This is a genomic window from Brevibacillus sp. HB1.2 (assembly GCF_013332495.1).
Lineage (GTDB): Bacteria > Bacillota > Bacilli > Brevibacillales > Brevibacillaceae > Brevibacillus > Brevibacillus porteri.
The window spans coordinates 230,686-288,356 of sequence record NZ_JABMIU010000001.1 but is presented as its reverse complement, the minus strand read 5'-3'; the positions used below and the strand labels follow the sequence as shown (position 1 = coordinate 288,356).

30 protein-coding genes and 1 other annotated feature (2 of these 31 only partly in view) are annotated in these 57,671 nt (G+C 45.6%); of the genes, 26 read left to right on the top strand and 4 right to left on the bottom strand.

Features of this window, described 5'->3' with window-relative positions:
* From HPY28_RS01190 to HPY28_RS01165, 6 genes are all read left to right on the top strand, one after another.
* Positions 1–1,463, top strand: the 3' portion of a protein-coding gene (locus HPY28_RS01190; protein WP_017248445.1) for a long-chain-fatty-acid--CoA ligase. 124 nt of this gene lie to the left of the window's left edge; only the last 1,463 of its 1,587 coding nucleotides appear in the window; the start codon falls outside the window, past its left edge; it ends in the stop codon at positions 1,461–1,463.
* A gap of 132 nt (positions 1,464–1,595) precedes the next feature.
* Positions 1,596–2,774 carry a lipid-transfer protein gene (locus HPY28_RS01185; protein ID WP_017248446.1) on the top strand — a complete coding sequence of 393 codons (1,179 nt, stop codon included), beginning with the start codon at positions 1,596–1,598 and terminating at the stop codon, positions 2,772–2,774.
* 25 nt (positions 2,775–2,799) lie between these two features.
* The gene (locus HPY28_RS01180) at positions 2,800–3,615 is read left to right on the top strand and encodes an SDR family NAD(P)-dependent oxidoreductase (protein WP_173621787.1); all 816 of its coding nucleotides are present in this window, start codon (positions 2,800–2,802) and stop codon (positions 3,613–3,615) included.
* Positions 3,616–3,652: 37 nt separating this feature from the next.
* On the top strand, positions 3,653–4,105 hold the full coding sequence (locus HPY28_RS01175) for a MaoC family dehydratase N-terminal domain-containing protein (RefSeq protein ID WP_173621788.1): 453 nt from the start codon (positions 3,653–3,655) through the stop codon (positions 4,103–4,105).
* A gap of 27 nt (positions 4,106–4,132) precedes the next feature.
* Complete coding sequence (locus HPY28_RS01170; protein ID WP_174229929.1) at positions 4,133–4,540, top strand: MaoC/PaaZ C-terminal domain-containing protein; 408 nt, start codon at positions 4,133–4,135, stop codon at positions 4,538–4,540.
* A gap of 128 nt (positions 4,541–4,668) precedes the next feature.
* Positions 4,669–5,865 carry an acyl-CoA dehydrogenase family protein gene (locus HPY28_RS01165; protein WP_174229928.1) on the top strand — a complete coding sequence of 399 codons (1,197 nt, stop codon included), beginning with the start codon at positions 4,669–4,671 and terminating at the stop codon, positions 5,863–5,865.
* A gap of 78 nt (positions 5,866–5,943) precedes the next feature.
* On the opposite strand, the gene HPY28_RS01160 is transcribed toward HPY28_RS01165, so the two are convergent.
* A complete protein-coding gene (locus HPY28_RS01160; protein WP_174229927.1) occupies positions 5,944–6,636 on the bottom strand; it encodes a response regulator transcription factor in 693 nt (230 codons plus the stop codon).
* A 151-nt stretch (positions 6,637–6,787) separates the two neighbouring features.
* Between HPY28_RS01160 and HPY28_RS01155 the strand changes: the two genes are divergently transcribed.
* The 14 genes from HPY28_RS01155 to tyrS all read left to right on the top strand — a co-directional run bounded on the left by HPY28_RS01155 (position 6,788) and on the right by tyrS (position 25,823).
* Positions 6,788–7,732 carry an alpha/beta hydrolase gene (locus tag HPY28_RS01155; RefSeq protein ID WP_371813409.1) on the top strand — a complete coding sequence of 315 codons (945 nt, stop codon included), beginning with the start codon at positions 6,788–6,790 and terminating at the stop codon, positions 7,730–7,732.
* An 18-nt stretch (positions 7,733–7,750) separates the two neighbouring features.
* Entirely contained in the window at positions 7,751–9,154 is a 1,404-nt protein-coding gene (locus HPY28_RS01150) for a DUF1254 domain-containing protein (RefSeq protein WP_174229926.1), read from the top strand.
* A gap of 24 nt (positions 9,155–9,178) precedes the next feature.
* Positions 9,179–10,618: a DUF1254 domain-containing protein gene (locus HPY28_RS01145; protein ID WP_174229925.1), complete on the top strand. Its 1,440-nt coding sequence runs from the start codon at positions 9,179–9,181 to the stop codon at positions 10,616–10,618.
* A gap of 135 nt (positions 10,619–10,753) precedes the next feature.
* Complete coding sequence (locus HPY28_RS01140) at positions 10,754–12,412, top strand: flavin-containing monooxygenase (protein ID WP_174229924.1); 1,659 nt, start codon at positions 10,754–10,756, stop codon at positions 12,410–12,412.
* Positions 12,413–12,457: 45 nt separating this feature from the next.
* Positions 12,458–13,957 carry an aldehyde dehydrogenase family protein gene (locus HPY28_RS01135; protein ID WP_174229923.1) on the top strand — a complete coding sequence of 500 codons (1,500 nt, stop codon included), beginning with the start codon at positions 12,458–12,460 and terminating at the stop codon, positions 13,955–13,957.
* A gap of 32 nt (positions 13,958–13,989) precedes the next feature.
* Complete coding sequence (locus HPY28_RS01130; RefSeq protein ID WP_173621795.1) at positions 13,990–15,018, top strand: alcohol dehydrogenase catalytic domain-containing protein; 1,029 nt, start codon at positions 13,990–13,992, stop codon at positions 15,016–15,018.
* A 320-nt stretch (positions 15,019–15,338) separates the two neighbouring features.
* Positions 15,339–16,814: a protein adenylyltransferase SelO gene (locus HPY28_RS01125; RefSeq protein ID WP_174229922.1), complete on the top strand. Its 1,476-nt coding sequence runs from the start codon at positions 15,339–15,341 to the stop codon at positions 16,812–16,814.
* Between the two features lie 106 nt (positions 16,815–16,920).
* Positions 16,921–17,739 carry a hypothetical protein gene (locus tag HPY28_RS01120; protein WP_173621797.1) on the top strand — a complete coding sequence of 273 codons (819 nt, stop codon included), beginning with the start codon at positions 16,921–16,923 and terminating at the stop codon, positions 17,737–17,739.
* Positions 17,740–17,849: 110 nt separating this feature from the next.
* Complete coding sequence (locus HPY28_RS01115) at positions 17,850–18,812, top strand: AAA family ATPase (protein WP_174229921.1); 963 nt, start codon at positions 17,850–17,852, stop codon at positions 18,810–18,812.
* 14 nt (positions 18,813–18,826) lie between these two features.
* Complete coding sequence (locus HPY28_RS01110; RefSeq protein WP_173621798.1) at positions 18,827–19,465, top strand: RNA ligase family protein; 639 nt, start codon at positions 18,827–18,829, stop codon at positions 19,463–19,465.
* Between the two features lie 148 nt (positions 19,466–19,613).
* Positions 19,614–20,675 (top strand): suppressor of fused domain protein, encoded by a 1,062-nt coding sequence (locus HPY28_RS01105; RefSeq protein WP_371813435.1) that lies wholly within the window; start codon positions 19,614–19,616, stop codon positions 20,673–20,675.
* Positions 20,676–20,713: 38 nt separating this feature from the next.
* Positions 20,714–22,378 carry a DUF6138 family protein gene (locus HPY28_RS01100; RefSeq protein ID WP_174229920.1) on the top strand — a complete coding sequence of 555 codons (1,665 nt, stop codon included), beginning with the start codon at positions 20,714–20,716 and terminating at the stop codon, positions 22,376–22,378.
* Positions 22,379–22,691: 313 nt separating this feature from the next.
* Positions 22,692–24,191: an ATP-binding cassette domain-containing protein gene (locus HPY28_RS01095; protein WP_174229919.1), complete on the top strand. Its 1,500-nt coding sequence runs from the start codon at positions 22,692–22,694 to the stop codon at positions 24,189–24,191.
* 75 nt (positions 24,192–24,266) lie between these two features.
* Positions 24,267–24,496, top strand: a binding site (T-box leader).
* A gap of 58 nt (positions 24,497–24,554) precedes the next feature.
* Positions 24,555–25,823 (top strand): tyrosine--tRNA ligase, encoded by a 1,269-nt coding sequence (tyrS, locus tag HPY28_RS01090; RefSeq protein ID WP_217444686.1) that lies wholly within the window; start codon positions 24,555–24,557, stop codon positions 25,821–25,823.
* 49 nt (positions 25,824–25,872) lie between these two features.
* Here tyrS and HPY28_RS01085 read toward each other — a convergent pair whose 3' ends face one another.
* The 3 genes from HPY28_RS01085 to HPY28_RS01075 form a co-directional block, all read right to left on the bottom strand.
* Positions 25,873–27,093 carry an MFS transporter gene (locus HPY28_RS01085; RefSeq protein ID WP_174229918.1) on the bottom strand — a complete coding sequence of 407 codons (1,221 nt, stop codon included), beginning with the start codon at positions 27,091–27,093 and terminating at the stop codon, positions 25,873–25,875.
* A 31-nt stretch (positions 27,094–27,124) separates the two neighbouring features.
* Positions 27,125–27,940, bottom strand: a complete 816-nt coding sequence (locus HPY28_RS01080) for a MerR family transcriptional regulator (protein WP_174229917.1) — start codon at positions 27,938–27,940, stop codon at positions 27,125–27,127.
* 141 nt (positions 27,941–28,081) lie between these two features.
* Positions 28,082–29,521 (bottom strand): hypothetical protein, encoded by a 1,440-nt coding sequence (locus HPY28_RS01075; RefSeq protein WP_254613039.1) that lies wholly within the window; start codon positions 29,519–29,521, stop codon positions 28,082–28,084.
* 184 nt (positions 29,522–29,705) lie between these two features.
* On the opposite strand from HPY28_RS01075, the gene HPY28_RS01070 reads away from it, so the two are divergent.
* The 6 genes from HPY28_RS01070 to tycC form a co-directional block, all read left to right on the top strand.
* Positions 29,706–30,122, top strand: coding sequence for a MarR family winged helix-turn-helix transcriptional regulator (locus HPY28_RS01070; protein WP_174224580.1), 417 nt, complete (start codon positions 29,706–29,708; stop codon positions 30,120–30,122).
* A 3-nt stretch (positions 30,123–30,125) separates the two neighbouring features.
* Positions 30,126–31,316, top strand: coding sequence for an MFS transporter (locus HPY28_RS01065; RefSeq protein WP_174229916.1), 1,191 nt, complete (start codon positions 30,126–30,128; stop codon positions 31,314–31,316).
* A gap of 259 nt (positions 31,317–31,575) precedes the next feature.
* Positions 31,576–32,724 (top strand): AI-2E family transporter, encoded by a 1,149-nt coding sequence (locus tag HPY28_RS01060; RefSeq protein WP_017248470.1) that lies wholly within the window; start codon positions 31,576–31,578, stop codon positions 32,722–32,724.
* A 708-nt stretch (positions 32,725–33,432) separates the two neighbouring features.
* Positions 33,433–36,711 (top strand): tyrocidine non-ribosomal peptide synthetase TycA, encoded by a 3,279-nt coding sequence (gene tycA / locus HPY28_RS01055; RefSeq protein ID WP_174229915.1) that lies wholly within the window; start codon positions 33,433–33,435, stop codon positions 36,709–36,711.
* Positions 36,712–36,805: 94 nt separating this feature from the next.
* Positions 36,806–47,575, top strand: a complete 10,770-nt coding sequence (gene tycB, locus HPY28_RS01050; RefSeq protein ID WP_174229914.1) for a tyrocidine non-ribosomal peptide synthetase TycB — start codon at positions 36,806–36,808, stop codon at positions 47,573–47,575.
* 104 nt (positions 47,576–47,679) lie between these two features.
* Positions 47,680–57,671 carry the 5' portion of a tyrocidine non-ribosomal peptide synthetase TycC gene (tycC, locus tag HPY28_RS01045; protein ID WP_174229913.1) on the top strand. Its footprint extends 9,472 nt past the window's final position, so the window shows 9,992 of its 19,464 coding nt (coding positions 1–9,992); the start codon lies at positions 47,680–47,682; its stop codon lies off the right edge, out of view.

Here is a 57,671-nt window from a genome sequence, read left to right as displayed (position 1 = left end):
TCGAAGCGGATCTGGCGTTTACTTATACCGAACTGAAGCACGCAGTGGATCGTTTTGCCGGTGCCTTGCATCGACGTGGATGCAAGAAGGGAGATCGCTTGGGAATCATGCTGTACAATTGCAAAGAATATATCATCGCCTATTTCGCAGTTCAACGAATAGGGGGGATTGTCGTCCAACTGAATCCCATGTTTCAGCAGCGGGAATTGCTTATTATGCTGGATGACTCGGAGCCGAGCTGGTTGATTTGTGATAGCAGTCAGATCGAGAAACTAGAAAGTACCGGCTATCACCATAAGCTGACGATCGTAACCACAGATCACAATCCAGCTGGATATGCCTACTTCTATCAGTGGATCGAAGAACAAAACGATACACTCCCTCCTTTGCAAATCAATAGCAAGGAAGATATTGCCGTCCTACAGTACACAGGGGGAACGACAGGAACACCTAAAGGGGTAATGATTACGCATTACAACACGGTAGCGACCACGTACCATACCTCGATCACAGACGAAGGGGCACTTCAGCGTCCCGGCGAACGGTTTCTTGGTGTTTTCCCGTTGTTCCATGGTGCAGGCCTGATGGTCATGATCGCCTCTATCTTCCATGCAGGTGTCTACATTCCCATCATGCATTTTCGCATCCATGACACTCTTCCCATCATCCGCAAGTATCGTCCCTCTCATCTCTCAGCATCACCGACTGTCTTTGTCGCATTAGTGAATCATCCTGATTTTCGGGAGGATGATTTGCGTTCATTGAAAATATGCAGATCAGGTGCTGCTCCGATCCCGTTAGAAGTATTGCGAGCATTTGAACATAAGTCGGGCGTCCGTATTTCTGAAGCGTATGGACTTACAGAATCCAACGCTGTTATCGTTCGGGTATTTGGTAAAGGTATTCGAAAAACAGGGAGCGTAGGGATACCAGTCCCAAATGCCGATGTAAAAATCGTGGATATGGAAACAGGTTTGAAAGAAATGCCACCGGGAGCAACGGGTGAAATTGTTTTGAAAAGTCCGCAAATCATGAAAGGATATTGGAAAAAACCAGAAGAGACAGCGCAAACGATCCGTGATGGATGGCTCTTTACGGGTGACACGGGCATGCTGGATGAGGATGGCTTCTTGTATGTTGTCGGAAGAAAGAAGGAAATGATCATCGCAGGAGGATACAATATTTATCCCAACGAGATTGATGAGGTCCTGTACATGCATCCAGCCGTTGCAGAAGCGTGTACATTCGGTGTCCCGGATGCCTACCGTGGAGAAACCGTCAAAGCAGCTATTGTTGTGAAGAAAGACCATTCGCTGACAGAAGAAGATATTGTGGAATGGTGCAAAGAACGGTTGGCGAAATACAAAGTGCCCAGATTGATCGAATTCAGGGAGCAATTGCCGAAATCGGCAGTGGGCAAAATATTGCGCCGTACATTGGTTGAGGAAAATCGTACCCATTAATATTTTCTTAATGTACCTTTTGCGTTCTAAACTTTATTAAATACGAGCATAAATTTATTATTCATTTAAAGATTCTAATTATTCGCAAATATGAAAAGTGACTTCATCAATCTACCAAAGGAGGCGAGACTATTGGGTAAAAAAGTAAAAGTAATTGGTGTCAATATGATACCGTTTACAAAACCTGGAGCACACGAGCCGTATGAAGTCATGGCAGCAAAAGCGGTAAAAGGTGCACTGGAAGATGCGGGAATTGACTATTCCGAGATCCAGCAAGCATATGCAAGTTACGTTTACGGTGACAGCACGTGTGGTCAAAGAGCGTTATATCAGGTGGGGATGACCGGGATTCCGATTTTTAATATCAACAACAACTGCTCCTCTGGTTCCAATGCGCTGTTCCTGGCACGACAAGCAGTAGAGTCTGGCGCTGTAGAGTGCGCACTGGCAGTTGGCTTTGAAGAAATGAAGCCGGGCGCATTGAAATCTCATTGGGATGATCGAACACCAGCAACTGGCTGGTTGCAGGATCGCTTGAAGGAATTGTGGCCAGAAGTGCCGCAGTCTCCGAATGCCATCCGCTTGTTTGGTTCAGCAGGTAAGGAGTATCTGGAGAAGTATGGAGCAAATCCAGACATTTTTGCAAAAGTCTCCGTGAAAACAAGGAATCATGCCGTTCAAAATCCGTACTCGCTATTCACACAAACACTGACAGTAGAAGAGGTCATGAGTGCTCCGGAATTGATGCCTAGACTGACACGTCTTATGGCCTGTCCACCAACCTGCGGCGCAGCAGCCGCTATTGTTTGCAGTGAGGAATTTGCCAAAAAGCACGGTATTTCCAACGCAGTCGAGATCGTGGCGCAAGCGCTGACAACGGATATGAATGTCAGTCACGACAATATCCTCAATCTGGTGGGAGCCGATATGACCCGTCGTGCCGCCAAACAGGTCTATGAGGCGGCAGGCATCGGCCCAGAAGAAGTAGATGTCTTGGAACTCCATGACTGCTTCACCCCAAATGAGGTCATTACCTATGAGAGCCTGGGGATATGTGAGGAAGGTGGAGCAGAGAAATTGATCAATGATGGCGATAACACATACGGTGGCAAAGTGGTTGTCAATCCTTCTGGTGGCTTGATGTCAAAAGGACATCCAATCGGAGCAACGGGTCTTGCCCAGTGCACGGAGCTGGTCTGGCAGCTTCGCGGGCAGGCACAGAAACGGCAAGTGGAAAATGCAAGAGTTGCCTTGCATCACAACTTGGGTCTTGGTGGTGCTTGCGTCGTAACTATGTATCGAGTTGGATAAAAACGAAATGGAAGGAAGAGTGGAAATGGCAAAAATGTTGGAAAACCAAGTAGCGATCGTTACAGGGGCTGGACGTGGAATCGGCCGTGAAACGGCATTGGTATTAGCTGAAAATGGCGCGCGAGTCGTTGTGGCTGATCGAGATGAAGAACCGGCAACAGAAGTAGTTTCTACGATCAAGGATCTCGGAAGCGATGCGATCGCATTTTGCGGAAACGTAACAGATCCAGTCTATCCGAAGCAATTGGTAGATGCGACGATTTCTGCCTTTGGCCGACTGGATATTTTGGTGAACAATGCTGGCTATTGTATTGACGGCCTTCTTCATAAAATGACGGACGAAGCATTCCAGGCAATGCTAGACATCCATCTGATCGCTCCCTTCCGATTGATTCGTGAAGCATCCCCATACATGCGCGATGTCGCCAAAAAAGAGATCGAACAAGGCATCGTTTATCACCGCAAGATTATCAATGTCTCCTCCGGTTCCGGGGTGAGAGGAAACATGGGGCAAGCCAATTATTCTTCTGCAAAAGCAGGTGTCATTGGATTAACCAAGGTGGTAGCGAAAGAGTGGGGGCAATTCAACATAAACAGCAATGCAGTTGCCTTTGGCTTCATCGATACTAGGCTTACTCGTCCCAAAGAGGAAGGTCTTATTGTCAACGGAGAAGCAGCGGGCATCCCAGAAAAAGTAAGGGAGAAGTTAATCAGTAACATTCCGCAAAAACGAGTTGGCAGCGGAAGGGAAGCAGCTGAAAGCATTTTATTCCTCGCCTCCCCCTTGTCCAACTATATCAATGGACAAGTGCTTGGGGTAAACGGCGGTTCTTTGACGTAATCATTTCGTCCAATTTATGCAGATGAGGTGAATGAGCGTGTCAAATGTGAAAGATTTGATCGGGCTGGAGTTTAAACCTTACACCATGCCCGTAGAAAAAGGAAAAATAAAAGAATTGGCACTCGCTATCGGTGATGACAACCCGATCTATTACGATCTAGAGGCTGCTAAAAAAGAAGGCTACGATGGCATTCCTATCCCGCCAACCTTTTTGCAAGTTATTGACTTGTGGGGCGGCATGGGTTCCGTTGAAAAAATGGAGAAGTTGGGATTAAAACTGGCGAGAGTTTTGCATGGACAGCAATCCTACGAATACTTGGGTGACATTGTCACGGGAGACGTGCTGTCAGTCACGAGCAAGGTTGTCGATGCCGAAACGAAGACAGGAAGCAGCGGATCGATGGACTTGGTCACATCTGAAAATCAGTATCGAAATCAGCGAGGAGAACTGGTAGCTATTACGAGAAACACGATCGTGCATCGTCATTAATGGGGCATGAGAAGAAAGGAGAACGCCATGATATTTTATGAGGATGTAAGTGAAGGATACGAGTTCCCTGTTCTGGAAAAAGAACCGATCACCCGCGTGCAGCTCGTTCGGTTTGCAGGTGCTTCCGGCGATTTTCACCCGCTGCATCTGGTGGAAGAGTTCGCAGAGAAAGCAGGCATGAAGATCATCGCTCACGGAATGCTGGTCATGGGGATGCTGTCCCAAGGAGTTACTTCCTGGGTTACTCGAAAAAATATCCAGAAAATTCAAGTGCGTTTTAGCAAAATGACACTTCCAGGCGAATCGATTGAGATTGTCGGAAAAGTTCTGGAAAAAAAGTTGGATAACACTGTAGTGGGAGAAGTACTGGCAAAGAACAGCGAAGGAGAAGTCAAAGTTTCAGGCATCTTTGAGGCGAAATTGCCATCAAGGTAATAGATTTGGTCTGCGTTTCCTAACTGACCGGCTTGAGTACCGTGAAATTGGTTGCCACTATAGCCCTCACGGTTCTCATAGACGGTCTTTCCTATATGTATGAACAATTCAAAAAAGAGGAGGGGTGCATGGTGTCATATTCAACGACTTCATCTAAAACAAATACATTTGATTTATTTAGGAGAGAGAGACGTTTTCTCACCCATGAACATGATATGTTCCGAACTTCTTTGCAAAAATTTCTCGAAAAAGAAGCTGTCCCTTACATCGAGAAATGGGAAGAAGAAAAATACACGCCACGAGAATTTTATGAGAAGCTGGGTGCGCAAGGGTTTCTTTGTCCGCAGGTGCAGCCTGAATATGACGGTCTTGGCCTCGACTTCGGCTTTAATCTCGTCTTGGCGGAAGAGTTACACCGTGTTGGCGTAGGTACGTTGGCAAGCACGAGCTCTTCGATTATCGTCCCTTACCTCGAAAGATTTGGAAACGAAGAGCAAAAGAAAAGGTATTTGCCCAAATGTGTGAGTGGAGAGGTAACGACGTCAGTGGCGATGACAGAGCCTGGGATCGGATCGGACTTGGCGAGTATGAGTACAACGGCTATTCGTGAGGGCGATCACTATATCGTAAACGGGCAGAAAACCTTTATCTCCAACGGTATCAATGCATCACTGTTTTTCGTTGCAGTCAAAACCGATCCAAAAGCAACTCCAGCTCGGAAAGGTGTCAGCATCCTCTTGGTGGATGCGGATACACCCGGATTTTCCCGCGGACGCAAGTTGAAAAAGCTGGGCCAGCATTCTACAGATACGGTTGAGCTGATTTTTGAGGATGCGCGTGTTCCTGTCCCTAATCTATTAGGAGAAGAAGGCCAAGGCTTCTACTACTTGATGGAAAAATTGCAGCAGGAACGGCTTTTGATTGCTTTGGGTGCAATGGTCATAGCAGAAGAGATGCTCAAGTCAACCATGAGCTATGTAAAAGAAAGACATGCTTTCGGGAAACCGATCAGTTCCTTTCAGAATACACAATTTGAAATAGCAGAAATGGCAACCGAATTAAAAATAGCGCAGACCTTCCTTGATGATTTAACAGAAAAACATATGCAAGGCGAAAATATCGTTACCCAAATTTGCATGGCAAAATGGTTCATTACAGAAATGGCAAGGAAGATGTCAGCCCGTTGCTTACAGCTTCATGGCGGATACGGATTTATGGAAGAATATCCGATAGCCCGTCGTTATCGGGATGTTGCCGTGATGCCAATCTATGGAGGCACAACAGAAATTATGAAAAATATTATCGCCAAAAACCTTGGCTTATAGGGGGAAAGGAATTTTCACAAAGAACAGACTGCCGACAGATAGCCCTGTCGGCTTTTATGTGACCTTGTACTCATCCTATCAAATAATCCCTTGGCGGTAGAGCTCTCCAACTGCATGGGAACGATTGTTAGCGCCCAGCTTTTGAATCGCGGATTTTACGTATTGTTTTACGGTTAATTCACTGATATTCATGGAATCTGCCATTTCCTTCGTACTCTCACCCCACGCGATTTTTTTCATCACTTCCAGTTCTCGTTTGCTTAGCTGCAAAGAGTTTTCTACCCGCTGATAGTCTTCAATGAACTTCCCAACGAGCTTGCCATACAGAGTGACAGACGCAAGGATTTCGTCATCAATGATTGCTCCCGTATGGAATTCTTTGGAGGATATAAAGCCAATGACGACCGAACCGTAGCAAATGGGGGAAACTAAAACGGCATGCGCATTGGAGGAATGAGGGTAATTGCTGCTGGTTTGTTTAAAAAATTCAATGCCAGAACAGTACTTGGCCTTTCTTTCACGGATGACATCCTGCAAAAAGCTATAGCCCCGAATATCATCACGTTTTTCCCGTATATGACGTAATCCTTTTGCTGAGAGAGAGATAATTCCTTCTCCAAAATAGCCAATAGGCGAATAGCGATATAAAGAAGCATCCTGAGTTGGAAATAGCTCCAGGTATAATTCAAGAATTTTATATAATTTTTCTTCATGATTCGTTATGGCATCCAGCTTTCGAACTTGTTCTTCAATGGTATAGATTGCAGTCACTTTGTCATCTCCTTTTGGGGGAATCGATGCGCTACAAAATGGGAATATTCCAATTATACAGAAAAAAGTAGGCTTAAGATAAGGATGATAGCTCTTCTCTGAATCTATTTCCTTCAAGTATACATCATATCAAGGGAAGGATGGATGCTTCGTGGCAAATATAGATCCAAGAGCAAAAGTTTATTTGGAAAGGATTAACCAATTACCGCCCCTTCATAAATTGGAGCCGCAAGCAGTAAGAGACATATTTGCACAGATTCCTGCTGTCGAGGTAGAGCTTGCACCGCTCGCAAAAGTTGAGGACAAGCTGATTCCTGCTGGAGCGGATGCCGAAATAAACATCAGGATGTACACACCGGAGGGTCAAGGTCCGTTTCCGCTTTTTGTTTATTATCATGGTGGCGGTTGGGTAATCGGTGATCTTGAAACCGTAGATGCTAGCTGCCGGATGCTGGCTCATCTATCAGGAAGAATCGTCGTATCGGTCGATTATCGATTGGCGCCGGAGCATAAGTTTCCTGTTCCCGTCGCTGATTCCTATGCAGCGTTAAAGTGGGTGAGTGAAAATGCTTCCTCTATTAATGGAAGCGCTTCCGATTTGGTAGTTGGTGGTGATAGTGCAGGAGGAAATCTTTCTACCGTTCTCTCGCTTCTTGCAAAAGACCAAAACGGCCCGGCAATAAAGGCACAGGTCCTTGTTTACCCAGTGACGGACATGCGCTTTGACTCTCCATCTTACATGGAATTTCAAGAAGGGTTTGGTCTGAATCGGGACCTGATGTTGTGGTTTTCCAACCATTATATCAATCATGAGTATGATAAAGGCAATCCGTATGTAGCTCCACTATCAGCGAGAGATTTGAGCAATCTTCCTCCTGCTATCGTGATCACTGCCGAATGTGATGTATTGCGCGATGAGGGAATCGCATATGCCGAACGCTTGAAGAATGCAGGAGTAAAGGTTGAAGCGGTATGCGAGAAGGGGTTAGTACACGGATATTTTACGAATATGGCCGTATTTCCGGAGCAGATAAAAGCGACGATTTCTCGCATAACGGAATTTCTGCATACAATCGATCAGATTGTAACCAAGTAGGGTAGGGGGCTTGGAACGATGTTGAAAGGAAAACGATTGATTTTATCACTGGCTACTGTTCTGACAACGCTATGCTTTTCTGTTAGTACCCCTGCTTTAACAGCTCATGCACAGGCTAACGTTATGGTGTCGCAGGGAACGGTATCAACGAAACAGTCACGTGAGAATCTTGCGTACAGCCTGGGTATCCAAGCCTACATTTACGGTTATCCTCTTGTGACATTGGAAAAAAAGAAGAGGAGTGCTTTACAAGATAAAAGGCCCTTGAATCAGTTTTTTCATCTTCAAGCGCTGCCTGCTGCTGATTATAGAGGCGTGGTCTCCCCGAATCACGATACGTTGTACTCGGCTGCCTATCTTGACCTTACCCAAGGTCCACTGGTTCTGCACGTACCTGATTTCGGAAAAAGATATTATACCATCCAATTGATGGACGCTTGGACCAATTCTTTTGACTATATTGGGACAAAAACCACTGGCACAAAAGAAGGAAAATTTTTAATCGTCGGACCAAACTGGAAAGGCGATCTGCCAGCAAATAGGAAAGTCATCAAGTCCCCGACCAATACAGTGCTTGCTGGTGGGCGTATTTTAATAGATGGAGAAACAGATATTCCGAATGTAACCGCCCTTCAAAAACAGATGACGATTACACCCCTTGTCCAATCAACGAAGATCAGCTCTTCCTCGAATGCATCTGCTGCGATATTGGACGAAAAGGACCCGCTGTCGTTCTTTCGCCTTCTGACCAGCTCCATGAAATCCAATCAGCCAGCTTCAGCGGATGAAGCTCACGTCAAGCAGTTCGAACACATTGGAATTACCCCAACCGATGATTTTGATGAAACTACGTTGGATGAAGCGACTCTGGCAGGATTAAGGCGCGCTGTAAAAGATGGGGAAGAAATCATTGCAATGGCTAGTGCTGTCAAAGGACAAGGACAAAATACATGGAGTCTAAACCTCGATTACGGAACATATGGGGTGGATTACCTAAAGCGAGCAGTTGTCGCTCGTACGGCCTTCGGTGCCAACATCCCGAGTGAGAGCGTATACCAAAGGACGGATGTAGATCGCGATGGAACCCCACTTTCGGGAGAGAATCGCTATGTCATTCGCTTTTCAAAAGATAACCTTCCTCCTGTTGATGCTTTTTGGTCATTAACCCTGTATGGAGCAGATTATTACTTCGTACCAAACCGTCTCAACCGTTATGCCATTGGCGACCGCACGAGGGAACTGAAATACAATGCAGACGGGTCTCTCGATATCTACCTCCAGAAAGATCCGCCAGCTGGAAAACAATCGAACTGGCTACCGACTCCAGCAGGAGATTTTAACTTGATGCTCAGACTGTATTTACCCAAGCCGATTGTTCTGGAAGGCAATTACGAAATCCCCACGGTGCAAAAAGTAAACTGACAAACAGCAAAGGAGGAAGTGCTTGTGAAAAAGGCAGGACTGTTCATTACAGCATTGAGTGTACTGACGTCCATGGCAACGGGTAGTGCATATGCAAACGAAAACAAGCAATATCATGCAGGAAGTGTTCAGCCACAGACTTCGGCTACACGAAATTCGGCGCCACTCGTGCAAGCTCCGTACCGTACCAATTTGGCGTACAGTGTAGGGGTGGATGCTTACATTTACGGTTATACCCTAGTGGAAATGGCAAGAACGATGCAGCAGTTCACTGAGAAAACCCCTTTAAACACATTCCATCACGACAAAGTGCTGGCAGATGCAAGCTTCAAAGATTTTGTCAAACCGAACAATGACACGTTGTACTCAACAGCATGGCTGGATTTATCAAAAGGTCCGCAAGTGTTGAGCTATCCCAAAATCGATCGATATTTCACCTTACAAATGATGGATGCCTACAGCAACTCCTTCAAGTATATTGGCGGGTCCAATTTGGATGATTACAAAGGTGGAAAAGTAATTATTGTGGGACCGAAGTGGGAAGGAAAGCTGCCAAGCAACGTAGAGATCGTTCGGGCGCCTACGGACATGCTTTGGATCCTCGGGAGAACATTTGTCAATGGCGAAAAAGACTTGCCCAACGTTTATAACATTCAAGAAGGGTATACGTTAGCATCCTTGGATGATAACCAGAAACTAGGCGCGATTGGTCTGCCCAAAATAGAATCGGCTGACTTCGATGATCCGTCAAAATTTTACCCATTACTCGCCGAATTGATGAAGCTTTACCCGCCACCAAAAAGGGACGAAGCTTTTCTAAGCAAGCTGGAGTTCATCGGCTTGGATTATCAGGCAGGGACATTTCACGCAGAGGATGATCCTGTTGTATGGGAAGGTTTGACGAAAGCAGGAAAAGATGCAAAAGAGATCATAAAAAATTCCATCAGTATTCTGCAAAGACCCAACAATGGAAATTGGCGAGTAAACAATGAGCGAGTGGGTATTTATGATACCTATTATTTAAATAGAGCCATGGTTGCCATGCATGGAATTGGTGCCAATACACCGGAAGAAGCTGTTTATGCATCAACTCGTGTGGATGATGGCGGGACTCCGTTGGTCGGACAGAAAAAATACGTGATTCATTTTGAAAAAGAGCAGATCCCTCCGACAAAATCGTTCTGGTCGATTAGCCTATACAATTTTGAAAATCACTTTATCGATAATGAGTTGGACCGCTATTCCATTGGCGATCGCACGGAAGGGCTGAAATACAATGAGGATGGTTCGCTGGATATCTACATTCAGAGCACACCACCGAAGGGCAAAGAGACTAACTGGCTGCCATCGCCTACCTCAACGACAGCTCCAAATTTTAGTTTGGTAGTAAGAATCTACACCCCGGATGAGTCTTTACAGGAGAATACCTTTGTCATACCGGCTATCAAAGTAGTGAATGAGTAAAGCTTTGAACCTCTCCTTTTGAGGGAATGTCCACGTGCGGAATTAGGAATATTCGGATAACTAACAAAACCATAAACTTTAAGTAGTTGCTTCAACTATTCTACTAAATGATTTCATGGGGAGGTTGGAACAGGAATGACATCAACTCAGCACAAAGCCCAGGTGAATTCGAATAACGACTTCGACGCAGTGATCATCGGCGCAGGATTCTCAGGACTATACATGCTCTATCGCTTGCGTGAAGCAGGATTTTCTGTACAAGTCTACGAGGCCGCTCCAGATGTGGGAGGCGTATGGTATGCCAATCGTTATCCCGGAGCGAAATGCGACTCGGAAAGCATCATTTACAATTACATGTTTTCTGAGGAGCTCTATCAGGAATGGACTTGGTCCTCTAGATACCCGGAACAGGCAGAAATTCTGAGTTACCTCAACTATGTAGCGGACAAATTCGATTTGCGGCGTGACATCCAGTTTCATACGCGCATAACGGCGGCCCATTTCGATGAGGTACAAAACATGTGGCGACTCCAAATGGAAGATGGCACACATGTAACGGCGACGTATTTTATTACGGGGGTCGGTAATCTCTCCTCCTCCAATATTCCCAAGTTCAAGGGCTTTGATAGCTTCGAAGGCGAGTGGTACCACACCGGACATTGGCCACATGAAAAAGTAGAATTCAAGGGGAAGCGAGTTGGCGTGATCGGTACAGGTTCAAGCGGCATCCAATCGATTCCGGTCATTGCCGAGGAGGCAGCGCATCTGTTTGTCTTTCAGCGGACACCAGGGTATTGCACGCCAGCGAGAAACCATCCCTATGATTCGGAATTTATACGCCAGACGAAATCCAACTATAGCGAGATAAAACGGCAAACACGTGAATCTGCAACTGGCTATCTTCACAAAGTGCAAAATGATCGATCTGCGTTGGAAGATACACCGGAAGAACGCCAGCGGGAATATCAAAAGGTCTGGGATCGGGGAGGCTTTGGGTTAGGCAGCACTTACAATGACTTGATCATAAACGCAGAAGCCAACGAAACAGCAGCCGATTTTATTCGCTCCAAAATAAGCGAAGTTGTAAAAGACCCCAAGGTGGCCGAGCTTTTGAAACCAACTTATTATTTCGCTGCGAAACGGCCTGTTCTGGACACCAATTATTATGAGACATATAACCGCAATAATGTCACGTTAGTCGATGTGAAGAGTAGTCCGATTACCGAGATAACACCCAAGGGAATCAAAACGACGGAAGAAGAGTATGAACTGGATATCCTCGTTTTTGCAACGGGTTACGATGCGATGACCGGGCCGTTGTTTAAGATTGATATTCGTGGAAAAGACGGGATCTCACTCAAAGAAAAATGGGCGGGAGGTCCGCAAACGAGAACGTACCTTGGCATCGCAAACGCTGGTTTCCCGAACATGTTTATGATTACGGGTCCTGAGAGTCCTTCCTCCTTGTCCAACGTTCCTGTTTCCATTGAGCAGCATGTGGAATGGATTGGCGATTGCATAGAATATTTGCGCGAACATGGGATTGCATCTATTGAGGCGAAAGTGGAGGCAGAGGAGGCTTGGAGCACGCATTGTAGTGAAGTGGCTGATTCGACACTCTACACGAAAACAGATTCCTGGTACACAGGTGCAAATATAGAGGGCAAACCACGTGGATTCCTCATCTATGTAGGCGGTGTTGGAGCTTATCGCAAAATTTGCAACGAGGTCGCAGCCAAGGGCTATGAGGGCTTCTCCTTAACACCATCGTCCACTAGAGAAACCATATCCTAGAAGTAGATGCAAATGAAGAAAAGCAAATGACAGGAGATGAAAAGCATGTCCAAAGTTTTGGGTGTACCGCAAGAAAGCGTAGCACAGTTCCTTTCCGGCACAAAACAAATGCTGATCAACGGTGAATGGGTTCCTTCTCTCTCCGGCAAAACCTATGACTCTATCAATCCAGCAAATGGGGATGTCATTGCGATAATTTATGAAGGAGACGAGGCAGACGTAGATCAAGCAGTTCGTGCAGCAAGAGTAGCATTTAACGGGCCTTGGTCCAAAACTTCTCCTGCAGAACGAACAAAATTCCTCAATAAGCTCGCCGATTTGCTGGAACAACGCGTCGAAGAATTTGCTTATCTCGAGACGCTGGATGGCGGAAATACGATTACGCTAACACGCTACGGCTTCGTCCCAAGTGCAGTCGCTCATTTGCGCTATTATGCCGGATGGGCGACAAAATTAACAGGACAAACGATACCGCTTACATCAGGTGGCAATTTTCATGCCTATACACGAAGAGAGCCTTTAGGGGTATGCGGACAAATCACACCATGGAACTATCCTTTGCTGGGGACTGTCTGGAAGTTAGCTGCTCCGCTGGCCGCAGGGAATACCGTGATTTTGAAGCCTTCCCAGCAAACCACCCTTACAACTTTGCTACTTGGTGAGCTGATCATGGAAGCGGGTTTCCCCGCAGGAGTGGTGAACATTGTAACAGGCTCCGGCCGTAAAATTGGGGAAGCGATCACGAGTCACCCTGATATCGACAAAATCGGTTTCACAGGGTCAACGGAAGTGGGCAAAGGCATCATGAGAAAATCCGCTGACACTCTGAAAAAAATCACACTGGAATTAGGCGGGAAATCACCAAACATTATTTTTGCGGATGCTGACCTTGACAAAGCGATTCAAGGTGCATTTATGGGAATGTTTACCAACCAGGGCCAGATATGTGTGGCAGGGACCCGGCTCTATGTGGAAAAGTCAGTCTTTCAACAGGTCACAGAAAAATTGGTTGAAATGGCACAAAAAATGAAAGTGGGGAACCCACTAGACCCAGCTACACAGATGGGACCGCTGATTTCCAAAGAGCACTTGCAATCGGTGAAAAATTATATTGAAATCGCCAAAAAAGAAGGAGCTACCGTTTTAATAGGTGGGAACGTTCTACAAGAGGGCGAGCTGGCAGGCGGTAATTATTTGGAGCCTACCATTCTTACTGATCTCGAAGAAAATTGCACTGCCGTAAAAGAGGAGATATTCGGCCCTGTCTTGTGCGTCATGCCGTTTGAACAGATAGAGGAAGTCATTGAAAGAGCTAACGAAACCGAATACGGATTGGCTGCCGGTGTATGGACACAAAACTTGACAACTGCGCATAAAGTCATTGATGCGTTAGAAGCAGGAACTGTCTGGGTAAATACGTACCTCAAATCGGATAATGGTCTTCCCTTTGGTGGGCATAAGCATAGCGGAATTGGCGTGGAAATGGGCTATCAAGGTATTGAAGCATACACAAAAACGAAAAGTGTCTTAATTAGCCTCAATTAGATCAATCAAAACTATATCAGGGGGTAAACAGAATGAAGGCACTGGTACTCGTAGATAAACAGAAATGTGAAGTGAAAAATGTTCAAGATCCCACACCTGATAAAGACGGGATTCTTATTAAAGTAATGGCAAATGGAGTATGCCGGAGTGACTTGCATTTTTGGCTGCATGGACAACCGGCAAACCGTATTTTGGGTCATGAATTCTGCGGCGTCGTAGAAGAAGTGGGTAGGGAAGTGACCCATTTTAAAAAGGGAGATCGGGTAGTTGTCCCATTTATCGGAAGTGATGGAACGTGCCCTTTTTGTCTCAGTGGGAAGTCAAACCTGTGTGACTCCAGGTCATTCCCTGGGATGTCCTATGATGGCGGCTATGCAGAATACGTCGCCGTTCCAAAAGGAGATCGGAATGTCATCCACTTACCAGAGGAAATTGACTTCCTCGATGCTTCGGCATTGGGCTGCCGCTTCATGACCGCTTTCCATGGTCTGGTCGATCGGGCACAAGTTATGCCTGGGGAGTGGGTGGCCATTTATGGATGTGGTGGACTTGGACTTTCTGCGATCAACATTGCCTCAGCAATGGGAGCAAATGTAATCGGTGTGGACATTCAAGATACGAATTTAGCGTTAGCCAAGCAGATGGGAGCAGCTTATACCATTAACAGCCGTAAAACGAACCCCGTCGAAGCCATCATGGAACTCACGAAGGGTGGAGCAGACGTGTCTGTAGATGCACTGGGCCATTCCGAAACATGTGTAAACTCGATTCTCAGCCTCAAAAAGGACGGACGTCACTTGCAAGGGGGGCTTATTACACACGATGGTGGAAATGTTACGATCCCTGTGACTGAAATGGTCAAGAAAGAGATTCGCTTCCTTTCTACCTTTGGCATGCCGGTTCATGGTTACTCCTCTTTGCTCTCTTTTGTGTTGCAAGGAAAACTTTCTCCTAGCAAAATGGTGAATCGCGAGGTTTCTCTTTCTGAAGTGAACGACATTTTTGAAGGAATGACCCAAAATACGCTGACCGGAACATTTGTTGTCACAAAATTCGAATAAGACAAGCTAGTCATTGCGAACATTGGGAAGGGTCTGCTGGTTATCACAGCAGACTCTTTTTAGCAAACGAAATGTTATCTCAAGAATTGATTATTCCAATCTGCCAGTTTGATTTTTATTACGATGGTTCTCATGGCTTTAGTGAGCATCCTATTGTTAACACCGAAGGAAAACGTCGAGGGGAAATCCGGCGTTTTTTTTGTTTTTTCACCTGACCAATGTGCTCCAATCTTGCGTGAAAAGGGTATAATAAACTGGCAAAATGTATCAAGTGTACAGTTACTTCCATTCAAATACACCAATGGATAAAAGGAGCTACAATGACGGACAAAAAAGTAACGATTGAACCGGGATGGAACTTCGACAACAGCTATACAACGCTGCCGAAATCATTTTATTCCCGAATGAGCCCACCTCCTGTGCATTTACCGAAGCTCGCCATTCTAAACGAGTCATTGGCAAAGTCGCTCGGGCTGAACGCCGAAGCCCTTCAAAGCGCCGATGCTGTAGCCATGCTCGCGGGAAACGAGGCACCAGAAGGCGCAATGCCTCTCGCGCAAGCATATGCCGGACATCAATTCGGTCACTTTACCATGCTGGGCGACGGACGGGCCCTTCTGCTTGGAGAGCAGATTACACCTTCCGGAGAGCGATTTGATATCCAACTGAAAGGTTCAGGCAGAACACCTTATTCACGCGGCGGCGATGGTAGAGCGGCCCTTGGCCCGATGCTGCGCGAATACATCATTAGCGAGGCCATGCATGGACTCGGAATTCCTACCACTCGGAGCCTTGCAGTAGTGACAACCGGCGAGTCTATCTATCGCGAAGCCGAGCTGCCTGGTGCCATTTTGACGCGTGTTGCAGCCAGTCATATCAGAGTAGGCACGTTTCAATTCGCGGCAAGATGGTGCTCGATTAAAGATCTCCGCGCGTTAGCTGATTACACCTTGCAAAGACATTTCCCAGAGATCGAAACAGAAGAAAACCGTTATCTCCTCCTACTGAAGGGAGTTATCAAGCGTCAAGCGGAGTTGATTGCCAAGTGGCAACTCGTAGGATTTATTCACGGAGTCATGAACACCGACAACATGGCGATCAGCGGCGAAACCATCGATTACGGTCCTTGCGCTTTCATGGACGCGTATGATCCCGCAACGGTATTTAGCTCCATTGACGTTCAAGGTCGCTATGCTTACGGAAATCAGCCGTACATTGCTGTGTGGAATCTCTCTCGTTTTGCGGAAACCTTATTGCCGTTGCTGCATGAAAATGAAGCGCAGGCTGTGAAAATGGCTGAAGATGCCCTTGGCGAATTTAGCAAGCTGTATCACAGCAATTGGCTCAGAGGAATGCGGGCAAAGCTTGGACTGTTTAACGAAGAGGAGCAAGACGAAGCGTTGATCGAAGGTCTGCTCAACATGATGAAGGAGCACGGTGCAGACTATACGAATACATTCCGTGCGCTCACGATCAATCAACCAGAAGGTACCGTGCTGTTTGGCACGAGCGAATTCACGGAATGGCATGAGCAGTGGAAAGCACGACTAACAAGACAGCCAGAAGACATCGAAGCGGTACAACAGGTAATGAAAAACAGCAATCCGGCAGTCATCCCTCGAAACCATCGTGTAGAAGAAGCGTTGGAAACAGCATGGAAAGAGGGCGACAACACTGTGATGGAGCGGCTTTTGGCAGTCCTTTCTGATCCATATGCGTACACGCCTGAACAGGTAGCATACACGACTTTACCAGCGGAATCGGCACGTCCTTACCAAACGTTTTGCGGTACGTGATAGCAAGCAATCAGAGTCCAACGATCTTTCACACGTTGGACTCTTTTTTCATACATCCGATCCGCGTTAAAATATGGAAAGCAAAGAAAAAAGGAGCAATCGTTTTATGGATAAAAAAGCAAAGCAAATCTTGGTGAAAACATTTTGGAGCAGCAACGGATGGAAGAGTCGCCCATTCGATTTTTCGGGAGCAGATTTTGAATACGCCAAAAGCAAAGGCCTCATGTTTGACCCGCTGACGATCAGTCATGAGGAGTGCATAGAGAAAATCATTGCTCAGCATGAAAAAGTGACGAAAGAACAAGTCGCCGCAGCATTTTTACACAGTCTCTCGACGCGAAAGGTGTACCTGCGCAGCGCCTTGTCTAGTTGGGCTTTGACTCAGTCTTTGACAGCCCATACATTCGAAAGTAACGTCGGCAAGTATATAAATCCAGAAAACGGTACCTATTTCGCCATGTACGGAGACTGCCATCTTTGCGACCGCTATCATATTGCAAGTCGAGAGCAGTATACGAATGAAGACATGAATGTCCTGAATTTCGAAAGAATCAAATGGGGAGGCATCCGCCTGAATTATCTACCGTACCTCATGCTTGATCTGGAGCTGTTAAGCAAGGAAGAAAATCTTACGGTACAGGAAGAAGATGTAGCCATCCTCCGTCAGGTGTTAGCCATCATCGCCAGCAGTGAGCCAACCGATGCCGCCCGTCAACTGGAGAAGCGCCTTACTGGAGCCTTTCCGTCTAGCAAGAATGAACGGGATGTCTTCATGGAAATTCTTGCATCCGCTGGAATTTTGGCTCCAAGCAAGGACAGACCAGGGCGTGGCGGGAAGAACGACTTTTTCGCTGTCGTGAATTGGCGCGGTGAAGATAGCTATTCCGAGCAAGCTGTCCAGAACTTCTTTGGTCCGTGGCTGTAAAGAACAGAAAATCTAGGAACAAAGAAGGGTGCCATCTATACGCGAAGTGTGTATAATATTGGAAAAGTAAGTCGAAAAGTTAGTTTCTATTGAAAGGAGGTGAGATATAAGTGAAAAAGAAATTAATCGTCCTGTCAGGCATTGCGGGCAGTGGCAAAAGCAAGTGGGCACAAGAAATTGCCAAAAAGGAACGGGCAACCATCGTGTCTACGGATGAAATTCGCCAAAACTTATTCGGTGATGAGCGAAAGCAAAAAAGGTCAGCGCAAGTATTTTTTGAGGTTTATTCGAAAATCGCAACCGAGCTGGCGACTGGAAAGAATGTCATCTTAGACGCAACCAATATTGACAGAGAGAAAAGAATGAAAGTCCTTGCCAAATTTCCCGATGTCCAAAAGGTATGCTATTACTTCGATGTTCCCTATTCTGTTTGCCTAGAACGCAATCGATCCCGAAAGAGAACCGTAGACGAATACATCTTGGCGAAGATGCGGAAGAACTTCCATTTTCCTATTAAGAATGAAGGTTGGGATCACATTCATCTCTTGCACGAACCAGCTCCTTATGCCATTGGAAAAGAAGAGTTTGTTCAATTGCTTCAAAATGAACCTTCCTATGAAGAGTTGTTTGCCAAGTTGAATGCCATTCCGATCTTCCAAGAGATGTATCAGCTTAATCAGGAAAACCCTTATCATCAGTACCCTTTGTGCAAGCATACCTATCATGTTTTCGATTATGTAAACGCCTTTTACACGGAAGAAGACAAATTTCTCATGCAAGTGGTCGCCTTGTTTCACGATACAGGAAAACCATTTTGCAAAACCTACAAGCCGATGAAAGGCCATTACTCCTACTACGGACATGAGCATGTTTCTGCGCAAATTGCTTGCCATTTTTTAAAAGAATTAGGATTCGAAGATGATTTTATCTTCGAAGTCGTCAACCTGATTCAAATGCACATGAAGATTAACTACGGAACGCAGCAAGATATTTCCGAGATTTATCATTTGTTGGGCGATGAGTACCTATGGAAGCTGTACTTCTTTAAGGAAGGTGATGCTTATGCGAAATAAGGAGGTGAATAACGATGTTGAAAAAATACCCGAGAACCTTTCATTTACCCTGGTCAAGAAGTAGAACCGACGATGATAAAATTTTGCGAACGGTTCATCATTTCGAGGGAAAAGAAGTAGTCGTGACAGAGAAGTTGGATGGCGAAAATACCACTCTTTACCGAAATCATATCCACGCAAGGTCAATGGATAGCAAAGACCACGCATCTAGACATTGGGTAAAGATGCTGCACGGGACGATTTCGTTTCATATCCCGGAAGGCTGGAGAATTTGCGGAGAAAATGTATTTGCGCTGCACTCCATCTATTACGAACACCTAACGAGCTATTTCTACGTTTTCTCTATCTGGAATGAAAACAATGAATGCTTGTCTTGGGACGAAACGGTAGAATGGGCCGAACTACTTGGCTTAGAAACAGCGCCTGTCTTATATAGAGGGATTTGGAAGGAAGAGACCATAAAAAGTTGCTACACCAAACAATCTGTCTACGGCGGGGAACAAGAGGGCTACGTGGTACGAGTAACGGAGAGGTTTCCGTACGAAGATTTTAAACAATCTGCCGCCAAGTTTGTGCGTAAAAATCATGTGCAAACCGACCAGCACTGGTTATCGAAGCCAGTTGTTCCGAATGGGATAACACAAACCAGTTAAAGACTTTTGATATAGAAGGGAATGAGAACAATGTAATTTGCTAAGTGGTATTGACCGTCTAATAGAGTATCCAAATTCCATTTTGGCTATTGTTAAGACAGTCATTCCATAGGAGGCGAGAGAGATGAACGAAGAAATGAACGAAGAAGTGAATGAAGAAATGATGTCAGCGGGCTGGGATGCCATTGATCAGGAGATGAGAAAGATTTATGGAGAGCAGGAGCCTAAGCATTACGGGACGCTCATCTCGTATGCGCTGGGTGGTCAGGATCCATTGGATGGAATAAGCGCCTACAAAGCGGACGAGCCTTACCCGCATTGGCATTTTGTCACGTATGGTTTTACTGAGTTATATGAAAAGGAATCCGAGAATGAAGAGGAAAGCGGCTTTGGCTTTGAATTGACGTTTCGATTGGCACGAAAGGACGACGAGGAAGAGCCGCCTGCTTGGGCGCTGAACCTGCTTCAAAACATGGCGCGTTACGTATTCAACACCGGCAATGTTTTTCAAGCTGGTGATCATTTGGATGCAAACGGTCCGATATGCCTGGGTGCCGATACCCAACTGACTGCGCTCGCTTTTGTCATGGACCCACAGCTTCCCGAAATCGATACGCCGCATGGTCGGGTGCAATTCTTGCAAATGGTCGGAATCACAGGTGATGAACTCGATGCGATGATGGCTTGGAATACACGTGGCGTACTCCAATCTGGCTTGCCGTACATGCCTTCCTACATAACCGATCTCGAGCGAGATTCTCTCCTTCGCAACTCTACAGTTTCGGATGCTGTTCAAAAAGGAATGGAACAAGAAGGCTCCAACACTGCTTTTTTGTATGTCAGCCAGCTAGGATGGGAGTCAGGTAAAAAAGGCTTTTTGAAAAAAACACCTTCGACCTTAAAGCTGGGAGCGAAGCAAGCGGAAGTCATCGGAAAGATTCTCCGCGGACGTATGCGAAAAGGGGAAAGCCTGAGCCTGCTGGGACCTGATGTCCGGGTTGTATTTGAGGCAGGAGAAAAGCCTGAATGTATTCCAGAAGAGGACGTCATTCGATTTGTCCTCGATGATGCGACAACGATTGCGCTTACCAAGCAGTTGCTTCCAAAGGAAAGCAGCTTTGAGATGCCTTCCCTGAAAGGAATTACCATAAACATTGTGAAAACCAATATTACCGATAGCGAGGGCAATGTCGTCAAGGTCATCGGTTAAGACCGTAGCGCTGTTTTGGCGAGGAGGAGAGTCAGTCAATGAATCAGGCAGCAGAAGCATTTCTAAACGAAGTATGGACTTCCATCCAAGAAATTTACAAAAAAGAGAACCAGCGGATCAACGAGATCAAAGACTGGAGTCGACTGCAGGTGGGGATCAAAGACTACCTGAGAGTGGCATGGAGAAAAGGAAAACTCAATTGGGCCAATGGCAAAATCCACGTGGATGTCCATGAACCTTACAGTTGGAGTGACGACTCGTACAAATACGACGCGGGTCCTTACATGGAGGAGCTTACAGAGGAAATTCTCATGCAAGAATTTTTTCCCGCACTGTGTGAACGCATGGAATCCCTTTTTCATTCCACCGACTATGCTTCTCACTTTTTTAATTACCGCTTCGAGCTCGTCTTCGAATTCGAGTGGGAACAATCGATGCAATGCCATACTCACCATTTCGTAAACGAACAAAAACGCGAGAGTCTAAAACAAGCATTGGATCAATTTATTGAGACAAAAATTAAGCAGGAGCTTCCTGTACGTCCGAATGAAAGAGATGATTTTTTCTTTGCTCATTGTCTCGTCAATCCCGATTTGATGGAACAAAAGCAGGAAGTTATCGAACCGCTCATCCAGCGTCTTAGCGAAAAGCTGCGCTCCAATAAAGAACGCAGTGATTCATGGACATACTACTTTACTTTGGCTTTAAAAGGCTGGGCGGATGAGCGTTTTTTAGTCAAATTTTTCGATCGTACCGGGCATTATGGACTGGATTGGGCTTTGAAACCTGAGCAGGAGCGTCAAGAACCAGAAATGGAGGAGCTGGACTTTTTCCTGTACATCGCTCTCGCAATTGGTAACAAGGAACCAGACACCCGCAAGAAGTTTCTGGACCTCGCTGTTCAGCTCGGTTCCAAGCAGGCTACGGACTATGTAAAACGGGGCAGCGGTCGCTTTGAAAACGAGTATAAAGGCACTCTGATTCAAGCAAGCGCCAATGACGTTTTGCAAGCGATCGACATCCGTATCGTATCTGAAGAAGAAGCCGCCTACGGTGAAGCACTAGATTTTATCAACGGTCTTTTGCGTGAAGGTTTTCCCAAAGGGTACAAGCTCAAACTGAAGAGCAGCGAAAAGCACTACCTACCAGTAAAAAAGCTGGCGAAGTCAGGTCTCCACCAGTTTTTTGCGAATGCGTCCCGTTATCCTGTCTTACACCCGAAAATCGCAGAATATGCCGAGCTTGCGATGGAGGAGTTTGCGTGGTATGGGGATGTAGAGCCTAGTGAGAAATCCGTCATGCCTGGCACCTATGCGGTATTGGCTCTCGGCTTGTCTAGCAACGATTATTTTCCACTCTTTCGTCGCTATATGGAGCTGGTCGACACGGAGCATCAGTCTGCTCAGGACGATTTTGCTATTGCGTTTATCGAGGCGCATGGTGTTACCGTAGAGAATATGCCGGTACTCGTCTCTCTGGTGCTTGGCAGTAGCGACTCTGCGAAGCCTTTGAAAAATATCACCATCGATCGTGCAGAACTGGTGGACGCACTCATAGGGGAGCTTGCAGCGATGGAGGATTACCAGCGGGAAACCGTTATTTATCGCCTTTTCGGCGGGAACAAGAAGCTCGCTCAGGCGGTAAAGAAGGAATCTTCCCCGATCAAAGACAAGCTTGCACAACTGCTAGCCTTGGTCGAATAGCTTCATTGACAATATTTAGAAGGCCATGCTATATTGAATTCAACTACATGGAACGGAGGGTGAATCATTTGCGCAATTGTTTATTTATTGGAAAAGCCAATCCTATAATAAATAAACAAGAAGCCAAATTCACCCGCAAATTTATATCTTGAATTCCTGTATGGTCTATTATCCATATAGTGTTTTCTAGAACGAGAGCAAGATGCTTCTGTTTATTGGACAGAAGCATCTTTTTTTGTTGTCAAAAAAGGGGGGGATACAGATGAACAAAGAGTAAAGGACGAGAAATGGAAAAACGAAATGGGGAATCCAAATGGTTGAACTGCACAATATCACGATTACCACCAAAAAAGACGGCAGGCCTCTCATTCGAAATTTGCATCTGACCCTGCAAAACGGCGACAAGATTGCCATCATCGGGGAAGAGGGAAATGGAAAAAGCAGCTTATTAAAATTGATTTACGAGGAACAAATGATTGCCGAGTATTGCACATTTGAAGGGAAAGTGTTGAGAAACGAATGTTCCATGGGTTTTCTTTCACAAGAGCTATCGGACGAAGAAAAACAAATGACCATTGCCGACTTCTTTGCCGAAAATCAATGGACCAAAGAACTGGTAAGAGCGATGGATGATCTCGGCATTCATGCATTGTATTCAGATAAAAGGATGGGTGTTCTGTCCGGTGGTGAGCGTTTCAAATACCGCTTTTTAAGTCTGTTGGCACAGAAGCCTGATGTTCTATTACTGGACGAACCCACGAATGATTTGGATATTCAAACAATGGAATGGCTGGAAGAATTTATCCAACAGACGGCTATTCCTGTCATATACGTATCGCATGACGAAACATTTATTGCGAATACAGCAAACGGTATCCTTCATATGGAACTGACGAAGCGCAAACAAGTACCCAAATATACGTTTTCAAGAGAACCATATGAGAATTACCTCGCGAATCGTGAGAGCCACTTGAACAAACAAGAGCAGATAGCCAGAAAGCAAGCTACTGATCATCGAAAGCAAATGGAGAAATGGCATGACGTTTGGAATAAGGCAGAACATCAACATCGGAACGTATCCCGCTCAGACCCGCGACTGCAAAAGAAAATCAAGTCTCTGAAAAATCAAAGAGAGCGTATGGAGAAAGCATCGGAAACGTTTCTAGAGGCACCAAGTGTAGAAGAAGCAAGCGAATTCCGATTTGATTCTGCGGTACATGTGCCTGGTAGTAAACAAATCCTCGAGTTTTCATTGGAAGTACTGCAAATAGCGAACAAACAGCTATCGAAACAGATTCATTTATCGATCAAGGGGCCAGAAAAAGTCGCGATTATTGGGGAAAATGGAATCGGAAAAACGACGTTGTTGAAAAAGATCAAGGATGAGCTAGTCCAGTACTCGTCATTAAAGATCGGTTACATGCCCCAAAACTATGAAGACCGACTGGATTCAACGAAAACACCGATTGAATTCTTGGAAAGAACCGGGAATAAAGATGCGATTACCAAAGCGTATACGCATTTAGGCAGTATGAAATTTACAAAAGAGGAGATGTATCAATCCATTAAAAACTTATCTGGGGGACAGAAAGCGAAATTGCTTCTGGTAAAAATGATTTTGGATCAGTGTGAAATATTGATACTGGATGAACCGACCAGAAACTTTAGTCCTTTGACGACTCCTGTTCTGTGTCGCTCCTTAATGGCTTTTGACGGTGTGATTATCAGTATTTCGCATGATCGACGGTATTTACATGAAGTCGCAACAACTGTTTATGAGCTAACTGCCGAAGGTCTCATGAAAATAAAATAAAGGATAGTGGCGGAATCATTGCTACATGGTTGACATTGCTATTTGAATTCAATATACTGACTTTAATTTCATATGAAACATACGTTGAAAGAGCCCAGTAGCAGTTTATTCCCTGTTCTAGAAAGCCGGGGGTTGATGGAACCCGGTACACAATAAGCGAGCGAATTACACTCTGGAGTATCTCGGGTAATGCCGAGCGGAATCGCGAACGATAACTCGCTACGAGTGGCATGAATGGCCTGCGTTAACGCTTGGGTCCATTGGTGCAAGATGGGTGGTAACACGGTTATTCAATCGTCCCTATGTCTACAATAGACAAGGGGCGATTTTTTGTTTTTTTACCATAGGAGATTGAAGGAGTGTATGGCAGTGAATATTATCGACGAACTCGAATGGCGCGATGCCATCAATCAGCAAACAGATGCAGAAGGACTGCGAGAATTAACGAATGAAAAAGCAGTCTCGTTATATTGTGGTGTAGATCCAACTGGTGACAGTATGCATATCGGTCACTTGATTCCTTTCATGGTACTGAAACGCTTCCAACTAGCTGGTCATCGTCCGGTCATTTTGATCGGTGGTGCAACAGGTACGATTGGTGATCCGAGCGGCCGTCAATCCGAGCGCTCTTTGCAAACACTGGAACAAATTCAGGAAAACGTCGACAAACTCACTGCACAGATGAAAAAGCTGTTCATTACAGACGGCGACAACCAAATCCGTTTGGTGAACAACTACGACTGGACGCATAAGATCAATGTCATTGAATTTTTGCGGGATTACGGGAAAAACTTCAGCATCAATACGATGCTTGCCAAGGATGTTGTATCGAGCAGACTGGAAAGCGGCATTTCGTTTACGGAGTTTTCCTATCAAATTCTGCAATCGCTGGATTACCTGCATCTGTACAATCATGAAGATGTTCAGTTGCAAATCGGCGGTTCCGACCAATGGGGCAACATTACTAGCGGTCTCGATCTGATTCGCAAAAAAGAAGGATCAGAAGCAAAAGCATTCGGTCTCACCATTCCTCTGATGCTGAAGGCAGATGGTACGAAATTCGGGAAGACAGCAGGGGGAGCCATCTGGCTTGATCCAAACAAAACAACACCATTCGAATTCTACCAATTCTGGGCAAATACCGATGACCGCGATGTTGTGAAATACTTGAAATACTTCACGTTCCTTTCTAAAGAGGAAATTGACGAGTTGGCTGAAAAAGTACAGACCGAGCCACACAAACGCGAGGCGCAAAAAGCGCTGGCGGAGGAAATGACGAGATTTGTACACGGTGAGGAATTGCTGGAGCAGGCGAAGCGTATTACAGCAGCTTTGTTTACTGGTGATATTAAATCGCTATCGGCAGATGAGATCGAGCAAGGCTTCAAAGAAATGCCGACGTACGAATCTACGCTCGAAACGAAGAACATCGTTGACTGGCTTGTTGAGATCGGCATTGAGCCATCCAAGCGTCAAGCACGTGAGGATATTACAAAAGGCGCTATTTCGATGAATGGCGAGCGGGTTTCCGATCTGGAACTGGAAGTAACGCCAAGTCTCGCTATCGGCGGTCGCTTCATCATTATCCGCAAAGGCAAGAAAAACTACAGCTTGGTAAAATTGTCTCAATAGATGAAGGAATAAGAAGCTTCCCTGGAAACCTGAAGGGAAGCTTCTTCTTTTAATTGCATGATTTTCGTGTTTGACAGTCCTCCAACGTATGATTGTGGAAGGACAGCGCTTTGCGATCTAAACTATAGCTGATAAAAGTCAGCAACGATGCTGCGATCGCGACAATCGCACCAACCCAGGAAACATCAATGAGTTCCCGGTTTGTCGTAATAAATCCACCCAAAGCTGATCCGAGGGCGATCCCAACATTGACTGACACAGGAGTTAATGAGGAAGCCAAATCTCTGGCAGCCGGGAAATGTTTATCGGACAAATCAATAAAATACAATTGCATCGTGGAATTCATGATATAAACGACCAAGGCCATAAACGATAAGCTGATGAATCCACCTAGAAGGGTATGGGACGAAACATAAAGAGATGCGAGAATAGCGGCTTGCATCAGATACACATACCGAAACTTTCCAATCCCGTTGTGAGCTGCCAGTTTTCCACCAATCAACGTGCTAAAGATCGAAATTACCCCGTACAGTAAAAATACGAGACTAATCGTTTGGTCCGGTACGAAGAGCACTTCTTGCAGCAAAGGAGTTAAATACGTATATACCGTATAGGTTGCTGCGATACTTAATGCCGGGATAAAAAAAGCGATGATGATACGTGTATTGGTCAGTAACCCGATTTGTTTTTGCAAGGAACTGCTCGATCCCTTCAATCCTTTTGGGATGGTCACTGCACTGGCAAGGAGAGAAATGATGCCTAGTAGCGCCGCAAACCAAAAGGCCATTTGCCAACCTCCCCATTGCCCAATAAAAGTACCAAGTGGCACCCCAATAACGCTGGCGATCGTGAAGCCCGAAAAAATGATCGAAATAGCGGTCCCCCTTTTCTCAGCAGGCATCGTTTCACTGGCAACCGCCATGGCAAGTGCAATCAAAACCCCGGTCACAACGGCAGTCAAGATTCTAGAAACAAGAAGCAATACATACGTCTCGGATAGGGCAGTTAGAATATTCCCTGTAATAAAGATGCCGATCAACGTAAGCATGAGTGGATACTTGGCAAATCGGCTGAATATCGCAGTTAAGATCGGTGTACCGATGGCAAATGAAATGGCAAAGGCTGACACGAGCGATCCTACTGTTGAAATCGAAATGCCCAACTCGGATGCCACATCACTAAGCAGCGAGATGATGACAAATTCACTCGTACCTAGAACGAAGGTCAATATAAATAAGGTAAAAGTTAAGGACTTTTGCTGTTTGTTCAAAAGCTGAATCTCCTCTCCACATGTTCGATTGTTAAGCTTTTTCTACGGCCATCTGGAGCTCGGCGACATAAGAGTCCGGGTCTTTGGGATTTTCACGACGAACACAAATTTCACGACGCGGCTCATTCTCTTTGATCCAGTATCCATTTCGTTCAATCCATATCGCCAATTCGACACTCGCAGTGCAACGGCATGTCGTCCGGCAATGATGGATGAGTGTAGCCATCAACGGAATTTCCGGCAATCGCTTAACGGTAAAAGGTGGTTCGGTCTGCAAATCGTGAGTAAGCAAACGCGCCACTTCCACATCCATGTTGTCATCGCACTCCTCACAGCCATGCCAAAGAACCATTCTGGAGAGAGAAGATTGACCTGAACGTCCCATATAATCGTCCAGCTTTTGAAAAAGCTCCGGAATTTTATTGAACGGCGTTCTTTGACGATAGGATAGGACAAGTTGAGGTTCTACTTTTTTTAGAATAACGTCATGCGAAGACAAGCTTTTCTCTTCATTTTCGATGGCATACAGACGATCGTTGATCAGATTCAGTCTTGCTTGCTCCTTATCCAGAATGGATTGAATCTCGCTTTGCTTGATTCGAAACATCCCCCTGATTTGTTCGAGTGGGATTTGCTCGCTCATCATCTGGCGAATTTGATCCAAGGAAAACCCCAATTCTTTATAAGCCAAAATCCGATTAAGCTGAAACATTTGGTCAGCCGAATAATACCGATAGCCTGAAAATTTGTCGGTATGAGCTGGCTTAAGCAAATGAACTTGATCATAGTAACGAAGTGTTTTGACGGAGACTTGACTAATCTTCGCAAATTCACTGATTTTAAACATGGGGCAACCTCCATACTTACGTTTTTTCTGTACCGAGTATAACTTTCCAGTTAAGGGGAGAGTCAAGCGGCAAGGGAAGGGGAATGGGCAATAAAAAAACCGGTGGGTTTCGATTACCACCGGATGAGACCGATTTTTATTTTATTTCTGAAGTGCAATACTATCCACTTTGTTTGCAGCAATAACAGCGACTGCATTCGGCTCCAGATCGAACCAAAAAATAAGATCGCCATCCGCTTTCTTCTGCGACGGCTTCATCCCGTTCACATAGACTTTGATTTCACGTACGGTTGTCAAATGCAATTTGCCTTGATCGCACAGTGTGTCCATTCGTTTCAATAACCGGTCAAAATCGGGATGTATGATCCAGTTACTTTTGATATCCCGAATGATAAATTTCCCGCCTTGCTTTTTGGAAGGAATTATTGCCAAGTAAGTATGATTGATAAATACCCCACGATTTTGAATGAGCTGCTGGAGATTTTGTTCCCGATACAGATACAGTGTATCTTCCGGAATGATGGCAGCCGACCATGAATAAAACGGGCCGGTGACTGTCGGATGCGACCAATAGAGAGGGGTGCGCAGGGCGTCACCTCTTTGGGGTTGGTACAGATCAAGACCATGATTGGGATTGGCGATATCTTCTGAGCTGTAGTGCCAAAAATACGATGTGTCGTATTTTTTCCATTGATGCGCCAAGTAATTCGCAGTTTGGTTGTCTAGCGCGTTAAACGCAAAGCTGGACTTCAAATACCCATGGTCAATCCATGTACTGCTTTGGAAGTGATCTTTCATTACTTGCAACGCATCTTCCGTAGTCTTTTGATAGTGCCTGATTTCGTAAGGATAGAGGGTATGTAGACCCATGTCATTATCGTTCCGATTCAGATCATCCAGAAACTGCAAAAATTCAGGGCATTGCGCAATGGCGACATTGACAGGCGATTTTGCTTGAAAATACGGATTCGAGTAAAAAACGCTTTTCGTAACTGGTATTCGATGTTTGACAAAACCGCCTGTCGCTTGTGCCGACGATGTAATCTTCTCGGAGCCGAAATAAACAGCCCGATTTGTTTGCAGCGTCTGCTCGTCAGCATGCTCTGTCCATACGTGCGTAGCCAAAAAACCAGAAGGCTGACTGATAAATCGCGGCATCAGCATCGGTTGATACCCAACTACGAGTGAGAATGAATTGGTCCGTTCATCGTTTGCACGATATTCGGAAGCGTGGCGGACTTTTCCGACTTGATTCGTTGAGCCTTGCTGTACGTATCTGTGATCATTCATGTGATCCAGATTGACGATGAGCTGTTTTTGCGTTGCAATCAATTCAAGTGACGATACGTTGGGAGCATGGTACAAAATGCCGCCAAACGATTCGGAGCGAATTTCGATGGCTGCTCCTGGTTGAAATGCTGGACTTTGATCCAACGTTATTTGATTGGCTCCTTTCGGAAGGGAAGGAGTCATTGCATTGTAAATCGTGCCATATTCGGCTTGGTACTGAATGGAAGAGAGGATTTCATTTTTCGCCAGATCAGTAATGCGGACATTGCCTGCCTCATCCCAGATGAACACATAATATGATTTTGAAAGGAGGACTCCTTCGCAAGCGTAGGTATTGGAAAAGAAAGTACCAAGAATAGCAATAATAAGAAGGGAATGGCGGAAAACCTGTTTGCCATCATGATTTAGACCTTCTCAAACAGCAAGAATAGATATATAATTAATTAAATTAATTAACTAATACAAAGGAGCTAACATGTACCCGTTCTTTTCAAAAGTCGCATTCACACATCGTATGTACAATAACCAATTGCAAGAGGAGTTACTTCCATTCGGTATATCCGTCACGCAATGGGCGTTAATTCGTTATTTGAAAAATAACGGTTCTGCTACTTTTAGTGACGTCGCCGATTATTGGCAAGTAGAGAAGCCGGCCATAACACCCATTGCGCAAAAATTAGCCGCTCGTGAAATCATTTCGATTTCATCTGGATCAGACAAACGGCAAAAAATTATGTATTTGTCAGAGAAAGGTGAAGCGCTACACAAGACGATTATGGAAGCGACTGATCCGTTCTTGGAAGAAATATTGGAGGGCATCTCACCAGAAGAAAGAGACGCAGCATCCACAGTACTCGAAAAAATAATCATGAACCTAAAGAGAAGAGGGTAAGCAGTGAAAAAGGATAGGCTTTGGACGAAAGAGTTCGTTATTGTTTCTTTCATCAATTTTCTTTTGACACTTATGTTTTTCTTACTAATGGTTACGATTGCTTCTTATGCCAAAACAGAATTTCACGCTTCAACTAGTTCAGCAGGATTGGTTTCCAGTATCTTTATCATTGGCGCTTTGATTGGTCGATTACTCACCGGTAGAGCTATTAGTCATATTGGTACGAAAAAAACGCTTTGGATTGGGTTAGGATTTTTTGCTGTCACTTCGTTGCTTTACTTTTTTGCAGTCCATATCAGCTTTTTACTGGTCAATCGATTGCTGCAAGGGATTGCCGTTGGTATTGCCAGTACAGCAACAGGTACCATTATTGCTCAAATCTTGCCAGCGTCTCGCAAGGGTGAGGGGATTGGCTATTACAGTTTAAGTGCGATTTTAGCCACTGCGATTGGTCCTTTTCTCGGCATGATCTTATTGCGGCTTGAAAATGGTTTCACTTGGATCTTTACGATGAATGTTGGGTTTTCCCTGATTTGTTTGATGTTTTATGCCATGGCAAAAATCAATGTTCCGCTTGCTTCCGCAAATGTGAAAGAGGAAGCAAAAGGTTCTCTGCTTTCGAAATTCATCGAGCCGAAAGCCTTGCCGATTTCATTCATCGCCTTAATAATCGGCTTCAGCTATTCGGGTGTCTTGTCATTTCTATCGTTTTATGCGGAAGAAATTAATCTGTCCTCAGCTTCCAGTTATTTCTTCTTAGTGTATGCCATTGTCATTATCCTTTCGCGACCATTCTCAGGAAAGCTAATGGACGCAAGAGGGGCGAACATCGTGACATACCCAAGCCTGGTGATATTTGCGCTCGGGATGCTTCTATTCAGTCAAACCTCAACTTCCTGGATGCTACTGCTATCTGCTGCATTGATTGGAGTAGGCTTCGGTAACTTTAACTCCATTGCCCAAACCGTAGCTGTGAAGGTAACAGCTCCGCATCGCTTTGGATTAGCAACCTCTACGTACTACATTTTGTATGATCTAGGATTAGGAATCGGGCCCTATCTGCTCGGTTTTATCGTACCGTATATAGGATATCGTACGATTTTCGTCGGGATGGTTGCCTTCATCCTTTTCAGTATCCCGCTTTATTACTGGCTACACGGAAAACGAGATCGGGAATTGATGCGTGCTACCTAACTCATCCAAGTAAAAAAGGGGGAGTTTGGCCCCCTATAGAAGATATGCAGGCTGCCCTTAGTCGGTAGCCTGTTATCTTTTTCACAGTCTTTTTGATACGCATGATTGTGGAAAGTTCGAGGGAAGTTTTAGTGAAAGTAGAAAAATGATAACGAACGGTTGAAAATCATAGTATACTTGTGGGTGGACATATTAATGGAAAAGTTTATGAACAAACAGATCAACTTAGAACTCACTAAGGTTAGGAGTCAACTAGAAAATGATGGAGAAAGTACACTGGCGAGATATAAAGAAATACATAATGATCGCGACTTACACCGTATTGCTGTTTGCTGTGGTCTGGAATTTTCCTTCTGTAAAGTCATTTATCTATGAAATATTTGACTTATTAGATCCTGTGATTTATGGGATTGCCATTGCTTACATCTTGAACATTTTAATGAGATTTTATGAAGAAAGACTTTTCTCACCCCTTAACCGCGGTAACAATCGAATCTGGTTAAAAGTAAGACGTCCTTTTTCAATCCTGTTAACGCTGGCGACTGTCCTGGTATTTTTTACATTTCTCATGTGGTTTATTGTCCCTCAGCTTCTCACGAGTATTTCCATGCTCGCGTCAAGTATTCCGAATGACATGCAATCATTAAAGGCTTTCGTCGATGGTTTTGCAGAGAGATTTAACTTGTCCGGCGATTTATGGAATACACTTATGGAGAAGTGGAATGAAATTGTAAATAAGTTCGGCCATTTTTTCCTGACTTCCATCCCTGTATTACTGACGTATACGAAAATGTTTACTGTTAGCTTTATCGATGTCATCATGGGGCTGATGTTGTCCGTCTATTTGCTCCTCTATAAGGAAAAGTTGACGCTCATTGCGAAAAAACTCGTTTATGCCTATTCGTCAAAAGCAAAGGCGGATCGGGCTGTAGAAATTGGACAAATCACCAATCGAGCTTTTAGTGGCTTTATCTCAGGCCAGCTAACAGAGGCTCTCATTCTTGGCGGGCTTTGTTTTGTGGGGATGTGGGCGTTTAACATGCCGTATGCACTGCTTGTGAGTGTGATCATTGGTGTAACGAGCATCATTCCGATTTTTGGTGCTTATATCGGGACGATTCCGAGTGCCTTTATTATTTTAATGATCGATCCAGTGAAGGCTATTTGGTTCCTTGTCTTTATTCTTGTCTTGCAGCAAATCGAAGGTAATTTTATCTATCCAAGAGTGGTAGGTAATTCAATCGGATTGGATGGCTTATGGGTGATAGCAGCCTTATTGGTTGGGGGAGCATTGTTCGGGTTGATGGGAATGCTGCTAGGAATCCCTGCCTTTGCCGTCGTATATACCCTCGTCAGAAGCACGACAAATAAGCGACTGAAGGACAAGAATATTATCCTGAAAGAATAGGTGTCCACCGTTTCAATTCCTCAATGAAATCGTAAATCTAAAGGCTCACACTTTCGAATGAAACCAGAAAGTGTGAGCCTTTTTTGCAGGGATTGAAGAGTGGTTTGGGTAAAAAGTAGCACAATTAACAAAAAATACCTAATTTTTAACTGATTTCCAAAACACTCTCTGTTATAATGAATAACAGTTTCTCAAACAGGTGCATATGAATACGTTATTCTGCTGGATTGTAAGGAGGTGTGCAGGCCAGCACATTAGTTTTCAGGTAATGTATTTTTTCCATTCGAATTGGTCAGGATTCATGTCCTGATTCCATTAGTCTAGAGTACCAGCGCACATGTTTCGACCAAAAAGTGGAAAGTGACTTTTGTCCTGAAAACCGCTTTGAGCAAACAGGGAATTATCCCCATTGTGAAAAAATGTAAAATCGAGGAGAATTTGTAGGTGAAAATTGGTTCATGACCATAGTAATATAGAAATGGTTAATACTTACAAAAAAGATACAAAAACCCACATATTTTGTTACATTTGGCCATTATATTAAATGGTGTTGATGAGGGAGTTTCCCATGTGATCCATTCGTCACTGAGGCTTCATCTTCAGATTTAGCGGACCATTTCCTTGCAGTTTCGTTTACCTGTTTGGCCATCACATTGTATTGTCACACTTCATGATAGACAAAAGTTTGCCAATTATCGGAGGGGACACATGTTGGGAAATCATACCAATCTCATCGACTTGGAGCGGGAAAAAGAACAGGTAGCCTTGTTTAATGATACAAAGGCTGAATATCCACAGGATAAGTCGATTCATCAGTTGTTCGAGGAACAGGCAGAAGCTGTGCCACACCGAGTTGCCATCGTTTATGAAAATGAGCGATTAACTTACCAGGAGCTCAACAGGAAGGCTAACCAATTAGCAAGAGCACTGATCGAAAAAGGGATAACAACAGATAGCATCGTCGGTGTGATGATGGAGAAATCCATTGAAAATGTGATAGCTATTCTGGCCATCCTCAAGGCTGGCGGAGCGTATGTTCCCATCGATATCGAATATCCCCGAGATCGGATTCAATATATCCTGCAAGACAGTCAAACGAAAATCGTCATCACCCAGAAAAACGTCAGTAACCTTGTTTATGACGTCGGATACCGTGGTCCTGTAGTCGTACTCGAGGAAGAACAGCTGGATTCTCGCTCGGATTCCAATCTTCACTTGCCAAGCAAACCTACTGATATGGCGTATGTCATCTATACTTCAGGCACAACCGGCAAGCCGAAAGGAACCATGCTGGAGCATAAAGGGATCGCTAATTTGCAATCATTCTTTCAAAATACGTTCGGTGTAACACCTGCAGACAGGATTGGACAGTTTGCTAGCATGTCTTTTGACGCATCGGTATGGGAAATGTTCATGGCTTTACTAACCGGTGCCAGCCTCTACATCCTTTCCAAACAGACGATTCATGATTTCATCAGTTTTGAAAACTATTTGAATAAAAATGAATTGACCATCATCACGTTGCCACCCACTTATTTGACTCACCTCAACCCAGATCATTTTACAACACTTCGCATCATGATTACGGCAGGTTCAGCTGCTAACTTCCCTTTAGTAAATAGATGGAAAAATAAAGTTAGGTACGTGAATGCATACGGACCTACGGAAACAAGCATTTGCGCGACCATATGGGAAGCACCTTCCAATGTGCTCCTCAACCAAACGATCCCAATCGGTAAACCGATTCAAAATACGTACGCTTATATTGTCAATGAAGAGCTACATTTGCAGCCAATTGGCAGTGAAGGCGAATTATGCATAGGTGGAGTAGGCTTAGCCAGAGGATACTGGAATCGTCCAGATTTGACCGCCGAAAAATTTGTAGATAATCCGTTTGTTCCAGGAGAGAAGATGTATAGGACAGGTGACCTGGCCAAATGGCTGCCGAATGGAGAAATCGAGTTTCTCGGCAGAATCGACCATCAGGTGAAAATCAGGGGTCATCGGATTGAGTTGGGAGAAATCGAGTCCGTTTTGCTGAAACATGAACAAATAAAAGAGGCAGTGGTAATCGCTAGGGAAGACCAACACGATCAACCCTATTTGTGCGCTTACTATATTTCGCAACTGGAAGTAACTCCTGCGCAAATCAGAGAATTTGCCGCTCAAAAGCTACCTGCGTACATGCTTCCTTCTTATTTCGTGAAGCTGGATAAAATGCCGCTCACGCCGAATGACAAAATTGATCGCAAAGCATTGCCAGAACCTGATGTTACTGCTGAGACAAATCCTGCTTACGAACCTCCCAGAAATCAGACAGAATCGATTCTCGCAACCGTTTGGCAAGAGGTATTGGGAATCGAGAAAATTGGAATTCGCGATAATTTTTATTCACTTGGTGGGGATTCCATTCAAGCGATCCAGGTCGCTGCTCGTTTGCATGCCTATCAACTAAAACTAGACACGAAAGATTTGCTGAATTACCCGACAATTTCGCAGGTTGCTCTCTATGTCAAAAGTACGACGAGGAGAAGCGAGCAGGGAATCATCGAAGGTCCTGTTACCTTAACGCCCATACAACAATGGTTCTTTGAAAAGAACTTTACAAATATGTTTCATTGGAATCAATCGTATGTGTTGTATCGTGAGCAGGGATTTGAGCCTGAAGCCATCCGTAAGGCCTTAGATAAAATCCTTTCGCATCATGACGCGCTACGCATGGTCTATCGGAACGAGAATGGGAGAATCGTTCAACAGAATCGTGGATTGGGTAGCGAATTATACCAATTCCTTCAATATGATCTGACCTCGCATTCGGATGTCCAGCAAGCAATCGAAGAAGAGACGAAACGTTTGCATAGCAGCATGAATTTAGAAGAGGGACAGTTGGTAAAGGCAGCGCTGTTTCATACGCTCCAAGGCGATCATTTGTTTTTGGCCATCCATCATTTAGTCGTGGATGGAATCTCTTGGCGCATTCTGTTTGAGGATCTAGCAACTGCCTACAGTCAAGTTCTAGCAGGAAAAGAAATCATTCTCCCAGAAAAAACGGATTCTTTTAAAAATTGGGCAGTATGGCTGAACGAGTATGCAAATAGTGATGAGTTGGTGAGAGAAATCCCGTATTGGGAGAATCTTGAATCAGAAGCTAGGCATGCTTCCCTTCCGAAAGACTATGAAACGAAGGGATGCAAACAGAAGAGTATCCGCAACATACAGGTCGGATTGCTAGCAGAGGAAACCGAACAATTGTTGAAGCAGGCCAATTCTGCTTATCAAACAGAAATTAATGATTTGTTACTCGCAGCGTTGGGGCTGGCCGTTGCAGAGTGGAGCAGGCTTGACCAAATCGTGATTAATCTGGAAGGGCACGGACGCGAGGATGTGATCGAACACGCTAACGTGACAAGAACAATCGGATGGTTTACGTCCCAATATCCAGTTTTACTAGATTTGAGTCAAATGAATCACTTACCTGAACATATCAAATGCACGAAAGAAAACTTGAGGAAGATCCCCAATAAAGGCATTGGCTATGAAATTTTAAAATATATGACAGAACCGGAAAAACGACGTTCCTTGTCCTATTCCTTGTATCCCGAAGTGACGTTTAACTACTTGGGTCAATTTGACTCAGGCCTTAACAACGAATTGTTTACTCGTTCTCCGTATAGTTCAGGTAACTCGCTCGGTGCTGATGGAAAGAACAATCTGAGTCCCGATTCCGAGATTTATACCGCCTTGAATATTACAGGAAGAATGGAAGGTGGAGAGCTTCTCATCACGTTTACTTACAGCGAGGAGCAGTTTAGAGAAGAGTCCATTCATCAACTGAGTGAGAGCTATCGAAAACATCTCCGGGCGATCATCACTCATTGCTCGCAGAAAAAAGAAGTCGAACGGACTCCCAGTGACTTTAGTATGAAAGGACTTCAAATGGAAGAAATGGACGACATCTTTGAATTACTTGCCAATACACTTAACTAAATAAGCGCTTGCTAATATTTTGTGGGCAAAAACATGTTCTTGACTTACATTATTATGAAAATATGACAAATACAGTTGATATCGAGGTGCCGGAATGAGTGTTTTTAGCAAAGAACAAGTACAAGATATGTATTTATTGACGCCCATGCAAGAGGGAATGTTATTTCACGCCTTGCTAGATGAAGAACATAACTCTCATCTTGTACAGATGTCCATTTCGATTCAGGGCGATCTTGATGTTGGTTTGTTTACCAATAGCTTGCATGTGCTGGTAGAGAGATATGATGTGTTCCGCACGCTGTTTCTCTATGAAAAAATAAAGCAGCCTTTGCAGGTTGTCTTGAAGGAACGGCCCATTCCCATCCTATTTTGCGATTTAACTGCATACGACGAGCAAGAAAAGCAGCATCGCTACACACAATACAAAAGGAATGACCAAGAGAAAACCTTTCATCTGGCGAAAGATTCGTTGATGAGAGTGGCTATTTTCCAAATGACGGAGAGCGAATTCCAAATCATCTGGAGCTTTCATCACATACTCATGGATGGTTGGTGCTTTAGCATTATTTTTGATGACCTGCTTTCCGTCTATTTATCCTTAAAGAACGGGGCTCCAATTGCCCTCGATCCGGTGCAGCCATACAGCCAATTTATTCGTTGGCTGGAAAAGCAAGATAAAGAGGCTGCTCTCGCATATTGGAGAGACTATCTGGGACAATTTGAACAGCAAACTTCCTTGCCGAAGTTTGGGAAGTCTTCTAGCAATGCCTTTCTACCTGCTCAATATCGTTTTGTGCTGGACAGCATGCTGACGCAGCAGCTTTCTGCGATCGCAAGTCAAAATCAAGTGACATTGCCGACTGTGATTCAAACCTTATGGGGGATTCTCCTCCAATCCTATAACGCTACGAATGATGTGCTATTCGGTTCTGTTGTATCCGGGCGACCAACTGAAATCATCGGAATCGACAAAATGGTTGGGTTGTTCATCAATACCATTCCATTCCGCATTCAAGCGAAAAACGATCAAACCTTTGCCGACTTGATACAGGCTGTGCACCAAAGAACACTGCAATCCCAGTCATATGAGCATGTGCCTTTGTACGATATTCAAAACGATTCCGTATTGAAGCAAGATTTGATCGATCACCTGATGGTCATCGAAAACTATCCGTTGGTTGAGGCCTTGCAGAAAAAGGCCTCGACACAGCAAGTAGGCTTTACTATTTCTGATGTCGAGATGTTTGAGCCTACCAATTATGACATGACTGTCATGGTAATGCCCAAAGAAGAGATTGCGATGCGGTTTGATTATAATGCTGCTGTTTTCGATGAAGCCTTTATCCAAAAAATGGCTGGACATCTCAATCAGATTGCGGCTTGCGTGGCAAACAATCCGAAGGTCACGATTCAACAGGTTACCTTGCTGACAGAAGCTGAAAAACAACAGCTAATGGACAGAAACCTCGATACTTCAGCAGCTTATCCAACAAAAACCATGCACGAGCTCTTTATGGAACAGGTGGAAAGGACACCCGATCAGGTTGCTGTCATATTCGGAGAACAGCAGTTGACGTATCGGGAGCTAGATGAAAAGTCCAATCAGCTCGCCAGATTTTTGAGAGGAAAAGGGATTGCTGCAGACAGTCTGGTTGGTACGATGATGGATCGCTCCATCGAGATGATTGTAGGAATTCTTGGGGTTTTGAAAGCCGGTGGTGCATTTGTACCGATTGATCCAGAACTGCCAGAAGAACGAATTGCCTACATGCTCGAGCATAGCGGGATTCAATTGGTAGTGACCCAGCATCATCTACTAGAGAAAGTCACTACTTCTACTGAAAAAATAGATATCAGCGCTCCAGCCATCTGGGAAGAGAGCAGTGCATCTGTCGAAACGATCAATCATCCAGATGACTTGTTTTATATTATCTACACTTCAGGAACGACAGGGAAACCAAAAGGCGTCATGCTTGAGCATAAAAACATGGCAAATCTGATGCACTTTACGTTTACCAAGACCAACATCGATTTTCATGAAAAAGTATTGCAGTATACCACATGCAGCTTTGATGTTTGCTACCAGGAGATTTTCTCCACGCTGCTTTCCGGGGGACAGCTCTATCTCATCACGAATGAGATGAGACGCCATGTAGAAAAACTGTTTGCCTTTATCCAGGAAAAACAGATCAGCATTTTGTCCCTCCCTGTATCCTTCTTGAAATTTATCTTTAACGAAAAAGATTATGCGCAAAGCTTCCCGCGTTGTGTCAAGCACATTATCACAGCCGGGGAACAGCTCGTCGTCACTCATGAGCTACAGAAATATCTGCGGAACCATTACGTATTTTTACACAATCATTACGGGCCGTCGGAGACACATGTGGTAACCACCTACACGATGGACCCAAGCATGGATATTCCAGAGCTGCCACCAATCGGAAAACCGATCAGTAACACAGGCATTTATATCCTGGATGAAAAGCTGCAGATGAAACCAGACGGCATTGTTGGGGAACTGTATATCTCTGGTGCGAACGTAGGGCGAGGGTATTTGCACAATCCAGAGCTGACTGCGGAGAAGTTTCTCGAGAACCCGTATCAATCAGGAGAAAGAATGTATCGAACGGGTGACCTCGCTCGTTGGCTGCCAGATGGCAATATCGAGTTTTTAGGGCGAATCGACCATCAGGTAAAAATCAGGGGTCATCGTATCGAGCTGGGAGAGATTGAATCGCACTTGCTCAATCACGCTTTGATTAAGGAAGCCGTGGTCATCGATAGAACGGATGAGACAGGCGGAAAGTATTTGTGCGCCTATGTCGTTTTGACAGACGAAGTCAGTAACGAGGAGCTGCGTGCTTACTTATCACGAACGCTGCCAGAGTATATGATCCCTTCCTTCTTTATGAACTTGGAGCGGATTCCGGTCACACCTAATGGAAAAACAGACAGAAGAGCCTTGCCCGTACCTGAGGGGAATGCTTTTACGGGAGCGGATTACCTCGCTCCGACAACCGAACTGGAACAGAAAATGGCAGCCATATGGGAAAACGTACTCGGCGTGTCCCCGATTGGCATTCAGGATAATTTTTTCACACTGGGGGGTCATTCGCTAAAGGCGATTCATCTCATTTCCCGGATGCAAAAAGACTGCCAAGCAGATGTTCCGCTTCGCGTGTTGTTTGATAGACCAACCATTCAAGAAATCGCCAAGTATGTGGAAGGTGAAGAGGAAGGAACGTATCTCGCTATTCCGCGGGTCGTCATGCAAGAGCACTATCCTGTATCCTCAGCGCAAAAACGCATGCTGATTTTAAACCAGCTCGATCCGGATAGTACGGTGTACAATCTGCCCGTTGTGACGGTACTCGATGGGGAATTGAATGTGCAGCAGCTGGAGTATGCCATTTCCAATCTGGTGAGTCGTCATGAATCGCTGCGAACCTCCTTCCATACCATCAACGGTGAGCTGGTTCAACGCATCCATCAGGAATGCAAACTGCCAATCACTTACATGGAAGCGGCAGAAGAACGTTTGAATCAAGTCATCACGGATTTCATGCGTCCGTTTGATTTGGAAAAGGCTCCATTAAGTCGGGTTGGACTGGTCAAACTGGGAGAGCGGCGCCATGTCATGATCATCGATATGCACCATATCATCTCAGACGGAGTGTCTTCGCAAATCATCCTGAACGATCTTGCACAGCTCTATCAAGACAAATCCTTGCCAGAGCAACGCATTCAATATAAAGACTTCGCGGATTGGGAAAAGGGTCTGGCACAGACAGACGAATACAGAAAACAGGAAGCGTTTTGGACCGAGCGATTCGCTGGTGAAATTCCTGTTTTGAATCTGCCTTTGGACTACTCTCGACCGTCTGTTCAAAGTTTTGAGGGGATACGTTATTCATTCCGCACAGAAAAACAGCTGCTAGATGGCTTGCAACGAGTGGCGGCCGATACGGGGACTACGCTCTACATGGTGCTCATGGCAGCCTATCATGTTTTACTCGCAAAATACTCCGGGCAAGAAGACATGGTAGTCGGAACCGTGACAGCTGGAAGAACGCACCCTGACACCGAAAGCATAACGGGTATGTTCGTCAACACGCTGGCAATGAGAAATCAGCCGGTGGCAACCAAAAGCTTCAAGCAATTTTTACGAGAAGTGAAGGACAATACACTCGCTGCATTTGAGCATGGGGAATACCCGTTTGAGGAACTCGTTGAAAAGCTGGCGGTCAATCGAAATCGAAGCCGCAATCCATTGTTTGACACCTTGTTCATTTTGCAAAACATGGATGCCGATCCGATCAAGATCGAAGGCATGACAGTGACACCTTTCGTGCCAGAGGGCAAAATGGCGAAATTCGATTTGTCGCTCGAAGCAACCCAAAACCATGCAGGTCTCATGTTCTGCTTCGAATTTTGCACCAAGCTGTTCAAGCAGGAGACCATCGAACGAATGTCGCGTCATTACATCCAAATCTTGCAACAAGTCATCACGAACACGGACTTGGCTCTCTATCAGATGGAGATGCTCACCGAGCAAGAAAAGCAGGAATTGCTGGTCCATTTCAATGACACATTCAAGCCTGTTGAGTTGGAAAGCACACTTCCACAGCTATTTGAAGAACAAGTACTGAAAACCCCTGATCAAATCGCGCTGGTTTGCGGGGACAAACAGTTGACATATCTGGAGCTCAATAAGAAAGCCAATCAGCTTGCTCGTACATTACGGAAAAAAGGAGTAAAGGCTGACGAACGAGTTGGGATTATGACAAATCGTTCCTTGGAGATGGTGATCGGAATCCTCGCCATTCTCAAGGCTGGCGGAGCATACGTGCCTATCGATCCAGAATATCCGAATGATCGCATTGCCTACATGCTCGAAGATTGCGAAGCTCGTTTGGTGCTTACCCAAGAGCATCTTGGAACAAAGGTTGTTGCTGGAGTGGAATGCCTGTATCTGGAGGATACGAGTAACTATTCTCGGATCACCACAAATCTTGACCCGATTCATACGGCTACCAATTTGGCTTATATCATTTACACATCGGGTACGACAGGTAGGCCAAAAGGCGTTATGGTGGAGCACCGAGGTATTGTCAACAGTGTGACGTGGAACAAAGAAGAGTTTGCCTTATCTGTCCATGACAGAGGTTTGTTGGCTCTATCCTTTGCCTTTGATGGTTTTGTCCTTACCTTCTTTGCGTTGATTCTATCCGGTTCAACTGTTGTCTTGACGAAGGATGAAGAAGCCAAAGATCCGATAGCGCTCAAAAACCTGATCTCAACATGGAGCTGCAGCTACACGTTATGCGTGCCAAGTTTGTTCCAAGCGATCTTGGAATGCAGCACCACCGATGAGATCAGTCCGATGAAAATGGCCGTGCTCGGGGGAGAAAAGCTATCACCGAAGTTAGTTGAGATGTGCAAAGAGATGAATCCGCAGATGATTGCTGTCAATGCGTACGGTCCGACAGAAAGCAGTGTTATCGCCACCTATCTGTGCGATACGCTCCCGGATGCTCCGATCACCATTGGACGGCCAATAGCAAACACAAGCATATACATCGTGGACCATTCGCACCAGCTGCTACCAATCGGTGTAGTGGGAGAGATATGTATAGGCGGACTCGGTTTGGCACGCGGATATTGGAACAAACCGGAACTTACCGAAGAGAAGTTTGTTTCCAATCCATTTGAGCCAGGTGAACGCATGTACAAGACCGGCGACCTTGGCAGATGGCTCCCTGACGGCACGATTGAATTCGCAGGACGCCTGGATGAACAAGTAAAAGTGAGAGGATACCGGATTGAGATCGGGGAGATAGAATCGGTTCTTCTCAGCTATGAAACGACAAATGAAGCGATTGTCGTTGCTTATCAGGATGGAAGCGGAGACGCGTATCTGACTGCCTATTTCACCGGAAAAGACAACATCTCGGAAGCGGCGCTTCGAACACATCTATCTCAAGAACTGCCAGCGTATATGGTACCGACCTATCTCGTTCAACTGGATGCTTTCCCGCTCACGCCAAATGGCAAGATCGATCGCAAAGCACTGCCGAAGCCTGAAGGAAAGCCTACAACAGGTGTGGAGTATGTCGCGCCTGCTAATGAAGTAGAGGCAACACTGGCAAAGATTTGGGAAAACGTCCTTGGCATCTCCGGTATCGGAGTGATGGATAACTTTTTTGAGCTGGGTGGACATTCTTTAAAAGCTATGACGATAGTGGCGCATGTGCATCGGGAGTTTCAAACCGATCTTCCTTTGAAGCATTTCTTTGAACAGCCCACCGTTCGAGCCTTGTCCAGTCTGATAGCAAACAGTGAGAATGCGCCAGATGCATCGATTCAACCAGCAGAACCACAAGATTACTACCCGGTATCATCTGCCCAACAGCGGATGTACGTGCTCCATCAGTTGGAAGGCGCGGGTATCAGCTACAATACGCCTGGGATGATCATGCTAGAGGGTCAACTGGATCGCGATCAATTGGTGCATGCACTGCAAGCATTGGTAGATCGTCACGAAATATGGAGAACCTCCTTTGAGATGGTAGGAGATCAGCTAGTCCAAAAAATTCATGACCAAGTGAAAGTGGAAATGGAGTATCAGCGTGCAGAAGAAGATCAGATCGATGAAATTTTCCATGCGTTTGTCCGTCCATTTGATCTGGTTGTTCCGCCACTGCTGCGCATGGGGCTCGTGCAAATCTCGGATGAACGTCATCTTCTCTTGTATGACATGCATCATATTGCTTCGGACGCCTCGTCTATCACGATTATTTTCAATGAATTGGCGGAATTGTACCAAGGCAGACAATTACCGGAGCTGCGTATCCAATACAAAGACTTTTCTGTCTGGCAAAAAGGCTTTAACGAGTCAGATGACTTCAAAAAGCAGGAAGAATATTGGCGCCATGCGTTTGAGGGGCATAACACTGTCTTGGAGATTCCGACAGATTTTCCACGCCCAGCTGTGAAAAGCTTTGAGGGTGATCAAATCGTACTTGCTACCGATAGACCTCTGCTGGAAGCTTTACACGCGCTGGCTGCGGAAACGAAAACGACAATGTTTATGGTTTTGCTAGCCGCCTACAATTTGCTGCTTTCGAAGTATACGGCGCAGGATGATATCGTTGTCGGAACGCCAATCTCCGGCAAGACACGCGCTGAGCTCGAACCGATTGTCGGTATGTTCGTCAATACGCTAGCAATCAGAAACAAACCGACAGCAGAGAAGACCTTCAAGGAGTTTCTGATGGAAGTCAAGCAGAATGCCCTGGATGCCTATGATCATCAGGATTATCCGTTGGAGAGTCTGGTTGAAAAGATTGGCATTCAACGTGATCCGGGACGCAATCCACTTTTTGATACCATGTTCATTCTGCAAACCGACGAACTGTACCAAAAAAGACTGGGTCAACTGACCTATCATCCCTATGAATCGACGAGCGCGCTTGCTATTTCAAAGTTCGACCTGTCTTTTCACCTGACTGAACGGGAAACAGACCTGTTGCTGCGACTGGAGTACAGCACCAAGCTGTTTAGAAGAGACACCGTAGACAGAATGTCGCGTCATTTCATGCAAATTCTACGAAATGTTACGGCAGAACCTGATAAGCAACTTCAAGCAATTGAGATGCTAACGGCAGAAGAAAAGCAGTTGTTGCTGGTGGAGTTCAATCATACAGACAGAGAGTACACGGAAAACCAGACCATACAACAGCTCTTTGAGGAACTGGCAGCAAATACGCCTGATCAAACGGCCGTTGTATTTGAAGAGAATCAGATGACGTACCAAGAGCTCAATGAAAGAGCGAACCAGCTAGCCACCGTATTGCGTGAAAGAGGAGTAGGGCCATCGCAAATCGTCGTCATGATGGTAGAACGTTCCTTGGAAATGGCCATTGCCACACTCGCCATTTTAAAAGCTGGCGGCGCCTTTTTGCCGGTCGATCCGGATTATCCCGAGGAAAGAATCCGGTACATGATCGAGGACAGTCAAGCGAAGCACGTGCTAACTCATAATCATCTGACCCACAAGGTGTCCAGTCAGGCAGAAATTATCGATTTGGACGACGCAGGGAGCTATTCGTCGCATACAGACAATCTGCTTTGCATCAACAAGCCGTCTGATCTTGCCTATATCATTTACACGTCCGGTACCACTGGCAATCCAAAGGGCGTCATGCTGGAGCACAAAGGAGCGGCCAATCTGCAAGCGGTGTTCAGGAATCAACTTGGCGTAACGCCACAAGATCGGCCAGGGCATTTTGCAAGTATCTCTTTTGACGCATCGGTGTGGGATATGTTTATTGCTCTTTTGACAGGAGCGAGCTTGTATATCATCTCCCGCGATACGATCAATGATTTCCGCAAATTTGAGGAATACGTCTACAAAAACGGAATTACTATTCTCACGTTGCCGCCGACGTATGCCATTTATCTTGAGCCTGACCGTATGCCGTCATTGCGCATCCTGATTACTGCTGGATCGGCAGCATCTACCGCATTGGTAGAGCAATGGAAAGAGAAAGTGACCTATATCAATGGCTACGGCCCGACAGAGAGTACGGTTTGCGCGACACTCTGGAAAGCTTTGCCGCATGAACCAGTTAGTCAGAGCATTACGATTGGCAAACCTATTCAGAATACGAAGCTGTTCATCGTGGATGAACAAATGCAATTGAAGACAGTCGGTCAAATAGGTGAATTGTGCATCAGCGGAGTGTCGCTCGCGAGAGGATATTGGAATCGACCAGAATTGACGGCTGAAAAATTCGTCAATAATCCGTTTGTGCCAGGAGAGAAGATGTATCGCACTGGGGATCTGGCCAAATGGCTTCCAGACGGAAATATCGAGTATCTCGGCAGAATCGATCATCAAGTGAAGGTGCGCGGTCATCGGGTAGAGCTGGGCGAAGTCGAGAGTGTTCTGTTGCGATTTGAGACGATTATTGAGGCAGCAGCCATCACACATTTGGATGACAAGGGGCAACCTTACCTGTGCGCATACTATGTAGCTGATGGGGAAGTAAGTCCGGCTCAACTGCGAGAATTCATGGGAAAAGAATTGCCAAATTATATGGTTCCCTCCTTCTTTGTTCAGTTGGATAAAATGCCGTTGACACCAAATGACAAAATTGACCGTAAAGCATTGCCGAAGCCAAGCCACGAAGAGAAATCGGGCAGAGAATATGAAGCACCGCAAAACGAACTGGAACATTTACTTGCAACGACCTGGGCAGAGGTATTGGGAATTCAGCAAGTGGGAATGAAAGACAACTTCTTTGAATTGGGCGGAGATTCCATCAAAGCCATTCAGGTATCCACGCGATTGCACGCATCAGGGTGGACGCTGGCAATGAAGGAACTGTTCCAATATCCGACCATTGAACAAGTTGCTGCCCATGTCATACCGAACACTAGAGAGAGTGATCAGGGAGTAGTAGAAGGCGAGATTGGCTTGACGCCCATCCAGAAGTGGTTCTTCGAATGCAATTTCACTGACCGTCATCACTGGAATCAGGCTGTCATGCTGTTCCGAGAGGATGGCTTTGATCCGGGACTTGTTCAGCAGGCGTTCTACAAAATCGTCGAGCACCACGATGCGTTGCGCATGATATACAAACTGGAGAATGAGACAATCACGCAAATCAATCGAGCGCTGACAGGTGAGCGATTCCGCTTCCATTCGTATGACTTGAAAGATCATGCAAATAGCGCAGCTCGTATTTTGGAGTTGTCTGATCATATCCAAAGCAGTATCGATTTGGAACAGGGACCACTCGTCCACTTGGCACTCTTCTCCACAACTGAAGGGGACCATTTACTAATTGCCATTCATCATCTGGTCGTGGATGGTGTCTCATGGCGCATCTTGTTTGAAGATTTTTCATCTGCCTATTCGCAGGCTCTCCACAATCAGGAGATCGTCTTGCCGAAAAAGACAGATTCATTCAAGGATTGGTCGGCTCAATTGCAAGATTATGCAGAGAGTGACGAGCTTTTACGTGAAGCTGCGTATTGGCACAACCTCGAGAGCGTGACCACGGCAGAAAAGTTGCCAACCGATTTTGTTACAGCAGATCGTAAACAAAAGCACACCCGTACAGCGAAGATCGAGTTGACAGCTCAAGAGACAGAAAACCTTTTACGTCACGTTCATCATGCCTATCACACCGAAATAAATGACCTGTTGCTGACTGCGTTGGGATTAACCGTGAAAGAGTGGGCAAATACCAACTACGCTGTCATCAACCTGGAAGGTCACGGTCGCGAAGATATTCAGAATGAAATGAATGTGACCAGAACGATTGGGTGGTTCACATCCCAGTTCCCTGTCGTGCTTGATATGGAAAAATCAAAGGACTTGTCATACCAAATCAAGCAAATCAAAGAGGGCTTACGCCATATTCCGAAAAAAGGAATTGGCTACGAGATTTTACGCACGATGACGGCGGATAAGCTGCGTCCATCCCTGCAATTTAGCCTGCAACCGGAAATCAGCTTTAACTACCTCGGACAATTTGATTCGGATGTAAAATCAGGCGGACTTACTTTCTCGCCACTTGGTACGGGTCAGCTTTTCAGTCCAGAATCGGAGAGAGCATTCTTGTTGGATATTTCCGGCATGATCGAGGATGGAAAGCTCCAGATCAGTTTTGGTTACAGCAGTCTCCAGTATAAGGAAGAAACCATTGTGAAATTGGCAGACAGCTATCGGAATCACTTGCTCAGCATTATTGGGCATTGCATGTCAAAAGAAAATGGAGAATTGACCCCGAGCGATCTCGGAGATGATGACCTTTCCATGGAAGAACTGGAGAACATCCTGGAATTAATCTAATCAGGCGACTTAAGAAATGCTATTCCTCCAATAAAAGCTGTGTCATTTCGCTTTTATTGGAGGAACCCTCTATAAATCGATAAATCACAGAGTTGAGGTGCAGAATGAATAAGCAAGAGAATATTGCAAAAATTTACCCGTTAACCCCATTGCAAGAGGGTATGTTGTTTCATGCTGTCAAAGATACGGACAGCAGCGCCTACTGCCTGCAGATGTCCGCAAAGCTCCAAGGTGATTTTCACCTGCCCATTTTTGAAGAGAGCATGAACAAGCTCGTAGAGAACAATGAGGTTTTGCGCACTGTGTTTGTTTATCAAAATCTGCAGCGACCTCGACAGGTTGTTTTTAAAGAGAGAAAAGTTACCGTTCATTTCGAAAACATTGCGCATTTGCCAATAGATGATCAGAACGAATACATAAAAGCGTATACCAGCCAGCATCATACATTTGAGCTGACGAAAGACGTCTTGATGAAAGCAGCCATTTTCCAAACGGGGGAGAACCAATATCAGTTCGTTTGGGCATTCCACCATATCATCGTCGACGGTTGGTCTTTGGGAGTGTTGCTCCATAAGCTACTCGGGTACTATGCCGCAATTCGTAAAGGCGAGGCTGTTCCGCGAGAAGCGACCAAACCATACAGCGAATACATCAAATGGCTGGATAAGCAAAACAAAGAAGAAGCACTTACTTACTGGCAGAACTATCTGGAAGGCTATGACCATCAGGCTGATTTCCCTAAAAAGAAGAATGTAGCGGAAGATGGCCATTATGTCCATGTGGAGAATCTTTTCACCGTCGCACCTGAGAAGACTCAGCAGCTGATGCAGATTGCCAATCAGAATCAGGCTACGATGAGCAGCGTGTTTCAATCTCTTTGGGGTATTTTGGCGAGCAAGTACAAAAATTCGGACGATGTGGTATTCGGTTCGGTTGTGTCAGGTCGTCCGCCAGGGATCCAGGGGATTGAGAGCATGGTTGGATTGTTTATTAACACGATTCCAACCCGCGTGCAGACGAATAAAAAACTAACCTTTAGTGGGCTGCTAAAAACAGTTCAGAAGCAAGCCTTGGCTTCTGCTTCTTATGATTTCGCTCCGCTGTACGAAATTCAGAGCAAAACGGTACTGAAACAGGAATTAATCGATCATTTGGTAACGTATGAAAATTACCCGGATAGTGGTTTGAATGATCTCGAGGATTCCTTAGGCTTTCAATTCAACGTGGAAAATGGGGAAGAACAGACCTCCTATGATTTTAACGTTGTAGTCGCGGTCGCACCTTCGAATGAGATGTATGTGAAGTTGAGCTATAATGCAGCGGTTTATGAGGAGTCATTCATGAACCGAGTAGAAGGGCACTTGAAAACGATCATAGAGCAGGTCATTCACAATCCGAATGTACTGCTTGAAGATATCGGAATCATCACGGATGAGGAAAAACAGCAATTGCTGGTAGCGTATAACGACACGACCGCCGATTATCCAAGCGACAAAATGATTTTCGAGCTGATCGCGGAGCAAGCAAGACAGACGCCTTCGAAAGTTGCGGTTGTTTGCGGTGAAGATCGCTTTACTTATCGGGAACTTCAGGAGCGTTCCAACCAGTTGGCCAGAGCTCTGCGTGGGAAAGGAATTACCCAAGGCAGTATCGTCTCCATTATGGCGGAGCATTCACTCGAGCTAATCGTGGCTATTATGGCAGTTCTAAAATCAGGCGGCGCCTATTTGCCGATTGATCCCGAGTATCCGATAGAGAGAATTCAGTATTTACTGGATGACAGTCAGACGACGATTCTCTTGACACAGTCTCATCTTCAAGAAAAAGTCGAGTTTGAAGGTGACATCCTCTACCTAGACAATCCTTCCATGTTTGAAGGAGACAGTACAGATCTTGACACAGCATGCACACCGGACGATTTGGCGTACATGATTTATACTTCCGGGTCCACGGGGAATCCAAAAGGCGCGATGATTACCCACCGAGGTCTAGTCAATTACATATGGTGGGCTAACAAGGAGTATGTCCAAGGGGAAGCTGTAGACTTTCCGCTATACTCTTCCATTTCGTTTGATTTGACTGTCACCTCGATCTTCACGCCGCTACTGTCAGGCAATACGATCTATGTCTACAGGGGAACAGATAAAGTACAGGTCATTTTAGACATCATCCAAGATAATCAAGTGGGAATCATCAAGCTGACGCCAACACATTTGAAGCTGATTGAAGAAATAGATGGAACAAACAGCAGCATCCGACGGTTTATTGTCGGTGGTGAGAACTTGCCAACCCAATTGGCGAAGAGAATCTATGAGAACTTTGGACAGAATGTCAAGATTTTCAATGAGTATGGACCTACCGAAACGGTTGTGGGCTGCATGATTTATTTGTATGACCCTAAAAAACCCATCCAAGAATCGGTACCAATCGGAGTCCCTGCAGATAACGTCCAGCTTTATTTGCTCGATTCCTCTATGCAGCCAATACCCGTTGGCTCCATTGGCGAGATGTATATATCTGGAGATGGCGTAGCCAAAGGATATTTTAATAGACCAGATCTGACTCAGGAAAAGTTCATCGATAATCCGTTCCGTCCGGGGACCAAAATGTATCGAACAGGCGATCTGGCGAAATGGCTGCCCGACGGCAATATGGAATACTTGGGAAGAATCGACCATCAAGTCAAAATTCGTGGGCATAGGATTGAGATGGGCGAAATTGAGACGCGTTTGACGCAGCATGAATGGATCAAGGAAGCCGTTGTCATCGCTGACAAGGATGACAGTGGTCAAAATGTGCTGTATGCCTACATTGTTTCCGAGCAGGAGTTGACCGTATCGGAGTTGAGAGAGCATCTGGGAAGTGCACTTCCTTCCTACATGATCCCGTCCTTCTTTGTCCGTTTGGAGGAAATTCCGCTGACAGCCAATGGAAAAGTAGAGCGGAAGAAATTGCCGAAGCCTGACGGTGCAGTTGTAACGGGAACAGCGTACGTTGCTCCTCAGAATGAAACGGAAACAAAATTGGCTGAAATTTGGCAGCAGGCCCTGGGGGTTAGCCGAGTAGGCGTTCACGATCATTTCTTTGATTTGGGCGGACATTCACTGAAGGCTATGACAGTCATCTTTCAAGTTTCTAAAGCGTTGGAAGTGGATTTGCCAGTAAAGGCACTGTTCGAGAATCCGACCGTATCTCAGCTCGCTGCTTTTATCTCGAAATCGGGGAAAAGCAAGTACACAGCCATTCAAGCGGTTGAGGTAAAAGAATTTTATCCCGTATCTTCTGCTCAAAAAAGAATGTACATCCTTCAGCAATTTGAAGGAAGTGGCATCAGCTATAACATTTCGGGAGCAATGTTGCTAGAAGGAAAGCTGGATTACAATCGTTTTGCTAGCACGGTCCAACGACTGGCGGAGCGCCATGAAGCCTTGCGCACCTCCTTCCACCGTATCGATGGTGAGCCTGTACAGAAAGTGCATGATGAGGTAGAAGTACCAACCCTGATGCTGAAGTCAACGGAAGACCAGGCGGAGCAGATCATGCGCGATTTTGTCCGTCCATTTGATCTTGGAATCGCTCCGTTGATTCGAACAGGCTTGGTCAAGTTGGGCAAAGACCGTCATTTGTTCCTGCTCGACATGCACCATATCATCTCGGACGGTGTTTCATCCCAAATTTTGTTGAGTGAATTTGCCAAGTTGTACCAAGGGGAAGGCTTGCAGCCTCTTTCTCTCCAATACAAGGATTTCGCTGCCTGGCAAAATGAGCTGTACCAGACGGACGTGTACAAGAAGCAGGAGCTCCACTGGTTGAATACGTTTGCTGATGAAATTCCTTTGCTCAATCTGCCGACTGATTATCCGCGTCCAACCATTCAAAGCTTTGAAGGGGATCTTGTTCTTTTTGATACAGGAAAAGAATTGACCGAGCGTTTGCGCAAGGTAGCAGCAGATACGGGTACAACCCTGTATATGGTCTTGCTCGCGGCTTACCATGTACTGCTGTCTAAGTATTCCGGCCAAGAGGATATCATTGTGGGTACGCCTGTCGCTGGTCGTTCTCATGCCGATGTGGAAAACATCATGGGGATCTTTGTAAATACGTTGGCCATGAGAAATCATCCTGCGAGCGACAAAACCTTTACCCACTTCTTGCAAGAAGTGAAACAAAATGCGCTAGCGGCCTATGACAATCAGGATTATCCATTTGAAGAGCTGGTGGAAAAGCTGGCCATTCAACGTGACATTAGCCGAAATCCTTTGTTTGACACCATGTTTTCTTTAGAAAATGCGAATCAGCAATCGCTGGAAATCGAGCAACTGACAGCAGCTCCGTATGAGATATTTAACAAAATTTCAAAGTTCGATCTTGCTTTGAATGCGAGTGAATCGCAATCTGACATTCAATTCCAATTCGCATTTGGAACGAAGCTATTCAAGAAAGAAACCATCCAAAGAATGGCCCATCATTATCTGGAAATCCTGCGTACCCTTAGTGCACAACCGAATGCCAAGTTAGCAGAAATCGACATGATGACAGAAGCAGAAAAACGTGCTCTCATGCTGAATGTCAACGATACTTTTGTCGAACGTTCCGCTGATCAGGTTTTGCACCAATTGTTTGAAGAGCAAGTATTGCTTACGCCAGATCAAGTAGCTGTAGCCTATGACGGATACACCTTGACCTATCGACAGTTGAACGCCCGAGCCAATCAAGTAGCTCGTTTGCTGCGGAGTAAAGGAACGCAACCAGATACGTTGATCGGAATTATGGTAGACCGTTCTATCGGGATGGTCGTGAGCATGTTGGCCGTGTTAAAAGCAGGTGGCGCGTATACGCCAATTGATCCTACTTACCCGCCAGAAAGAATCCAATACATGCTCAGCGACAGCAAAGCTCCGATTCTACTGACACAGCGTCATTTGAAAGAAACAGTAGAGTATGCAGGAGAAATCATCGACGTAGATGATGAAGCGATTTATGCAGGTGACGACACCAATCTTGACCATGTCTCTGGCCGGGATGACTTGGCCTATGTCATCTATACATCTGGATCGACCGGAAATCCCAAAGGGGTTATGATCGCGCATCAAGCGATTTGCAATCACATGCTTTGGATGAAGAATGCCTTCCCACTGACTACAGAGGATGCTGTCTTGCAAAAAACGCCGTTTTCCTTCGATGCTTCCGTATGGGAATTTTATTTGCCACTGATCACAGGGGGACGCCTGGTCCTTGCAAAGCCAGACGGACATCGTGACATCGAGTACATGACTCGCATGATCAGCGAGGAGAAGATCACGACTTTACAGATGGTTCCTTCCTTGCTGGACCTGATCATGACCGAACCGGCATGGAGCTCTTGCACGAGCTTGCAACGCGTTTTCTGCGGTGGAGAAGCATTGACACCTGCACTTGTTTCGCGCTTTTACGAGACTCAAACGGCACAGTTGATTAACCTCTATGGCCCAACTGAGTCCACGATTGATGCGACATACTGGATTTGCCCTCGTTTGCCGGAGTATGGAGTGATTCCCATTGGCAAACCGATTGATAACGTCCGTTTGTACGTCGTAAATGCGAGCAACCAGCTCCAGCCTGTAGGGGTTGCAGGGGAACTGTGCATTGCTGGCGATGGTTTGGCCCGCGGCTACTGGAATCGTGAAGAACTGACAGCAGCCAGCTTCATTGACAATCCGTTTGAACCGGATAGCAGGATGTACCGTACTGGCGACATGGTCAGGTACCTAGCCTGCGGCAACGTGGAATATCTCGGACGCATCGACCATCAGGTCAAAATCAGAGGCCACCGGATCGAACTGGGTGAGATCGAAGCAAGGCTTTTGCAGCATGAATGGATAAAAACGGCCATTGTCCTTGCTCGTCCAGATGAAAAAGGGCAAAACAACTTGTACGCCTATATCGTTTCCGATCAGGAAATCAAGACAGCCGACCTGAGAGCTTACATGGCTTCCCATTTGCCATCTTATATGGTTCCTTCTTATTTTGTTTATTTGGAGAAGCTGCCGCTCACGGCAAATGGCAAGGTAGATCGCAAAGCATTGCCTCAACCTGAGGGAGCATCTTCATCTGAAACCGTGTATGTAGCGCCACGCAATGAAGTGGAAGCCACGCTCGCAGATATTTGGCAAAGTGTACTTGGCGTGAACGAAATCGGGATCCACGATCATTTCTTCGAGTTGGGCGGACACTCTTTGAAGGCGATGAACGTCATCTCTTTGATCCATCGCACCCTTCAAGTAGATGTGCCGTTGAAAACACTGTTTGAATCGCCTACGATCGCTGACTTGTCGTTATACATCGCGACTGCTAGCAAAGGCAAGTATACGACGATTGAACCTGTCCAAAAGCAGGAGTATTACTCGGTGTCTTCTGCACAAAAGAGAATGTTTATTCTCCGACAAATGGAAGGTGCAGGCATCAGCTACAACATGCCGGGCATCCTGTACATCGATGGCAAGCTGGATACAGCGCGTTTGCAGCAAGCGCTCAAGAGTCTGGTGAGACGTCATGAATCTCTGCGTACCTCGTTCCACTCCATGAAAGGAGAGACTGTTCAGCGCGTACATGAAGATGTCGAGCTGGAAATCTCGTTGATGGAGTCAACAGAGGAAGAGCTTAAACAAATCGTCGAGCAATTTATTCAACCGTTTGATTTGGAAAAAGCTCCTCTGATTCGCGCTGGACTGGTCAAACTGACTCCGGAACGCCATCTTTTCATGCTGGATTTGCACCATATTGTGGTGGATGGTGTATCTATTGGCATTCTTGTTCAAGAGCTTGCTCAGCTTTACCACGGGGAAGAGCTGCCTGAACTGAGCATTCAGTACAAGGACTTTGCCCATTGGCAGAATCAATGGTTCGAGAGAGAAGAGTTTGCTGCGCAGGAAGCCTATTGGATCGATACTTTTACGGGAGAAATTCCTGTATTAAATCTTGCAACGGATTATCCGAGACCTTCTGTGAAAAGCTTCGAGGGTGAGCGATTTGTTTTCAGCTCTGGTGCCCTTTTGAAAAAAGAATTGAATCGACTTGCCCATGGTACAGGAGCTACGCTCTACATGGTTCTCTTGGCTGCCTACAATGTACTTCTCTCCAAATACGCTGGACAAGAGGACATTATTGTCGGTGCGCCTACTGCTGGCAGGTCCCATGCAGAAACGGATTCGATCATCGGTATGTTTGTCAATACACTGGCTTTGCGAAACGAGCCTGTGGGGGATAAGACCTTCCTTAGCTTTTTGGCAGAAGTGAAAAACAATACGCTGAAAGCCTTTGAGAATCAGGATTACCCACTGGATGAGCTGATCGATAAGCTGAACATTCAACGGGATCTGAGCCGCAATCCTTTGTTTGACACCGTATTTATCTTGCAAAATATGGATCAAAAGCCGTTCGAAATGGAGCAACTGACGTTTACACCTTATATGGCAGAAGTGAATCAGGCCAAGTTTGATCTGTCATTAGAGGCGTATGAAGAAGATGAGGAGATTGTCTTTAGTCTTGATTATTGCACCAAATTGTTTACACGAAAAACAATTGAAAAAATAGCGGCACATTTCATCCGAATCCTTCATGCCGTTATTGAGCAACAAGCCATTACCTTGTCTGAAATCACGATGCTTTCCGATGAAGAAAAGCATCGCTTGTTAGTAGAATTCAACCATACGCATAAGGAATATCCGCAGAACAAGACACTCCATGAGCTATTTGAGGAGCAAGTGGAAAAAACACCACAGATTGCTGCGGTGGAAATCGGCGATAAGCAGATGTCCTATCACGAATTGAATGAGCGAGCAAATCAGCTTGCCGTTACCTTGCGTGAACGGGGAGTAAAGGCTAACCAGTTCGTAGGAATCATGGCAAACCGTTCTGTGGAAATGGTTGTGGGCATCATGGCCATTTTGAAAGCAGGTGGAGCCTACGTGCCGATCGATCCTGAATATCCGGAAGATCGTGTAGCCTACATGCTGGAGGATTGCGAAGCCCGTCTCGTGCTTACCCAAACACATCTTGGAGCTAAGCTAGCTTCTAGTGTGAGCGTGGAATGCTTGTACCTGGAGGAGGAGAAGAACTATTCTCCCAATCGTTCGAATCTCGAGCCGATTCAAACCACTTCCGATTTGGCTTATGTCATCTATACATCAGGGACAACAGGCAAGCCAAAAGGAGTAATGATCGAGCATCGTGGCATTGTCAACAGCGTGTTGTGGAAGAAAGAGGAGTATCAGTTTAGCGTCGATGATAGAAGTCTGGTGCCCCTATCCTTTGCGTTTGATGCCTTTGTTCTTTCCTTCTTTACACCGATCCTTTCAGGTTCAACAGTCGTCTTGGCGGAGGATGATGAAGCCAAAGACCCTGTATCTCTCAGAAACCTCATTGCAGCTGCGAGATGCACCCAAATGACATGCGTGCCAAGTTTGTTCCAAGCTATATTGGAATGCAGTTCTGCTGCGGATATCAGTTCTCTACAAACAGTCACACTTGGGGGCGAAAAAGTATCTGCTCAGCTCGTTGAGAAGAGCAATCAGCACAATCCGCAATTGGTCATCGTCAATGAATACGGTCCGACTGAAAGCAGCGTCGTCGCCACCTGGCAGCGAATTTCGCAACTGGATTCTGCGATAACGATCGGACGTCCCATTGCTAATACCAGCATCTATATCGTGGACAAATTCCATCAGCTACAGCCAATCGGCGTCGTCGGGGAAATTTGCATCGGTGGCCACGGTTTGGCACGTGGATATTGGAACAAGCCGGAACTCACAGCAGAGAAGTTCGTTTCCCATCCTTATTTGGAAGGCGATCGCATGTACAAGACTGGCGATCTAGGAAAGTGGCTCCCTGACGGAACGATTGAATTTGTCGGTCGCTTGGATGAACAGGTAAAAGTAAGGGGATATCGGATTGAAATCGGCGAGATTGAGTCGGTTATGCTCTCCTTTGAAAAGCTGACTTCGGCAGTTGTGATTGTCCATGAGGACCAACAGGGCCAATCGTCGCTTGCTGCTTATTACACGGCAGAAGAAAAGCTTGAAGTCTCGAATCTGTGGTCGTATCTGTCTCAAAGCTTGCCGTCTTACATGATTCCTGCGCACTTGGTCCAGCTCGATCTTCTCCCGCTTACGCCTAATGGAAAGATCGACAGGAAAGCCTTGCCAAAACCAGAAGGCAGACCTGTAACGGGAGCAGAATATGTGGCGCCAGCAAGTCCTGTGGAAAGCAGTCTGGTAGAGATTTGGGAACGTGTGCTTGGGGTAAACGACATCGGTGTTCTCGACAACTTCTTCCAGCTAGGTGGGCATTCCTTGAAAGCCATGTCGCTCGCCGCACAGATCCATCGAGAGTATCAAGTCGAGCTTCCACTCAGAGTACTCTTTGCGACACCTACCATCCAGGCATTGGCCCAGTATATCGAGACAAGTGGAAAAGACACACATGTACCGATTCAGCCTGTACCGCGGCAAGCGTATTATCCTGTTTCCTCTGCACAAAAAAGGATGTTTGTCCTGCGCCAGTTTGAAGGCACCGGCACAGTCTATAACATGCCAAGCGTGATGTATATCGAAGGCGTTCTGGATCGTGCACGCTTTGAAACCGCGATACATGGGCTAGTTAATCGACACGAATCGTTGCGAACATCCTTCCACACAGTGAATGGCGAGCCTGTTCAGCGTGTACATGAGGCAGTCGAACTGGATGTGCGCTATGAGGATTTGACGGAAGACCAAGTCGAGCAAACCATCGAAGCATTTGTGCAAGCATTTGATCTACAGAAGGCTCCGTTGTTGAGGGTCGGACTCTTCAGCTTGGGAGAGAAGCGGCATCTCTTCCTGATGGATATGCATCACATCATTTCGGATGGAGTCTCTGTCGGAATCATCATGGAAGAATTCTCGAAGCTGTATCGGAACGAAAATTTGCCAGAGCTTGCTGTTCAATACAAAGATTTTGCTGTCTGGCAGACTGAGCTGTTCCAAACAGACATCTATACAAAGCACGAGAACTACTGGTTGAAGTCCTTCGCGGGTGACATTCCGGTACTGAATCTGCCTGCCGATTATTCTCGTCCGAT

Excerpts from the sequence above, each read along its gene's own strand:
- HPY28_RS01180 (WP_173621787.1), top strand. The coding sequence starts at position 2,800 with ATGGCAAAAATGTTGGAAAACCAAGTAGCGATCGTTACAGGGGCTGGA.
- HPY28_RS01140 (WP_174229924.1), top strand. The coding sequence starts at position 10,754 with ATGACATCAACTCAGCACAAAGCCCAGGTGAATTCGAATAACGACTTC.
- HPY28_RS01100 (WP_174229920.1), top strand. The coding sequence starts at position 20,714 with ATGAATCAGGCAGCAGAAGCATTTCTAAACGAAGTATGGACTTCCATC.
- HPY28_RS01070 (WP_174224580.1), top strand. The coding sequence starts at position 29,706 with ATGTACCCGTTCTTTTCAAAAGTCGCATTCACACATCGTATGTACAAT.
- HPY28_RS01170 (WP_174229929.1), top strand. The coding sequence starts at position 4,133 with ATGATATTTTATGAGGATGTAAGTGAAGGATACGAGTTCCCTGTTCTG.
- HPY28_RS01125 (WP_174229922.1), top strand. The coding sequence starts at position 15,339 with ATGACGGACAAAAAAGTAACGATTGAACCGGGATGGAACTTCGACAAC.
- HPY28_RS01110 (WP_173621798.1), top strand. The coding sequence starts at position 18,827 with ATGTTGAAAAAATACCCGAGAACCTTTCATTTACCCTGGTCAAGAAGT.
- tycA (WP_174229915.1), top strand. The coding sequence starts at position 33,433 with ATGTTGGGAAATCATACCAATCTCATCGACTTGGAGCGGGAAAAAGAA.
- HPY28_RS01095 (WP_174229919.1), top strand. The coding sequence starts at position 22,692 with ATGGTTGAACTGCACAATATCACGATTACCACCAAAAAAGACGGCAGG.
- HPY28_RS01135 (WP_174229923.1), top strand. The coding sequence starts at position 12,458 with ATGTCCAAAGTTTTGGGTGTACCGCAAGAAAGCGTAGCACAGTTCCTT.
- HPY28_RS01150 (WP_174229926.1), top strand. The coding sequence starts at position 7,751 with ATGTTGAAAGGAAAACGATTGATTTTATCACTGGCTACTGTTCTGACA.
- tycB (WP_174229914.1), top strand. The coding sequence starts at position 36,806 with ATGAGTGTTTTTAGCAAAGAACAAGTACAAGATATGTATTTATTGACG.
- HPY28_RS01120 (WP_173621797.1), top strand. The coding sequence starts at position 16,921 with ATGGATAAAAAAGCAAAGCAAATCTTGGTGAAAACATTTTGGAGCAGC.
- HPY28_RS01165 (WP_174229928.1), top strand. The coding sequence starts at position 4,669 with ATGGTGTCATATTCAACGACTTCATCTAAAACAAATACATTTGATTTA.
- HPY28_RS01060 (WP_017248470.1), top strand. The coding sequence starts at position 31,576 with ATGATGGAGAAAGTACACTGGCGAGATATAAAGAAATACATAATGATC.
- HPY28_RS01080 (WP_174229917.1), bottom strand. The coding sequence starts at position 27,940 with ATGTTTAAAATCAGTGAATTTGCGAAGATTAGTCAAGTCTCCGTCAAA.
- tyrS (WP_217444686.1), top strand. The coding sequence starts at position 24,555 with ATGGCAGTGAATATTATCGACGAACTCGAATGGCGCGATGCCATCAAT.
- HPY28_RS01130 (WP_173621795.1), top strand. The coding sequence starts at position 13,990 with ATGAAGGCACTGGTACTCGTAGATAAACAGAAATGTGAAGTGAAAAAT.